Genomic DNA, 57,671 nt, shown 5'->3' with positions numbered 1-57,671 from the left:
CACCTCCATAAAGCGCAATACTATGCAATCAATACACAACCGTTTGCCACATAGCTTTTCTATTATATGCCTGTATATAATTGCATTTCCTCATACCATATACATACGTTTTTTCTGCACATACTATACAATAATTTGCCATCTCCATAGTATTGAATTCCACAAAATTTAAATTTTAATTCCATAGCTAGAAATATCTAATCGAATTTCCTTAATTAACTAAATGATAATTATTACCAATAATATAATTTATTTGCTCTTTTTTGACGCTATACAAATCAAAAAAAAGCCTCTCCACTTCATTTTTTTGACGTTTTACAGACACCTATACGCAATTGATATAGGCAATTCTTCTTTTTCATCATTAATTTCTAATGAAAAAATAGGGTTTCACAACTAAAAGTTATGAAACCCTATAAAAGTATAAATTAATTAAATATATCAATACTATACTCTCAATAGCAAGCGTATAGCACTCATTAATTACTTTTTACTTGATTTAATATTTCACTATTAAAAGTATATAAAACTGTCTTAATCTATATCAAACTACACAAACCTACGCACTCAATGCTTCCGATATACAATAGCACTACGATTCAAATAACGGAAGGGAAAACTCAAACAATGAACTAATCGGCTAAACGGAAAAATAATACATACAATCATCCAAGATAGCATATGAGCCTTAAAAATAGGAGGAATATTCACCATTAATTCTGGTTGTGGTTGCAAAATTAATAAACTACGAAACCAAGGTCCAATATACGCACGATAATTAAACGCCCCATCTGCATTCATCATAGTCCCTAAAAAGCCCGTCAAAATAGTAATACCTAAAAATGCAAAGAGCCACACATCCATGGACGATGTATTGACCTTCATATAAGAAGTACCAAAACGTCGTTTCATAAGAAGAAGAAAACCAACAACTAATAAGATACCAGCTAGTCCTCCAATGTACAATGCCCCTGCATGATAAAGATGTTCATCTACACCTACCTTTTCAGTCACTTCTTGAGGCACCAAAATACCACCAACATGACCAAAGAAAACCAATAGTAGTGCAAAATGGAACAAAGGGCCCGCTATACGTAACTGTTTTTTCTCCAAAAATTGACTCGACTTAGTAGTCCAATTGCGCTCCGATACCGTATAGCGCACCGCCGATCCAATCACCAAAAAGGTAAACGCTATATACGGTAAGGCGACCCATACAAATTCACTCATCGTGTAGCCCCCTCCCAACGTTCAATAATTTGTAAAATCACATCTAAAACAAAGGCTTGTACTTGTTGGCTATCGATTAATCGCTGCCGCAATACTGTTAACCCCTCTCGGCTATACGTTAAGATCGGCAAAGCTTCATCAGCTTGTAAAGTACTACAAAGTTCTAATAAAGCAGGCACATAATCTGGTAGCTCTCTAGCCACATCAAAACCATGTTTTTGATAAAACTCTTTAAATACTAATAATTCTGCCGCTTGTTCTTCTGCATTAGTCGCATCATACGACGTTAAATACATATTAGTGTTACCACTAAAATCAAACACTCGCACATATTCATCCTCATACTCACGCTGAGTTTGACTCATAATGTATTCTACAACAGATCCTAAGCTATCTTTTATAGGCCCCTCAGCCCAAGCGGCCAATATAGTTTCTACTTCATGGAGCGAACTCCACCAAGCTTCGCTAGGATAACTCAACAAATACGCACAAACTTGTAATACGTCCTGCTCAGTCTGCATTCGTTGTGTAGCATCTACGCCTACAGTCGCTGCCACTCTATTACTCATGGCAACCACCTCCTGAACAACTACCTGCTCCCGTACTGCCAGAACAACCGCCAAACGCACAGTCACTAAAACCACCTACGCCTTGGTGTAACCGTTTTTCTTCTTGAGAAGCATTCACCCCAGCGGGAATTCTAAAACGGTCTTTATATTTAGCAACCCCTAGTAAGCGATACATATCATATAAAGCATGAGGCCCATATTTTTCATCAAAGTCAGTCGTCGCTTCACCACGCGTACGCTGTTGCATATAACGACGTAAGTCCAATAAAGTATCTAACACACGGCGTATTACCGCTTCATTCCCTGCAGACAATAATTGTGCCAAGTAAGCTACCGGAATTCGCATGGCTTCTGCTTCAGGGAAATGAACTGACGACGCTTGTTTATGTAAAATGGGGCTCATTGGCGGTACATACCACACCATAGGAACCGTACGATATTCCGCATGAAGAGGTAAAGCAATTTGCCACTCTTTAATTAAACGATAAACGGGCGACTCTTTGGCCGCTTTTAGCCAATTCTCTGGAATGCCTTGTTCTCGTGCCATTTGTACTACTGCTGGATCATGAGGATCTAAAATCACATCCAACATATTGCCATAAATGTCTTGCGGATTTTCAGTAGCCGCTACATCAGCTACTTTATCTAAATCATATAAAAGCACACCTACATAACGCATGCGACCTACACAAGTGTCAGCACAAATCTGTGGCAGACCATTTTCTAAACGGGGATAACAGAACACACATTTTTCGGCTTTATTAGTCTGCCAGTTATAATAAATCTTTTTATACGGACAAGCCGGTACACAATGACGCCAACCACGACATACATCTTGTGAAATCAATACAACCCCATCTTCGTCGCGCTTATAAATAGCTCCTGATGGACAAGCGGCTACACAAGCAGGATTCAAACAATGATTACAAAGACGTGGCAAATATTTCATAAAAATATCGTGGAAATCAAGAGCGATATTCTGTCCTAAGTTCTGTAAATTCACATCAGCGCGAGCTGTGCTACCACCGGCTAAATCGTCTTCCCAGTTAGGCCCCCATTCTATTTCCATTTTTTCTTTAGTAATCAAAGAACGAGGTCGTGCCACAGGCTGATTATTCTTGCGCTTAGAATGAATTAAAGTTTCATAGTCATATGTCCAAGGCTCAAAATAATCCTTTAATTCTGGCTGCTCTGGATGGAAAAATAGTTTCATCAAACGATTGCTTTTAGAGCCTGTCGCTAACTCTAGCTTGCCATTCTTTAACACCCAACCGCCTTTCCAACGATTCTGATCTTCCCAATGTTTCGGATACCCAATGCCAGGTTTTGTTTCTACATTATTAAAATACATGTATTCCGCGCCTTCACGATTGGTCCACGTATTTTTACATGTAATCGAACAGGTATGACAGCCGATACATTTATCTAAATTCATGACCATGGAAATTTGTGCTTTAATCTTCAAGCCAATCAACCTCCTTCATCTTACGCACTACCACAAGCATGTCGCGTTGATTACCGGTAGGTCCGTAATAGTTAAACCCATAACTTAATTGTCCATAGCCCCCAATCATATGGGTTGGTTTCATATGAATTCGTGTCGGTGTATTATGAGTACCGCCACGACCGCCAGTCAAACTAGTACCTGGCACATTAATGTGACGATCCTGAGCATGATGCATATATACAAGGCCACGTGGAATACGAGGCGTTACCACAACTCGGGATGCTACTACACCATTACTATTGTATAATTCAATCCAATCATTATCAGCTACGCCAATTTCATTCGCATCATCTTCATTAAGCCATACAGACTGACCACCACGGAATAAAGTCAACATCTGTGGCGTATCAAAGTACATACTGTGAATACTCCATTTATTATGTGGCGTTAAATATTTAAGTGTAATTTCTGGAGTCCCATCATTTGGCAACGCTTCCCGCATTGGTGCGTAGGCCAAAATAGGTTTGTACGTTGCCATCTGTTCACCCCATTCTGCCATAACATCGTGATCTAAGAAATACGATTGACGACCTGTAATAGTGCGGAATGGCATAAGTAATTCCACATTATTCGTAAATGGCGTATAACGGCGATTATCCTTACCATTACCAGTGAAGATTGGCGTACTAATAACTAAGCGTGGTTGAGCCACAATATCTTCAAAGGTAATATGTTCACCACTACGACCACCTGTCATTTTGGTTAAATCCGTAAGTCCCGTCAACTCTTCGGCTTTGGCCCAACTCTTATGTGCTACTGCACCATTCGTAGCGGAAGACATGGTAAGCACGGCTTGGCAGGCTTGATATGCATCTTCAATCGAAGGACAGCCAATGCCCACATCATCAGCCAAAACATCCGTCGTATTGCCTTCTTTAACACCGCCTAAGCTAGCACCACGAATCACACCATTACGAGCTTTTAATTCTTCATATTGTTCACCAATATTAACAGCAATACCATGTGCCCCTACAGCACCATTCGCTAAATTAGGGCCTAAAGCACGCTGCTTTTCAAAAATGCGTGTATAATCACGCGTCACTTCTACCAGTTGAGGCATTGTTTTACCTGGAATTGGTTCACATTCACCACGGCTCCAATCCTTCACCACTCCACCTGGTTGCGCTAATTCTGCTTCAGAATCATGTTGCAAAGGCATCGCCACCATATCACGGTATACAGGCATATTCACTTCTTTTGCTAGTTTTGAAACGGCTTTGCCTAAAGTTAAGAATATATCCCAGTCTGTCTTAGCTTCCCAACCTGGATCAACAGCAGGCTGGAAAGGATGCACAAACGGATGCATATCGGTTGATGATAAATCTGTCTTTTCATACCAAGTTGCCGTCGGTAATACAATATCAGAATATAAAGCAGACCCAGCCATGCGGAAGTCTAAATCAACCAGCAAATCCAACTTGCCTTCACCTGCCTGTTCACGCCACTTGATTTCTGTTGGTTTTGCTACAAGCTCGTTATTTTCTAAAAGGCCATTTTTCGTACCTAACAAATGTTTCATAAAATATTCGTGCCCTTTAGAAGATGAAGTAATTAAATTTGCCCTCCATACTATAAGATTGCGCGGGAAGTTTTCTGGTGCATCTGGATCTTCCACAGCAAAGCTTAATTCTTTCTTCTTTAATTGCTCGGCTACAAACGTTTTTACATCGCCAAACTCTGTAAGACCTGCTTGTTTAGCCTCCTCAAAAATAGCTGCTCCACTTTTATTAAAGGTTGGATAGGAAGGCAACCAACCAAGACGAGCCGCTAATACATTATAATCACCTACATGACGATATCGTGGCGATGCCAATGGCGATACTAAATCGTCTGTATCCATTTCATCAGTACGCCACTGATCCGTAGCGAAATAGAAGAAAGACGTACCATTTTGTAAACGAGGAACTGGCTGCCAATCTTTAGCACTCATAATAGCGCCCCAACCTTCAGCAGGACGAAGTTTCTCCTGGCCTACATAATGCGCCCAACCGCCACCATTTTTACCTTCACAAGCACAGAATAGTACAAGGTTCAATACAGCGCGATAAATTACATCCGCATGGAACCAGTGATTGATACCACCACCCATAATAATCAGAGAACGACCACCCGTAGCAATCGCATTATCTGCAAATTCACGAGCTGTATGAATCACCATGTCTGGTGTAATGCCGGTATATTTTTCTTGCCATGCTGGTGTAAAGGGCGTATCACTAGTATAATCAGCATTAACCTCGCCACCTAGCCCGCGGTCTACACCATAATTAGCAAGTAATAAATCATATACAGTTGTCACATATACAATGCCTGTACGAGTATGCAATTGCTTAACTGGTACATGACGGTCTAGTGTACGTTTTTCATCTAAATGACCAAAGAATGGTAACGTAACAGCCTTCACAGCATCATTACTATCAATAAACGATAATACAGGATTAATCGGTGCCCCATTCTCACTATTTTCTAATTTTAAATTCCATTTTGTTTTGTCACTCCAACGATGACCCATTTGTCCATTAGGAATAACTAAAGTATCCGTAGTCTCATCGAGTACATAATACTTAAATTCACTATGTTCAGAGGTATCGCCCATATCTTTGGCTGTTAAGAAATGACCTGCTACTAATTTACCATCCTTCTCTTCAAGCTGTACTAAGAATGGAAAATCCGTATATCGCTTAGCATAGTCTACAAACATAGGCGTCGTATTGTCTACATAATATTCTTTTAAAATAACATGCCCCATAGCCATAGCTAAGGCACCATCAGAGCCAGCTTTCACATTAAGCCAAGTATCGGCAGCGGTAGTAGATTCTGCGTAGTCAGGAGATACAGAAATTACTTTGGTCCCTTTATAACGCACTTCAGTTAAAAAGTGAGCATCTGGGGTACGTGTTTGTGGCACATTTGATCCCCAAGTCATAATATAGCCCGCATTATACCAATCACTACTTTCTGGCACATCCGTTTGATCGCCCCACACTTGCGGACTAGCTGGAGGCAAATCAGCATACCAATCATAGAAGCTAAGGCAGGCACCACCCATAAGGTTCATAAAACGAGCCCCTGCAGCGTAACTAATCATAGACATGGCTGGAATTGGGGAAAAACCAAAGTTACGATCAGGCCCATAGGTCTGCACTGTATATAGCATAGAAGCTGCAGTAATTTCAGACGCTTCTTCCCAAGTAGAACGCACAAAACCACCCATACCACGAGCCGATTTATAACGCTTCGCTTTTTCTGGATCTGTCACAATGGATTTCCAAGCTTCTAACGCATTCGGATATTCTTTTTTAGCGGCACGCCACATATCCGCTAACTCTCCACGCACATAGGGATACTTCACCCGTAATGGGCTATACATATACCATGAAAACGATGCCCCACGAGGACAACCACGAGGCTCAAAATCTGGCATGTCAGGGCTTGTTTCAGGATAATCATGATTCTGATTCTCCCAAGTGACAATGCCATTTTTGACAAAAACATTCCAACTACAAGAACCTGTACAGTTAACACCATGTGTTGAACGCACTACTTTGTCGTAAGACCAACGATTACGATACATGGATTCCCAGTCACGGCCTCCTTCATAAATGGCTTGATGACCTGATTCACTTTTATTTTTAGGCACTAAATAGGAAAATTTCTTAAAGAACGTGTTCATGCTGTGTCCCTCCTTATTACTTTCAGCATACCAAAGGAACTTATCCCCTTATGTGATTTTAATCACATGAATTTAAGAAATTTAATCCAATCGGACAAACTAATATAAATGATTAAATAAAACTGAACCAATAAAAAAAGTCGGTGCTTATCACACCGACTCTAATTCATATCTACTTTACTATCCTAACAGCAAATTCCATACTCCAAATTCCATGGCGCAAATTTCATGGCGTAAACTTCATAGAGTAAACTTCATGGCGTAAACTTCACAAAGCTACTGTGTAGTCTACTAAGTTAAGGATTCAGCAGGCACCAATATTTTAAAATGATTCTTCTCAAATTCAATAAGACCATCGTCACGCATACGAGATAATTCTCGAGTCAACGCACTACGATCTACACATAAATACTCACTAAGCGCCACACGGCCTAAAGGCACTTCAAACTCCATACGCCCCCAAACCTTTGCCATATAGGAAAAATACGCCATCAACTTATCTCGCAAATTTCGCTTCGAAACAATCTCAAGCTTTTGCAAAATGCGTACATTTTTATCGGCCACTAAGGTCATAATATTTTGCACCAGCTGGCGATAGGGTCCTACATCTTTAGACGCAAAAGCTAATAGCTTATCAAATGGAATATAGAGCGCCGTCACATCAGACGCTGCATAAAAATTGACTAGCGATACTTGATTAGAACTACAAGCAAAGGATTCACCAAATAAATCGCCTCGATTCATAAAGACTAGAATCGAACGATTTCCCCAAATATCTTCACTCATCATATGAACGGTGCCCTTAATAATAACACTAACGCAACGAATTTCTTCCTCCGCTAATGTTATGTAGCCCCCTTTTTTAAAGTTTTTACTGTAAGCCCCTATACTTTTAATAACATCTTTAAATTCAGTTTCACTTAATCCCTTAAAAGCCCTTAACTCCTTTACCATTTCAAACGTATACTTCATACGTAACACCTCAGCCAATGATTTGTCCCTTTCAACGCCCTTTCCCTATAAGCATTTTTCTTTTTCATTATAGCATATCTACTACTATATATCGATGTCTTTCTATGATTCTATATAATGTGTGTTTTATTTATGCTAATGAATCTCATCATTTTTTAGCAATCTTTCAATTCCGTGATAAATATCACATACAAGGTTTTTTATTTCTCTTATACTCCAATTAGACAAGGACTCTACGCCTGTCATCCCCTGTATAGATGATGCTACTAAGCCCTACAATTCTATTAGTAATATCATCTATTCGTAGCCTAGATTGATGAACCCTAAACTTATAGCACCTAATTATAGTCAATAATACTCCCTATTCCCAATCTAGGCTCCTCAAAGGGGAGTAATTTTTTTAACTATAAAATGTTAAAACGCAAAAAAAAACAAATGTAACGAATTAACACTGAAAAGGAGCTTATCTATGTCATCTACGTCCGACCTTACTGCTTCACTGAGTCGTCGCGAAATCCTAGCTCAGTGGCAGCCTGACAATGAACAATTCTGGAATCAACATGGTAAACGTATTGCTAAACAAAACTTAATCGTATCTACACTCGCTTTAACACTATCATTTTGTGTATGGACACTATGGTCAACCATAGCAGTGAAACTCAATGCCGTGGGCTTTCATTTTACTGACGAACAACTCTTTACCCTAGCAGCTATGCCTGGACTAGTTGGTGCTACGGGACGCTTACTTTACACCTATATGCCAGGCATCCTAGGAGGCCGTAACTGGACATTCTTTGCCACCGCTTTGTTACTCATACCTTTATGGGGCCTTGCTCAAGCCTTACAAGATCCGACCACCTCTTATGAAACCTTCTTTATTTATGTGGCTTTATTAGGGATTGCGGGGGCTAACTTTTCTTACTCCATGGCAAACATCGGACATTTCTTTCCCCGTTCACAACGTGGCACAGCCCTAGGCATCAATGCTGGTATCGGGAATTTAGGTGTTTCCATCATCTTTCTTATGGCACCTATCGTTATGGGCATGACTGTATTTGCCCCTTTTGTTGGAACGCCTCAAACAATGCAAGATGGCACGGTCTTATTCTTACAAAATACCTGCTATGTGGGCATTATTCAAATCTTAATTACCTTAGGCCTGATTATTAAATATATGGACAACCTACCATTACCAAAACAAAGTCCTGCCTCCATGATGAGTATCTTTACCAATAAACATACCTGGATTATGACTTGGATTTATACCTGTGGTTTTGGTGCTTTTATTGGTTTCTCTGTAGCCCTTAGTTTATTAGTACAAAAAGAATTCCCTGAAATTCCCTTTGCCTATGGCGCATTCCTTGGCCCATTCATCGGTGCTGGTATTCGCCCTATCGGTGGTTGGCTGGCCGATAAAATTAACAGTGGCACAACTATTACACTTTGGTCTTTAGTAGGTATGCTCATTGGTGCTATATTCATTATGTATGGCATAACGGCTCATAATTTTATTATTTTCTTCAGTGCCTTCTTATTTTTATTCTTTATGACAGGCCTTGAAACAGGTGCTTCTTTCCGCATGATTCCTTATATTTTCACCAATGGCATGCAATCCTCCTTAGTTACAGGCTTCACAGCTGCTATCGGTGCCTATGGTGCCTTCTTCATTCCCAAAGTATTCGGCTGGGCTTATAGTAGCTATCATTCTGTAATGCCTGCCTTCTATATTATCTTGGTCTTTATGGTCATTACAATTTTCTTAACTTACTGGTTTTATGCACGTAAAGCAGCTGGTATAAAATGCTAACCATTAACCACAAGTAACTTTTAACCATTAATTGATTAAGAAATTATCCTATTATAATACAATCTTCATAGCCCTTATCAATGCTTCATAACATGAAAAGCAAGGCGTAGCTAATTGTTATGATAATTGATGAGGGCTTTTTATATCCTTAAGTACATATTAATATCTAACTATAAATAGAGTTTACACGTTAAAATTATTCCCTAAAGTTAAATTAAAAATAATATTAACAGAAAATCATTATTAATTAGTTGACATTCATTATTGCCTATGTTAAGATATACACATAGCAACGGATAATTATTATAAACTAAAAACAATTATCCGCAACTAATTAAACATTCAATTTCAATCACATAATGATTGAAGCGATTTAATAGGTAATGTAAATTGCTGAGAATCAATCAGCAGTCAATTTAGGAGGAAAACTTATGAAAAACGTACAAGAAGTAAACAAATATTTAGCAAACTTAGCCATTTGGAATGTAAAATTACACAACCTACATTTCAATGTAGTTGGTTCTCAATTCGTACCAACTCACGAATATCTTGAAAGTGTATATGACAATGCCTTTGAGTACTATGATGCTGTTGCCGAACTTCTAAAAATGAAAGGCGAAGAACCAGCAGTTCGTGTATCTGAATACTTACAAATTGCTTCTATCGAAGAATTAGATGGTCGTAACTTCAGCGTAAAAGAAGTATACGAAATCTTACAAGCAGACTTCAAACTTATGTCTGACCTAGCTCTTGAAATTCGCAGTGTAGCTGATGAAGAAGATAATTTTGCCTTAGTGGCTCTTATGGAAGATCACTTGGCTTACTATGAAAAACAACTTTGGTTCTTACGCGCTAGCTTAGCTTAATAGCACGTTTATAGTATTATAATTTACAAAGCTAACTAACAGTGTATATATACTTATTATATACACTGTTATATAAACCTATGATGTAAGCTTTACATGTAACCATATAACTAAACCCTAAATATAAAGAGGTGTAACCGAATTTGCCTGCGGTTACACCTCTTTTGTTTATACCTCTACATACAATAAACCCATAGACATTATTTATCAGTGGGTACTGGAATAGGCCCCATCATTTTGTGAGGTAAATACAATTCATCTAAATATGTAATTTCTTCACCAGTTAACTTTACATCAAGCGCTTTTACAGCATCTTCAATGTGACTGGCCTTAGTGGCTCCTACAATAGGTGCTGTAATCCCTTTCGCCCATTGCCAAGCCAAGGCAATTTGTGACATAGTTACCTCATGAGTTTGCGCTAGTGCCGCTACACGCTGTACAATTGGCAAATCTTGCTCCTCTGTACTATCATATTTACGTTTTGCAATCGTATCAATCTCACTACGCTTTGTTTTTTCTTGCCAATTAACACGCGCTAAACGGCCGCCAGCTAACGGACTATAAGGCATTAACATAACCCCTTGTTGCTTACAAAGAGGAATCATTTCACGTTCTTCTTCACGATATAACAAATTATAGTGGTTTTCCATAGCTACAAATTGTGTCCACCCATTGAGCTCCGCCACATGTTGCATGGTATGAAACTGAAACGCAAACATAGAGGAAGCCCCTAAAGCTCTTACTTTACCTGCTTTCACTAAGTTATGTAGCGCTTCCAGTGTTTCTTCTACAGGTGTTTCATAATCAAAACGATGAATGATATATAAATCGAGGTAATCTGTACCTAAGCGCTTTAAAGATCCGTCAATTTCACGGGCAATCGCTTCTTTAGATAATTTACCATCATTAAAATATACTTTGCTAGCAATCGCCACTTGGTCACGAGCGACAAATTTCTTCAAAGCCCTCCCTAAATACTCTTCACTAGTCCCATCCCCATATTGATTAGCTGTATCAAAGAAATTAAGGCCTAAATCAAGTGAAAGTTTGACCATAGCTTCCGTTTCTTCTGGATTTAAACTCCACTTTTGCCCCAATACATCTTTGCCAAAGCTCATACAGCCTACGGTGATAGGAGATATTTTAATATCTGTTGTAGGAATTGTAGTGTAGCGCATAAAGACTCCTTTCATGGTGAATCTCTTAGTCAATTGTATTATGATAGATAGCTCTTTGCTTTTATTATACTAAAGGTAACTATACTAAGCTAGAAAAAGTATTGATAGATATATAACCATCTTCCATAATTTCACGCATAGCAAAAACTTTTTATTTTTACAAGTTTATGCTATCAATAGCACAAACTTGTATTTTCTACAACTTTTTACTACAAAACAAAAACCTCTTATTGTTAACATAACATTAACAATAAGAGGTTTTTTCACACTACATCACACATACTATTTTAATTCAGCTGCTTGTTTATAAATCTTTTGAACCCCACGGTTAGATAAATAACAGGAGAACATACAAAGGACTACACCCACAAGCAATGTATAGAAACCCATGTCCCAACCATAATGGTCGACAACAAAGCCAAATAGAGTCGTCCCCAAAGAGCTACCTACTAAATAACTCATAAGGCCACGTAAACCTACGGCCGAACCTAATGCAAAAGTAGGAATTACTTCCATCGCCTGTACAGGAATCATAGATTGCGGAATATAAATTAAACAGCCCGTAATACAAGCAAAAATAGTCGCCCATAAAATAGAATTGGAATTCATATAACCAATAACACAAGCAAAAATAACGACTAAGCAATAAATTGGCAATTGCATAATACGGCCTTTAAAGTATTTATCTACTAAGTAGCCTGCAATAATCGTTGATGGAATCGCTGCCCATTCAAATAACATATAGGCCACACTCATTTCAGCTTTACTAAAGCCTTTTACTTTTAATAAGTATAGTGGAATCCAAGTCAACATGCCAAAGCGAACCATATAAACAAATACGTCAATAAGCACTAAATACCAAGAATTTGGATTTTTAAAAACATAATGATAAAACACGTGGAACGCATTCATATTTTCTGGTCGTTCGCTGTCCATCTTAGCTGATTTTTGCCCAGCTGCCTCTTCATGATACATTTCTTCAACAGTTGGCAAACCTTCTTCAGCAGGACGTTTACGAACAAAATACAAAATCAATAATACGCCAATAGCGGCTAACATAGCAGGTACTGTAAAGGTACCTAAACGCCAATGTTCTGTCCCTAAATAGCCTACCGCAGCCCCTACAATAGGTGCTACAATACCACCACCTAGGTTATGAGACATATTCCAAATGGTACTCGCCCGACCACGTTGTGACCGCGGGAACCAATAACCTACCGTAATAATCGAAGGGCCTACACCCATACCTTGGAACAATCCTAATAAAATAATAAGTGCAATAAATAGACTGTAATGTGTAGTGAAGCCCATAACTATGTTAATAACAACACAAAGAGCTAGGCCTGTGGCCATAAAATACTTAGGATTAGCTTTATCGGCTAACACACTCATAAAGCCTTTACTAAGACCGTAAGTAATTAACATACAGCTCGTCAATAAACCTAGCTGTGTCTTAGTTAATCCCATCTCTCCCGACAAATATGGTAAGGCTAAATTGAAGTTGCTTCGCACTACATAGTACATAGCATAGCCAATCCATATCCCAATTAATGAATGCATCTGCAAGCGTAGAAATCGTTCTTTCGTAGCTTGTAACGCTTCACTCATTGTAAAACCTCCTTCAAACTTAAAACATAACACTAAAAATTAAACACGAGGTTAATTATAGTACAAAAGAAGGTAAAAAAGCTAGAGTAAAAATAACAAAAACTCTTGATTATTATGATTTTTAATCATAATAAAACCTCTTACTACTAATTGTGCAATTAGCAATAAGAGGTTTTTTCAATAGATACTACTTTACACTTACTTCCAACACGTAATCCTCAATCCGCTTCCACAGTCACCATTTGACCGGTTCGCAAAGAGGTAAATACTACTCGTTTAGCCCGTAATTGATAGGTTCTGCCTGGTCGCTCACAACCATACAGAGCATCACCGACTAGAGGATGACCTAAATGAGCCATAGCCACCCGAATTTGGTGCGTTTTCCCCGTATATAAGCGAACATCAACCTTTGTGACTAATTTTGCTTGTTCTGCTGCAGATAAAGTATCTAACGTTTCGCTATCTACTAATTTTAATTCCGTCCCATCTTCCGCATATATACCTAACGCATTATACGCCGTCCGCGTCATTTTACCATCATCACGGACTTCATAATGAATACCATCTTCACTACGTCCCATCGGTAGTTCCACAATATTAACGCCTTCTAAGCGACCTTGTACTGTTGTAGTGTACCACTTTTCAAAGCGCTGATCTTCAATTTGTTTTTGATAAAAACTTTGTGCTAATGCACTTTTAGCTACGACAATACAACCTGACGTATCTCTATCTAAACGATTTAAAAAGCGAACTTTTCGTTTAATACCATTATCTTTAAAATACTGTGCAACCCCATTGGCTAGGGATATTTGACCTTTTGAATTAACAGTAATCCCTACCGGTTTATCTAAAATAAGCAAATCATCGTCTTCATATAAAATAGTCAATGCTACTTCAATCGGCTCGTAATCTATTTTTTCTTTAGGTAGTTGCAACCGCAGCTCATCGCTTAATACGACTGATTCCGTCGGCTTTGTTTTTTTGCCATTTAATAAGACTAGTTTTTCCTGAAACAACTGTTTCATCACAGCCCGTGACATTTGTTTAGCATCTAGCCATTCGCTCACCGTCGTAATACCTGATGCCACATCCTCAGGCATTAATAAAAAATTTACATCATCAGATCGAAATGTTTTTCGTGCCATACAACACCTCCTTACCTTCATATATATATAGACCTATACAGCGCATAACTACAGACTTATTCCCATACCACATTATTAGGTAAATACTGCAAAAATTCACTCGCTTTGCAAGGTTTCCCGCGATCATTAGTAGTAGCATATGAAATAAATAAACGCTGTTTTGCCCTAGTAATTGCGACATAAAATAAACGCTGTTCTTCGGACAATTTACCCTCTTTTAGGGCTAAAAAGCTAGGGAATACACCTTCTCGTAAGCCAGCTAAAAACACATAGTCAAATTCGCTGCCCTTAGCCTGATGAACTGTGATAATAGGAATTCTCTCATTATTCTTCAAGCGCTGATCCGGTTCACCAGCCGTTAACGCTGCTTGCTCTAACATGCGCTGTAAATATTCACGACCTGCTAAGTGATTATCTTGCCCTTCTAAATCTACCATAAGACGATATAAATCACGAATATATTCCACACGCTCATGCTCTTTTCGCTCCGTATAATGGGCCAGTACCCCCATATCATTCATAATGTAAGCCAACAATTGAGATGGCTTATCGGTTACAATTTTACGACGTAATGTAGCCATTTGTGATGCCATCGTAGCAAAGGCATTTTTAAAATTACTAATTAACGCTCTACGCTGATCAGCTGTCGGTTCAATATTTTCTTTAATCGCATACAACAAAAGTCGTGCCGTTGCGCGAATATCATCCATCGCATTATGGGTTGGAGTGTAATTAATAGGGAAAGTTTCACTTAAAAAACCTAATTTATGATTGGCTAACCGTGGATAAAAACGACGATAAATATCTAATGTATCATATACGCCAGCAAACTGAGGCGTACCTAACTTATGACGTTGCAGTTCACTCGTAAAAATGCTGATATCATAATTTACATTATGCCCCACAATAATAGCATCCTTAGTAAATTCTTTAAATTCAGCTAATACAGTAGCTGCCTCTTCACCATGTTCAGCTAAATAGTCATCACTAAACCCATGCACTAATTCTGAATCACCCACAGGCTTACTTGGTCGAATAAAACGTTCAAATACCTTACCTTCTGAACCATCAGGGTTCAAAGTAAAAGCGGCGATTTGAATAATCTCATCTTTAGTCGTATCTGTACCTGTACTTTCTACATCATAAACAATAACCTTGCCAGCGACCAAACCTTTTAGTAAACCATCATAGGGCTCACTTTCAAAAATTTGCATATCCATAAAATCAGTGAGGCGAAGTCCCATTGTTCGAACCGATTCACTCTCAATCTGTTGAATACGCGCTTCCCCAATCCCCTTCACATAACGCTTAATTAAACGCTTAGCACTAATAGCATCATGTGGATTTAGGAGCAATTTAAAATAAGCCATTACATCTTTAATTTCTTGACGCCTAAAAAATTTATATTCATCAATAATCATAAACTGCCGCTGTTCTGCTGGTGGCAAATTATCATTGCAACGCCTAAATAAACCACTCAAATATTGAGCCTGCTTGTTGCCCCGCACTAAAACACCAACATTAGCATCTTTTGGTAGCGACTGAATTGTATCAAAGATATAAGCCCCTTCTTTCCATTCCGTAGGAGCTCTATGCACTACAATGGGCTCCCCTTCTTCCTCAGTCGCAGCAAAGGGAGGTTTTTCATAAAACTCTGCAATCAAGCGTGGAAACATACGCTTTAGTACAGCAAAAGAAGCATCAAATAATTGACGATTAGCTCGATAGTTTTCATAGAATACAATGACTTCTGGCTGAAATTCTTGTTTATACTCAGCTAATAGACGCTCTGGGTTGGAACCTCGCCATTCATAAATTGTTTGAAAGTAATCTCCACAAAGCAAAATATGATTACCCTGCCACAGCAGTTTCATCACTTCAGCCTCTAAATCACTGGTATCTTGCATTTCATCAACAGAAATATAAGAATAACGACTACGCCAACGCTCACGAATCGTTTCATCTTGAAACAAGCGATGTACCTGTGTTATTAAATCAGTAAAATCTACACCATGCACATTGGCTAACGCTTCTTCATAACCTACTAAAGTTTCATAGCCCGTTTCACGAAAATCAGCTAATGTGCTCATCGAAAGTCCGTTAAAAAATCGCTCCATCATTGCCCGTTGTTCAATAAACAAACGATCAATAGTACGGCGATAATCTTCAGCTGGTGGCTCTGTATAATAGCCCCACAAAGAGCGATATTCTTTCACATGACTAATTAAATTCATAAATACAGGCTCTTTCATTCCTATAGGCAGCCAAGGGGCTAATAATTCCTGACAATCCACTTCATCATAAATGGACATATCCATATAAAGCGTATCATTACGCTTACTTTCCTCTTGCAACACTTTATAACAAAAGCTGTGAAAGGTACTAACCTCCACAGCTTTAGCCACTGACCCTGCCATGGCAAGAATGCGATCTTTCATCTCACGGCAAGCCTTATTCGTAAAGGTCATACAGAGAATTTCATCGCCTTGCGCCGCCCCACTTTGTAAAATGTGAGCTACCCGGTGAGCCAAGGTATTCGTTTTTCCAGTGCCAGCAGAGGCCAATAACAGTATATTCTTGTCCAACGTTGCTACAACACGCTGTTGGGCTTCGTTTAACTGCGCCATGGACTCTTAGCCTCCTTACATACTATGCATGAGAGCCACCACAATCACAGGAATTGGCCCTAATACTGCTGTTAAAAACCACATGAGCACGGTCATATCCACAGGGATATGAAAGAAATTATTGCAAACATAAAAAGCAGCATAACCTAAAATTAAATTTAAGCCTACTTTTTTTACCGTATAAAATGCCACTTTAAAAATTATATAAATTACAACTACAGCAACAACAGCTGTTACTATTAAATCCATTTAAATACCTCACATTTCGCGGCGATTCATAACTGCACCACCGATAGTTAACTCATCTGCATATTCAATATCGCCACCTACTGGCACACCACGAGCAATACGAGTTACTTTAATACCAATTGGCTTTAATAAACGCGCTAAATACAGGGCTGTTGCTTCACCTTCTGGATCAGGATCCGTCGCTAAAATTACTTCCGTTACCGTTTCATCACGTAATCGATCTAATAATTCTTTAATCCGAATATCTTCGACCCCGATACCTTCTAATGGTGATAAAGCGCCTTCTAGCACATGATACACGCCTTTATAGTCACCGCTGCGCTCAATAGCAATCACATCACGGGATGTTTCAACCACACAGATAATACTGTGGTCTCGATTATCATTAGCACAATATTCACAAGGATCTTGGGCTGACAAATTGAAACACATAGAACACCGCTTAGTCGCTTCCTTAGCCTGTACAATAGTCGCTACTAAAGCATCTACGTCTTCACTAGGAAGTTCGACTAAATGATACGCTAAGCGACGCGCCGATTTAGCACCAATGCCTGGTAAACGGCGCAACTCTTCTACTAACCGTTCTAAGGGATTGGTCATTTTAGAACATCCCTGGTAATTTCATGCCACCAGTCACTTTGCTCATTTCTTGAGCCATCATATCATCTACTTTTTGACCAGCTGCATTTACTGCGGATAACACTAAATCTTCTAGCATTTCCATATCGTCTGTATCCACTACGGATGGATCAATTTTAACAGATTGCACAATTTTTTCACCATTCATAACAATGGTAACAGCGCCACCACCAACAGATGCATCTACTGTTTTAGTTTTTAATTCTTCCTGCATTTTCTGCATATCTGCTTGCATTTTCTGCACTTTTTTCATCATACCTTGCATATTGCCCATATTTGGCATACCTTTACCGAACATTGTTGTTCCTCCTTTAATTCATACACATTTATACATTAATCCTCATCATCAGGTATAATTTCTACATAAATATCATTACCTTCAGCGGCCGCATGCGCCAATGCTCCTATAAGTACGGGATTATCTAATTCTTCCGGACTACAGTGAGTGGGATCCCATTTAGGTAAATTCTGTAAATCCGTGGCTATTACGGTCTTTTTTTTTTCATCCGATGCCGAAGTGGCATCAGAATTGTCTGGTAACACCGAAGTAGCTCCAAAATCATCTACTACAGGAGTAGCTGACTCAAATTCATCGATTGGTGGTGGCGGTGTTTCAAAATCACTCGCCCCAAAGTCATCAACTGCAGGTGCCGCTGTCTTAGTAGACTCTACTGGTCGTACTGTAGAAGTCGGTTCCGTCACAGAGGGGCTTGCGCCAAAATCATCGATAGCCTCTGACGCCACCTTAGTCGGGGTTACCTTAGGTGTAGTCTGCGGTTGAACCACCGGTTGTTGCGCTACGCTTTGCGGTTCTGCCTTTTTATGCGTAGCACTTTGACCAGCTACACCAGTCGCTACATCCTTAGCAGCTTGCCAATATTCTCTAGCTTCTGGATCTACTTTACTAAATAGCTGAACTTGTACTGGATAGCCTAAGGCCTGATGTACACTCTGCTCTACTTCATAAAGCCGTTGTGAATGCCCAGCAATCGCTACTAGCGGGGCTTGTGAAAATAAAAATACAACGCGACTTTCATCTGCATAAATTAATTCTGCATTTTTATAAAAACCACTCACTAAATTCCACGAACGACTAGAGGCATAATTTAACATATCCGATTTTATTTTACCATAAGTTTTAGGATTTACGATATGTGCTCCTAAAACTACATTTTTATCTTCAACAGAAGATACCGGCGTAGGTCCTGTAGCCTTCGCAGACGCCCCACCAACCGCAGGTCCTTTTGAAGGTCTATTTTCAGAAATAGTAGTGCCAGCTGTTACTGAACTAGACGAGCGTTTGGGCGATTTTAATCCTGGTGGTGGAACTCTTCCAGGCCCTCCATGATTTGGTGGCACTGCACCTACTGGCAAACTATTGGGAGCTGTTCCTTCTGCTATAGTATTGTTAATCGCCACTGAACCAGCCGTCTGCACTGTAGCGCCCTGCATGGGCGCTGCCATCATAACAGGTGATTGGCTTTCCAGCTGAGCTAACCGAGCACTCCATTGGTTATCAGCTGAATCTAAACGGCTTTCTACAGCAGCTAAGCGCTCGATTACATCGTCTTCACTAACCTGCACACGGGCACACATCCCTAATAAACCCATTTCAATAACAATCCTTGGATTATCTACACGTTTAGCATCATTTAAAATTTGCTGCAATTCTTTGACATAATAATTTAGATTATCTACAGAAAATTCCGCTGCTTGTGCATTGAATTGCTCTTTAAACGGTGCATATAAAGCTAATTCTTCTGCCTCTGGCAATACTTTTTCTATCACTAAAGCTCGTACATGTTGAATAAGAGCCTCAATAATTTGTTTGCTGTCACGTCCTTCACTAAGGGCTTTTTTACAAGCCACTAACACAGACGCGCCATCACCTTGTCGTAAATATTCTAAGAATGACATTATCCATTCTTTACCGACCAAGCCAATCATAGATTCTACCGTTTCAGCAGTAATCATGCCCTCGGCCATACCAGAACATTGGTCAAGAATACTCAATGCATCACGCAAACCTCCGTCAGCATGAATCGCAATTAATTGCGCCGCTTCAGGGGCTAATTGAATCTGACTTTCTGTAGCTACATGCAGTAAATGCTCAGCAATATCATCAGCCGTAATACGCCGGAATGTATAGCGTTGACACCGTGACAAAATTGTAACAGGTAACTTATCCACTTCAGTGGTAGCAAAAATAAACATAATATGAGGTGGTGGTTCTTCAATTGTCTTGAGTAACGCATTCCACGCTTCATTCGTCAACATATGGGCTTCGTCGATGATAAAAATCTTTTTACGTCCTTCTACAGGCAAGAACTTAACACTTTCCCGCAATGAGCGAATTTCATCAATCCCTCGATTGGAAGCCGCGTCAATTTCTAAGACATCCATAGATTGACCACTTAAAATCTGCTTGCAAGAAGTACATTCATTACAAGGATGATCTGTGGGGCCTTTTTCACAATTGATAGCCCGCGCAAATATCTTAGCCACACTGGTTTTACCGGTTCCTCGTGGCCCTGAAAAAAGGTAAGCATGAGCCACTTTATCTTCCCGAATCGCGCGCATCAAAGTTTCGCTCACTTGCTTTTGCCCCACCACATCAGTAAAGGTTTGGGGACGCCATTTACGATACAATGCTACATAACTCATAACTTACCTCCTTTCCTATCTGCCTTTTATTTGACAGCGCATTTTACGCTAGTTAGCAAAAAAAGCCGCTGCAACACTCGATTATGACAGCCTCATAGGTTCCCTCGTGGCACATGAAAGTAACCGCTTAGTGCTGCTATCTCTCGATCCTGACACGATTCACAGGCTTCCATTGCACGAGCCCCACAAGACTGCCATAATCCAGTCCTGCATTACGGCTAGCTATATTATTATATACTAATAAGTGGAAAAACTCAAGTTAATGCCACTTTAAAGTGGAAAATAATCACGCACGACTTTCAAAGACAAACCTCATCTATACGCACAAAGATATATACGCCATTCTTTCTATATAGTATAATATTCTATAGATTTATATTCTATAGATATTATTTATATTTTAATTCGTCACATGAAAGGAATGTAGTATGGACGCGTTTAACTCTCTCATCAGCACCATAACCGGCTTTCTCTGGGATTATATCATCATTATCTACCTAGTAGCTGCTGGTTTTTGGTTCTCGTTCTCCACGGGCTTTATCCAAATTCGTTACCTGAAAGAAATGGTTCGCCTCTTAGGCGAAGGTGTCGGAACTAAAACTAATGGCAATCGTATCTCTTCCTTCCAAGCCTTCTGCGTAAGCTCTGCTTCTCGTGTAGGGGTTGGTAATATTGCCGGTATTGCTATCGCTGTTGTTCTTGGTGGCCCTGGTGCTGTTTTCTGGATGTGGTTTATCGCCTTCTTAGGGGCCGCTACAGGATTTGTAGAAAGTACCTTAGCACAAATTTATAAAGTCCCTTCTAAAAAAGGTGGCTTCCATGGTGGCCCTGCGTACTATATCAAACTTGGCCTAAAAAGCCCTGTATTTGCCTTTATTTTTGCTGTTCTTATCAGTGTTACTTACGGTCTTATTTATAATTCAGTACAAGCAAATACATTGGCTAGCGCCCTTCAAACGGTTCAAATCGACCCTCAACATACAGCTATCGCCGTTACTGTTTTAACAGCCCTTGTTATCTTCGGTGGTATTGCCCGTGTAGCTCGTCTTAGCGAATGGCTAGTACCACTTATGGCTGGTGTATATATCTTAACGGCTATCTATATTGTTCTTGTTAATATTACTGAATTGCCTAATGTATTCTATGCTATTTTTACCAAAGCGTTTACCTTTGATGCTACTTCTGGTGGTTTCTTTGGCGCCGCTATCATGAATGGTATTAAACGTGGCTTATTCTCCAACGAAGCTGGTGAAGGTTCTGTACCAAATGCAGCAGCTACAGCTGATGTAAGTCACCCAGTAAAGCAAGGTCTTATCCAAAGTTTTGGTGTATTCGTAGACACCTTCTTAGTATGTACAGCCTCAGCTTTTATCGTCCTTGTATCAGGTAACTATGAAGGTTCTGGTTTGACAGGCATTGCACTTGTACAGCATGACTTAGCAATGCAATTAGGCGATTGGGCTCCTAGTGTTATGGCAATCTTTATTTTTATGTTTGCCTTTTCTTCCATCGTAGGCAACTACTACTATGGTGAAATTAATATTGCTCATTTAACCAAAAACACGTTATATCTCAATATTTTCCGTATTTTCGTAGTTATAATGGTATACTTTGGTTCCATTGCCTCTCTTAATCTCGTATGGAACCTAGCCGATTTGTTTATGGCCTTTATGGTACTTACCAACTTAACCGCCATTCTATTATTAGCTAGACAAAGTAAAGTGGCTATGCTTGATTATTTCAAACAGAAAAAAGCTGGCATTGTAGAGCCAACCTTTGATCGTAGCACGTTACCAAATCAGGACGGTATCGTATGGTGGCATAAAGATGCTAAACATGAAGATGCGTAAGTGTAAAAGCGTATAGTTAGAATTAAAAGATAGTCACTGCTTCTTACTTCCTACGAGTCAAGCTCTGAAGGTCGTACAGAAGCAGTGACTATCTTTTTTCAATTCTACCGTATCTCCTTTTAGAGAAGGAGAACGGTCGTTCAGGAATACTGTCACTCTTTTTTATTTCCACTCATTAACTATACAACTTTATGAGGGGGGAAAGAAACGGTCGTACAGAAGCAGTGACTATCTTTTTTTAATTCTACCGTATCTCCTTTTAGAGAAGGAGGACGGTCGTTCAGGAATAATTACATGCTTTTGTTTTGCCCATTAACTACACTCTTTATAAAAAGCTGAGAAAAGTAGAAAAATTTTCACATTTTATTATACGCACTTTTTTATAACTACAATCTAATTTATTAATATCTATTTTTGAAGCAAATTTTCTATTTCTTGGAAATTTCTTTAAATTCTCCGAAATTATCTCAAAAATTATCTTATGCCCAGCATAAAATAATTTTATACGCAAGTATATTATTCAAGCTAGCAATTCATAAATTTATATAAAATTTCATTTATTAAAAATACAAATTACTATTCACCATTAATTAACTCGCCTAATTTATGCTCTAAAAACCTTGATAAACACTCACTTTATCGAAATTGCCACCTATTGCTATTTACCGATTACAGGACTATAATGAGCCCATAAGATAGTTCATTTGCAATAATTGCAAATGAAAAAGAAGAAGATGAAGTAGTAGTAGTGGATGTAAGTAAAGCACAACAAAATGATTTGCTTTACGGTAAGGAGGAGTTTATTATGATGAATCTATTGGAGCGAGTTAAACGTGTAGTAAACAAACAAATGCTCTTAGGGATTACAGCAAGTCTTTTAATAACAGCCTTATTAGCTGGTTGTAGTAGCAAAGCCAGTACGACTAATACAGCCGTGCCTGCCAATCCCCCTTCTACTGAAAAAGTATTACGTGTAGGTACCGAAACAACCTTTGCCCCTTATGAATTTAAAGATGGTAAAAAATATATAGGCTTTGATATTGATTTGATGGAAGCTATCGCTCAAAAAATTGGCTATAAAATGGAATTAAAAAGTGTAGATTTTGATGAATTAATTCCAGCCTTAGAAACTAACGAAATTGATATGATTGCAGCCGGAATTAATCCTACAGAAGATCGTTCCGAAATTGTCATCTTCTCAGAACCATATTTCAAAGATAATGGTTTCATCACAGTTGTTCGTAAAACAGATGATACTATCCATAGTATGCAAGATTTAGCCAACAAAAACGTAATCACACAAACTGGTACTATTTCCACCGATATGGCAAAACATATTCCAGGTGCCACAGTTAAAGAAGTCAAAAATAATGAAGATGCCTTCAAAGCATTACAAAAATCTGAAACTGATGCCGTTATTATCGATACAGTAGTTGCTACGTATTATTTAAAACAAGACTCCTATCAGGATCTTCGTTTAGCTGGTGAACCTAGTGACCCACGTGGTACTGTATGGGCCTTCCGCCAAGATGATACAGAATTACGCGATCAAATTAACCAAGCATTAGACGAATTAAAAGCAGATGGTACATATAAAACAATATATGAAAAATGGTTTGGCCCTTCTGAATTTTAATGTAAACAAAGCATCCCTATGTAAATATGCATAGGGATGCTTTATTTTACTAGTCAAAATTAAAATTCCACTGAATAGATATACAAAATATTTTTATTTTGTTGATATTTATACAAAAAGAAGCTATAATATGCTTATAATTAATTCCTAATTAATACTTATGTAAATGGGGGCGGACATTATGTTTAATAGTCTAAAAAAATTTGCAAGCAAAAAAGTAGTGGTAACACTAACAGCTGCATTGTTAACAGCCGGTTTAATTGCAGGCTGTGGTAGCAGTACTGGCAGCGATTCTAAAGAAAAAGTAATTAAAGTAGGGGCAGAAACTACATTCCCACCTTTTGAATTCACCGAAGGGGATAAATATGTAGGTTTCGACATCGATTTAGCTGATGCTGTAGCTAAAAAAATGGGCTACAAAATGGAATTTAAGAGCATGGGCTTTGATGCCTTAATCCCAGCTTTACAAAGTAAAGACATCGATATGATTGCATCTGGTCTAAGCGCTACACCAGAACGTGAAAAAGCCGTATTATTCAGTACACCATATTTTGATAAAGGTGGTTTCGTAGCTATCGTTAAAAAAGACGATACAGCTGCTAGTATGAATGATTTGGCTGGTAAACGCATTGTCGTTCAAATCGGCAGCGTAGCCTTAGATGTAGCTGAAAAAATTCCTAATGCACAAATAAAATCTGTAGACAGCAACTCTCAATTATTTAATGAATTAAATGCAGGTACTGCTGATGCTATCGTGCTTGATAATGCTGTAGCACTTTATTACTTAAAACAAGGCGCTGATGCTGATGCCAAAATTATTGGCGAACCAGTTGATCCAGAACCATTTGTATGGGCCTTCCGTAAAGATGATAAACAGCTAAAAGAAGCGGCTGATAAAGCATTAGAAGAGTTAAAAACTGATGGCACTTACGATAAAATTTATGAAAAATGGTTTGGTGCTGTAAAAAAATAAAATTATAAGCTTTCTAAGAGACTAAATTGTAAAATTTAGTCTCTTTTTACATAGGCTATCCCTTCCATAATAGGGCGCGCTGTACGAGCAACCCCAGCCTTATATAAAACATAGTCTGGCCCATCATTTTTAATATCAATACTAAAACTAAAGGAGCCAGATGGATGACCTAAAACAACATTTCTACTTAATTTAGCCCGTTCACTCACAACTTCATTAACAACTGTACCAGGAATTAAAGCCGCCGTAGCTGTGCAAATTCCACCAGTCACAGCATAAGCCTTATGAATAACCTTTAAGGCTTTTGTACGCGCTACTACATCAATATCAGAAGCCTCTATACGCCGGCCATCAATAGCTACATAAGATTGTGGTGCTGATACCATGCACACCTTAGGCACTGCAGGACTAGCTGATTCCTTGGAATCAGCTAACCCCATCATAACCGCACCTTGACAGCGAATATCTTCCAATGTTTGTAACAGCCCTTGTGTGTCATTTTCAATATCTATCGGCAATTCTGTACCTTTATAGCCCAATGCATCGGCTCGCACAAAAATAGCCGGTGTCGCTGCATCCACTAGACTCACAGAAATTGTACGGCCATCCGCTAACGTAATCTCATCTTTCACCTGACCAGTAGGCAATAATTTACCCGTCTTAGCCCCTGCTGGTTCTTTAAAATAAAGAATAATCTTAGACGCTTTACCAGGAACACCATCAATAGCAAAATCACCGTCTACTTGTGGTTCCCCATTTTTTACAGGAATATGCGCCTCAATTACTTTATCCGTATTTGTGTTATATATACGAACCACTGTTTCTGGCTCCACTGCTTTAACAAAACCTTGCATTATTGCAAATACGCCAACACCAGCTGACATATTGCCACAATTCCCTTCATAGTCAACAGCAGCATCATCAATACCAACATAACCAAATGTATAGTCTACATCTATATCTGTTCGTTGTGAAATCCCTACTAAGGCTACTTTACTCGTTAACGGATCAGCCCCGCCAATACCATCAATCTGCCGTTTATCAGGACTACCATATAAAGAAAGGATACAAGCATCACGAGCAGCTGGCTCTGTAGGTAAGTCTGCCATATTAATATAAGCGCCTTTACTTGTACCACCGCGCATATATACAATTGGTAATTTTACATAACCATCCATTCTTATTTACCTCCTACGCGTAAGAAGTTTAATTTACCACCAGCTCGAACAATCTCTTTCTGACGTTCATTTAACGGAGTTTTCATCGTAAATTTTATACCTTTTGTCGCTAATTCTACAACAAATTCGCCCTTTTCAAAGGAAGCATCATCCATATGCAAGATTAATTCATCACCATCTTGAAGTAATTCATACGTTTCATCAGATTCAAAGAACAATGGTAAAATCCCAAAATTCACTAAATTATCCATATGAATTCGTTCAATAGATTTTGCCATAACCGCCTTAACGCCTAAATACATAGGACATAAAGCCGCATGCTCACGAGATGAACCTTGACCATAACTTTCATGCGCTACAATAATATTAAATTGACCTTGCTCCACATTTGCTTTACAAGTATCTGCAAAATCTGGTTTCACATGACAGAATGTATATTGACTGTATTTAGGTACATTAGAACGGAATTTCAAATATGGACCTGCTGGCATAATATGGTCGGTCGTAATTTTATCGCCTACCTTAATCGCTACTCTAGCGTTTACAACCTTTGGCATTGGTTCATTGCTTGGAGGATTACCAATATTAGGGCCTCGTAAAATTTCCTGTTCTGCCTCCATAGCGGGTTTTACAATCATAGAGTCATCAATTTCATATACTTCTGGCAAGGTAATCTTTGGTAATTCAAAGTCTAATGTCCGAGGATCTGTAAATTTACCCGTCAAAGCAGACGCTACAGCGGTTTCTGCACTTACCAAATGAACAAGAGCATCTTTAGTGCCACTACGACCTTCATAATTTCGGTTGTTGGTACGCAAGGAAATGCTCTTAGAGCGAGGTGCTTGTCCACAGCCTACACAGAAGCCACAGGTACTTTCTAAAATACGAGCACCAGAGCTAATAATATCGGCCAATGCGCCATTTTTAGAAATCATTTCTAATACTTGCCGACTACCAGGCGCCACACCAAAACTAACATCAGGGTGAATCTTACGCCCTTTTAGCATGGCCGCTACTACCATCAAATCACGATAAGAGGAATTGGTACAACTGCCTACTAAAACTTGATCCACTGGAATCTCATTCATTTCAGCCACAGTTTTAACATTATCTGGTGAATGAGGGCAAGCTACTAGAGGCACTAATTCATCTAAATTAATTTCAATAACATCATCATATACAGCATCAGCATCCGGTTCTAAAGGTAACCACATATCTTCGCGTTGTTGCGCTTTTAAAAACTCACGAGTTCGTTCATCACTTGGGAAAATTGAGGTAGTAACCCCCATTTCAGCCCCCATATTAGTAATCGTAGCTCGTTCTGGCACGGTTAAGCTGGCAATCCCTTCACCAGTGTATTCTAATGCCGTTCCTACATTGCCTTTTGTTGTTAAAATACTCAATACTTTTAGTACTATATCTTTCGCGGCACACCAAGCAGGTAAAGCGCCAGTTAATTTAATATTAATAACCTTTGGACAAATTAAATGAAACGCATGGCCTGCCATAGAGGCTGCTACATCCATGCCACCTACGCCCATCGCAAACATACCTAACGAACCAGACGTTGGTGTATGGCTATCAGAACCAACTAACGTCTGACCAGGACGGGCAAAACGTTCAACATGCACTTGATGACAAATACCATTACCTGCTTTGGAATAATAAATTCCATATTTACTCGCTACATCTTGTAAGTATTTGTGGTCATCAGCATTTTCAAAGCCATCTTGTAAAGTATTATGATCTACATAAGAAACAGATAGTGTTTTTACCTGATTTACACCTAATGCTTCAAATTCAAGATAAGCCATAGTGCCTAATGCATCCTGTGTAAGAGTTTGGTCTATTTTAATTCCAATATCTGTACCGGCCTTCAATTCCCCTTCTAATAAATGAGATTCCAAAATTTTATACATTAAACTTTTACCAGCCATCGCTATGCCTCCTATATAAATTGATTAAATTACATGTATCTTATGCATTTATCATATACTCATTTTTAAAATAAGAAAAATAGATAACTTGTATATTTTGTGATAAAATTTTTATATTGCAAGTATTATATAAGTAAGTAAACGTAAGGAGAACCATCATGGATAGTATAGAAAAGGATTGGGAACTATTTCTTACCATTGCTCAGGAACAAAATATAACCAAAGCCGCCAATAAACTCTTTATGTCGCAACCAGCCTTAAGTTATCGCTTAACGCAGCTAGAGAAAGGCTTTGATGAACCTCTCTTTATTCGGACAACGAAAGGGGTTATCCTCACAGAAACAGGTGAGTTATATTACCAATATGCACTTGACAGTGTAAAACGAAAAAAAGAATTTGAAGAGTCTCTGGAAAATCGCAAAACAACCATAACTGGCACACTCCAATTAGGTTCCTCGTCTATTTTTGCCAACTATGAACTACCTTCTATCTTAGCGGGTTTCACAAACCGCTATCCCCATATTAAATTGCATCTCCAAACAGGCATTAGCTCCCGAATTGCTCAACTATTTACCAACAATGATATTCATATAGGTATTATGCGCGGCCATCATGCTCCAACGGGAGAAAAAATATACTTAAGCACAGAACCCATCTGTCTAGTTACCTCTAAAGCTTGTAATCGTCAAACATTGCCTACCGTTCCTCAAATCCGCTATACCACTGACCCTTCTTTGTATACCATTATGGATACTTGGTGGAATCAAAATTTTGACACCCCGCCAAATACATGCTTATATGTAGATACTATGGCCACCTGTCGTCGATTTATTCAAAAGAATCTTGGCTGGTCAATCTTACCTTACACAGGACTTGAATATTTTAAAGACGACATTAATATAGAACCGCTCCAATGGGATGACGGCACACCCATCGAACGAGAGACTAATCTGTACTACCACCTACGGGATCCACAGCGTAAACCAGTACAAGCCTTTATAGACTATATGCTAGAATATATGAAAAATCAGCCTCATAAATAATCAATAGACAGCCCTTGCAGCGTGAATACTGTAAGGGCTGTCTATTGATTTTCTATTACTATTTAACTTATAATATCTAACTTAATGGACTGACTATTTACTACTCCACATCCACTAATACCGCTTCATGTAAACGGAAAGAATATATATAACAAGCTTTTACCGGTAATCCAGTTAATCTCTCCAAAGCTTTACTATATATCTGTAATTGCACGCCATATCGTTTTATCAACGCTTCCCCATCAGGTACCCGATCTGTTTTATAATCCACTAACACCCATTGATTATCTTCTAAAAAGGCCGTATCAATAATCCCTTGTAAGAACAGCTTTTCTCCTGGTTCTACCTCGGGATATACTTCATGCCCTTCAATGAGCATACTAAATGGCCATTCTCTAGCCACTTGTGGCGAAGCCAAGAGCCGTTGACCTAAATCAGAGGTAAAGAAACGATGTAAAGCCCGCTCATTAAGCACCTGTCGTTCTTCCGTAGTGAAATATCCTTCTAAGGTCAATCGATCCAAAGTATCACGCAAATGTTGTGCTGTATATGCTTCTAACGGCAACCATTGCATAGCTTCGTGCATCAATGTACCCCAACGTGCACCTGACGCCACTTCTTCCTTATCCATCAAGGCTTGTGGTTTTACATCAAAAGCGCCCAAATTAGAAGGTGTTTCTTTTATTTGCATAGGAGACGCAAAGTCTGTAGTAACTGTGGTGTTTGCAGTGTTTTCCATGTTTTCAGTATTTACAGTATTTACAGTATTTACAGTATTTGCAGTATTTGCAGTATTTGCAGTATTTGCAGACTCTGTAATAGCTGTAGTATTTGTAGAATTTATAGAGTCTGCAAGATCTATAAGACCTATCGTATCTGAAACTATGCTAACCGCCTCTTCTTCGGGCTCAGCAAAACGTCGTTTCAATTCACTAACAGAGATCTTAGCCGCTCGTTGTACAGCCCCCATATAAGGATAAGCAAAATTAAAGCGTTCTACTATTTCCTCATGCAATGGCTCTGCTTGAATTGGCTCTAACCGTTCAACAGCAGCCAATAAAGCTGGTTCTTTAACAGCATGCTTTGGCGTACTAGTATACTTAGCACCATCATGTAGCGTAATGCTAAGCCTACACTTCTTATCTGGTAAATCCATCAGCGCTACATCTTCTACTTTACTATATACACGAATTGGATTGCCTTCCAAATGGCGACTTAAGCTCATAATAAACCAATCCAAATAAGAATTAGCACCTGTAATTAAAGAGGTTGGTAACTTTTCTGAATTAGCCACGAGCGCAGGACCAGCTTGCTTTTGGCAAAGCGCTTTAAAATCTTTAACAAAACCAGTAATAAAAAGTTTATCGCGAGCTCGTGTTAAGGCTACATACAAAATACGTTCCTCTTCGGCCTTCGCCGCTAAACGAAGTTGCTCCCGCATATGCACCCAAGGCAAAGAACCATATAAAACTCGATACGCTTCAAAATAGCCTTTAACAGCCACACCACTGTCACCATGAAGTAGCATAGGCGCCTGAATATCGCGTAAATTAAAGCCCTTTTGTGAGGAAGCTAAAAATACGACTGGAAACTCCAAGCCCTTACTTTTATGGATGCTCATAATACGCACCACATCATCGGCTTCACTAACCGTTTTACCAATCCCTAAATCTTGCCCCGCTTCTTGTAAACTTTCTAAGAATCGTAAAAAGCGGAAAATACCACGGAAGCTACCTGCTTCATATTGCTTAGCCCGTTCATACAAGGCCATTACATTGGCTCGCCGAACTAAACCATTAGGCATCGCACTAACATAATCTAAATAATTCATTTCTTCGTAGATAGTCCACAACAAATCACTTACACTATGCTGTCTTGAATAAGTGCGCCACCGTTCCAATCGTTCTACAAAATGCAATACCCCTTCATTGTCTGTAGTTTTACCATAACTAGCTAATAAGGACCACAGGGACCCTTCCCCGCTCATGCGCAAATGGCCAAGTTCATTAGCATCTAAGCCTACAAAAGGAGAACCCAAGACCGCCGCCATTGGCAAATCTTGTTCTGGATTATCAATAACTTGTAGTAACGCTAATAATAATTTCACTTCTAAGGCACTAAAATACCCACTATTTTCCTCTGCATACGCCGGTATCCCCGCTTGTCGTAAAGCTTCAACCATGCGGCCAGCCTTAACTTTAACAGACCGAAGCAAAATCACTACATCACGCCAAGCCATTGGTCGATATGAACCATCGGGATTTTGCACAACTTTTGCCTGTTCTTTCAACGCTTGTAGTTTTTCAATAATAAAAGCAATCTCTTTTTCATCATTTTCTAAATCTACATCATCCTCACTAGCAAACTCACTGCCACTGGCACTAGTATCACTAACTGTCCACATTGAGCCTTGTCCTTTGCTAGCTTTATTAGTATCTTCTGTCCCTTCATCAGCAAAAGTAGATTTCGCGCCCTCCCCTACATCAATTAAATGCAATTCCACTGGGCCACCTACCCAATTTTCTGGGGCATCCTCTACTTTGCGTCCTGGATTTAAAGCTTCCTTCTCACCATACTCCAATTCTGCTGCTTCTGCTGACATAATTTGGTGAAATACAAAATTAGTAAATTTTAAAATATTAGCGTCAGATCTAAAATTCTCCGATAAATCAATGCGCATTTCCACATCATCTACACCATGGCCAAAACGATGATATTTCTCCATAAAGAGTAACGGATTCGCCATGCGGAAGCGATAAATACTCTGCTTCACATCGCCTACATAGAATCGATTATCCTTACGTGATACTAAGTTTACAATCGCTTCTTGCACACCACTTGTATCTTGATATTCATCGACCATAACTTCTTTAAAAGTCTGTTGCAATTCAAGGGCTACTTCAGAAGGAGCCCAAGTCCCATCGGCTTGTTTGGTGCGCAACAAAGCCAAACATAGATGTTCTAAATCTGAAAAATCAAGCATACCTAATTCTTGCTTAGCCGCTGTAAACTCAACCATAAAAGCTAAGGTTAAATCCACCAGCCCTTGCACATATGGTAGCATTTGCTTAATCTGTGCATGAAATTGTGCTTCTGTAATAACAAACGGCCCTGTTTGCATAGCCTGCAAAGCCTCTTTATTCGCTACCCCTAAGGCTTTCACTTGAGATACTAAGCCATCACTGAGAATACCAGCATCTAAATCTTTTTTAAAAGAGCGGGTATCAAAAGACTTAAACTTATGCTGTCCTATTAGGGCCACCGCTTCATGCATAGCATCCCAAGTCGTAGCTTCGCCTAAAGCATTCATAATATATTGCACCGAATCTACCTGTTCCGACCATTTAGCCGGCCCATCAGGCAAACTAGTCAATTCTCGCATAGTTTCATAACGCGTCGCAATTTCACCTATAAGCTGTTGCTGTTGTCGCCAGAAGTATTCACCCCAAATAGTATCTAGAATCGGCTGTTCTAATGCTAATTCATATCTATTTTTAGAGTCTACAAGCCAAGCTTCTGGATCTGCTTGGGCTACTGCAAAACGATGAAGGGCTAAAACTTGCTCTATAATACCATCATCGGAACGGTCATTGCCAAACATGTCAGCAATAGCAAATATATGATATTTATTTTCTTCGTAAGCCTTAGCCAACAATGTAGCCAGTACATCAGTCTTAAGGAGCATTAACTCCCCTTCATTCCCAATGCGATAGGAAGGGTCAATATCAAGACGATAAAAATAGCTGCTAATCACCCACTGGCAAAAAGAGTGCAAGGTTGAAATATGCGCTGATGGTAAAAGACTCAATTGTTCTTCTAATTTAGGATCACCTGTGCTATTAAATACATCTGCTAATTTAGCCCCAATACGCGCACTCATTTCAGCGGCAGCGGCCTTAGTAAATGTAACCACTAAGAGTTCCTGAATCGATAGTGGTCGTTCTTTGTCTTGTAAACGCTGAATAATACGCTCTACCAACACAGCCGTCTTACCGGAACCTGCTGCCGCTGCTACCAATAAGGTCTGCGACGGAAGTGTCCCTTGACGGGGTGACTTAATTGCTTGTTCTTGTGCCTTTGTCCACTTCATATACATCGCCTCCTTCCGCCATACGTGCTAAACAAGATTCCTCTGCCATGCCCTCTAAATAGCGATATGCATTGCGTGTATTTTCAAAACGACATAAGGCCTGATACTGACAATAATTACACGGAATACTGTGATTCATATTATATGGGCTCACCGGAAAATGACCAGCCAAAATATGTTGCCCTGCTTTCCCCATGACTTGCTGTGCATAGTCCGTCAATATTTTAAACTGTTCCGTCGTTTTTACTTTATCCTTATCATTGCCATTCACCGTCCCCGCTTTCGTTAAACGAACAGGAACATACGGTGTAGTCTTGCTCCCAACAGTCTCATCAATCTTCATTAACAACTCTGGATTATTTAAAAAATACCCCGTATTGCGCAAGGAAGACTCTGTGTTAAGCAAAGCAGCTGCGCCTTCTTCGGTTAATACTTCTCTTTTTGAAACGCGCGGATTTTTTACATATGTATATACTAAGGCCGCCGGCTCAATATGGTCCGTCCATTGGGCCTTTTCTAAAGCTAATAAATACGTCACTAACTGCAATTTCAAGCCATAATAAACATCGGCCGCTTTTACACTAGCGCCACCTGATTTGTAATCTACCACAAGGCCATACGTCTTACCCTCATACGTCCACTCATCAACACGGTCTAACTGCCCTTGTAAACGAATGTAATTCCCATCGTCTAAAGGAATTTGTACTGCTGGCCAACTGCTTGGGCCACCACCAAAGTTTTTTTCTAAATAACGCGTATTAAACACACTTTTACTAGACCAATCACTCAATCGTTGAACGGTACGTCGCAAGGTCGCTTCTAAACGCTGTTGTAACACCGTTTCATAAATATCACCTGCTTCACCAAGCAATAAATCATTACTAATCTCTGCCACTACGGCTTGGCATAACTGGGCTTCTTCTTCCACACTTACATCACGCCACTGGCGATTTTGAGCTAATAATTGCATGCCTAAAGCACGTAAACTTTCATGTAAGAAAATCCCTATTTCAGGGGCGCCAAATTGTTTTACCTTCCGTTGTTCCAATTTCAAACCATACTTAGCATAAAAGGCAAACGGACAACGTTGATAACTCTCTAACCGTGTTACAGAACCACTCAAAGCGTCCTGACGAAATAGCAAGGCTTGTACCACCGAGCGATCCACTAACGGCACTTCATTCGTATCTGTCACACCACGAGTGGCGATACGCAAAGCTTCACGATAATGGCCTTTTAAACTCCAATCATATAGACTTCGCCAAAGAGCACCCAAATCCTGCCCTTGTGTGACATTCCCCATTTGACCAGCTAATAGCGCCAGACTTTGCATAGGCCGCCATAAATACTGTGGTGCTGCTGTAGGCGAAATTGTTAAAGGTTCTACCTGTGGTACCTGACTATACCCTAACTGCTGCCATCGTTTAATAGCCAAAGCACTTTCTAAAGCCCCACCTTCTTCATCGGCGCCAGCATAGGACAAATATAATTCGTTTCGACCTCGAGTGCAGGCTAAATAGAGCAAAAAGTTTTCATTAAAAGCCCGTACTAAGGCACCTTCTGCCAAAGTAATACCCGCCGCTTTTAAGTCCTGCCGTTCTTTATCATTTAACAGACCTTCATCACCCATGTGCTGCGGAAAAACACCTTCATTAAGGCCCATCAAAAATACTATATCACTTTCATGAGTATAACCACGTTCTACCGTTGTTACCATTACATGGTCTAAACTTGGTGGTACTAATGAATAGGACACTTCCTCTAAACCTTCTTGAACCAATAATTCCATATCCCCTACATTCATTGGATCTGGCAAATTAAGATTCATGATTTCATCAAATAAAGCCACTACACGCTTGTACATTTGCTCATGAGCAGCCACAGTTTCGGCGGCGCCCATCGCTTCAGCTGTTTCACACCACTGGGCTAATTGCACCGGAATACCCACAGCAGTGAGTAAGTTAAAAAGCTGCTCACACCACTCATAGCCGGTGTGTTCCGTCTTAGCAAATTCCCAAAAAGGCTGTAAATGCCTCATAATCAAAGTTCGTGTTTCATTAACTCGCAAACGCCGCACTTCTTCTACATCGACGGTTTCTTCAGACACAGTATGACTTAGCTCTTCATCACCAATACTGACAATATTTTCGCTGTCATCGATAACACTCCGTATTTCTTCATCCTCACTGGCAAAACGATCTTTCCGCTTATACGGCCATTCGTCTTTGAGCCACATAAAATCGCGCACACCAAATTCAAGGCAATAATTTTCTAATTCATCCACCGCTTCACGGCTTATGGGCCAAAAATCTGTTTTTAATAAACGAAATAGCGCATCATGATCAAAGCCACGTCGTACAACTTCCAGTACACTAACTAAAAACTCGCCTAAAGGATGACTCACCATAGGGCGACGGCGGTCAGAAAAATAAGGTATTTCATAACGTTTTAACGCCTTTTCTAACACATCACTATATGTTTCTGACTCACGAAGCATAATGGTAATGTCCTTCCAACGCCGTTTAGGCTCTGTCATAACTGTTAAAATCTGGCGACATACAGCATCTGCTTCTCGTTCTCGATTATAACCGGCTGTAATTGGAATTTGTTCATCCGTAGAATTTCCTTTTAAGGGCGTATTAAAATAGCAACTTTCTAACTCCTTTAAAACAGGTGTTATAAATCGCTCATTGTTTGTAAACTGACGAACCAACAACTCCGTCCCATAGGTAGTATATAAATCTTTATACACGGAATGAGGTCGTCCAAAAATTCGCAACTTATGCTCTGGCACTGTAAGTTTTGCTAAATCTGGTGGCAAAGTAAGCGTAATAATACTCTCTTTCGCCAAATCAAATAAAGTATACAGCAATTCCATTTGTAATGGCGTAAACCAATGAAACCCGTCCACAATAACATGTGAGTCCTTCATAAGCGGACTAGAAGGCAACACCTCCATCAATTCCTGTAGCCGATCTGTCACAGTGCCACAAGTTTCACCGACCAATGCTTCATAGGCTTCCATTAGCTGAGCCAATTCTTGCAATTTACGTTGCAAAATCATGGACTCTACTTGCTCAGCCCCTTGTCTTAAATCCGTCGCGGTTACCTTAAACGAATTACATTCACTTAAAAGCCCCTGTAATACATCAGCAAAATGAGGTTGTCGTGCTGCTTGTCCTAATAGCTCTAAGGAGCCACTATGACGTTTCATAATGAGACGCAATAATAACTTTTGCCCCACATCAGATAAGGTTGTTTCACGAACTTTACCAACAGACTGAAATACCTGATAAGCCAGTCGATTAAACCCCACTACGCGAACAGTGGTAAAGCCTTCTTCAGGCATAAATTCTGCCAAACTTCGTTCAATTGTATACGTTGCCGGCTCTGGCACAATATATAAAATAGGCTCTCCCGGACAAGTGGCAATAATCTCTTTAATCCGTTCAAAACAAGCCTGAGTCTTACCCGTCCCAGCTCGTCCTATAAAGGCGGAAATAGCCATGGTATGCTCCTTTCACTAAAAATAATATATATCACGAAAACTTCTTCTCATATGATGCTATCGTACACTAAGCCTTGTTGTAATAACTCCTGTACTTCGCCATATCAATATATGCTTGTATTTATTCTATCACAAAACAAAGCAAGGAACTGTACGGAAATTTGCAATTGCTCATTTCCATACAGTTCCTTATGAGGCTTTATATGAGGCTATAATTACACGGTATCCTTTAAGGAGTTAAAAAGATACCTATAATTATCACAGAATACCTTTCAATGAATAAGTTCTTAACTTTGAATGTCTGATTAAGACTTATACTAAAAGGTCTACTAATGTACAGCCTGTTTACCTATTAATTAACAGTGTGTTTACCTATTTCTTGCTCAAAGCCAGCTTGCAAGCGCACATACGAGGCACGTCGTTCTTTAGCATCTTGCTCTGTTTTTTCAAATAATTCTTCCGCAATTTCAGGGAAAGATTGTTGTAACGAAGCATATCGCACTTCACCCATGAGGAAGTCACGGAAGCTTTCAGTTGGCTCTTTAGAATCTAAGCTAAATGGATTTTTACCAGTGCCACGTAAGGCTGGATTATATCGATATAAATCCCAATAACCAGCAGCTACAGCGCGACGGGTTTCTTCTTGAGTCGTGCCCATACCGCTCTTAATGCCATGGTTAATGCAAGGTGCATACGCAATGATTAGTGATGGTCCTGGATAGGCTTCTGCTTCCGTTACTGCTTTAAGAAGCTGATTCTTATCGGCCCCCATAGCCACTTGCGCTACATACACATAGCCATAAGACATAGCAATCATACCAAGGTCTTTTTTCTTCGTCCGTTTACCACTAGCAACAAATGGCCTTACCTGGTGGCATGGTTTCCTTTGAATTAAAAGGTGGTGTCAAAGAAGGGGCCCAAGTAATGAATTCAGTAAAACTTTGTCGTTTAGCCGTATCATTAGGGGATGCAGAAACCCTTATTGAACATGCTGCTTCCATGACACATTCCACCTATACTAAAGAAGAATTAGCTGCCGCTAACATTAGTGAAGGTTTAGTTCGTCTCTCTGTTGGTCTAGAAGATGCTAAAGATATCATTGCCGACCTAGAACAAGCTTTAAATACCATTGCTTAATAAAAATAACCTTCAACATTTCTATTTTCAAACACGTTCCCTCTAAAACTAATATATACTTATTTCTAAATACCCGTGAACCCCCTCTCGTTCACGGGTATTCCTATGCACTAAAATCCAATTTCACAATTCGTGAACTCCTATAACAGCCACACCATTATTTCCTATAGCTAATACATATATTTCATAAACCAACACAATACATTCAAAGTTATCAATGTACACGCTTATAACCTCGATAGTTATAACAAAACAATTTATCAATTATTTTAAACACAAATCGTGTAAATTTATTTTATCTATTTATATTTCCAATATCTGTTATAAGTTATTAGAAACGCCGACTTTATTGACATTTAATTATGATAGTTTTAGTATATAAAAACAAGATAGTTAAATTTTTAATAAGGAGGAACCTCATAATGTTAGGCAACTTAGGAGAAAAAATAGAAGAGAAGTCGATGATAAGTTTCTTAAAACGATTTGATGCCAATCCATTTAAAGTAAAATTTAAAGATAATGAATATATAATTGGCAAAGGGGATCCTCTTTTTACTGTACACATGAAAGAACCTATCCCTGCTAGTCAACTCATAGCCAGCACATCCATTGCACTCGGCGAAGCATACATGGACGGCAATTTAGAAATTGAAGGCGATTTATACTTCGCACTAAACCATTTTCTAGGTCAAATGGATGAATTTTCCACAGCTGGCGATGTACTTAATAAATTAACCCATAATCCCTTAACAAAAAAACACCAAGCAGAAGAAGTTCAAAGCCATTACGACATCGGTAATGACTTCTACTCGCTCTGGCTTGATGAAACAATGCAATATTCTTGTGCTTACTTTGAAAATCCTAATAACACCCTCTACGAAGCACAAATGAATAAGATTCATCGTATTCTTGATAAGCTATATTTAAAAGAAGGTCTCCGCCTTCTTGATATCGGTTGTGGTTGGGGCTTTTTGCTTATCGAAGCCGCTAAGAAATATAAAATCAAAGGGACGGGCATTACACTTAGCCATGAACAATATGAAAAGTTCCAAGCACGCATTAAAGAAAATCACTTAGAAGACTATTTAACCGTTAAATTGATGGATTATCGTGATTTACCTAAATCAGGGCTTTCATTCGACCGCGTAGTAAGCGTAGGCATGGTTGAACATGTAGGTCGTGAAAACTACCAACTATTTAATGATTGTGTCGACTCCGTCCTAGTCAACGGTGGCGTATTCCTACTTCACTTTATCAGTGGTATGAATGAAAAGCCTGGTGATGCATGGATGAGTAAATATATTTTCCCCGGTGGTATGTTGCCAAGCCTTCGTGAAATGATTGCGGACATGACAGACGATAATTTTCACGTACTTGATGTAGAAAATCTCCGTATGCACTACAATATGACATTACTCGAATGGGATAAAAATTTTAGAGCTAACTTATCGATTATTCGTGAAAAGTTTGATGAACGTTTTATTCGCATGTGGGACTTGTACCTAAATGGCTGTGCCGCTGCCTTTGCCAATGGCATGATGGATTTACACCAAATCTTAGCTACGAAAGGCATAAATAACGACTTGCCTATTACGCGATGGTATTAAAAAGTTTAGACTTCAAATTCTTCAAATTCTTTAAATATCCATTATAAATACTCATGCTACTAGCTTGCTAACAGCCTCAATCACCCTATATAATAGAAAGGTATAATTCAATAATCAAATCTAAGAAAACTCTATTTATTATTTTTCTAATTAACGAGGATCGCATGAAACAAACATCGTCTATTTCTTTAATTACCCAAACAAGTCTCTTTATTGCACTCACTGTGCTATTATCTTATGTCTTTGCTATCCACACTACCTTTATCCATATCACCTTTGGGTTCCTTTCTACCGCTATTTTTGCTGTTATGCACGGCCCTCTTCGTGCTGGTATTATGGCCGCCATTGCTTGTTTCATAGGCATGCTACTTTTTGGTCAAGGCGTATTTTTCCCCGGCTTTATGCTGTCTGAATTCCTCGTAGGCTATACCTTTGGTCACTTCTTATATAAGAAGCCGATTACTTTAAAACGTGTAGCCATACCATTCCTCATTATTACTATAGTAATTCACTTAGGCCTTAACACCTTATGGCTCGTGATTTTTTATCAAAAGGCGGCTTCTGCTATTTTTATGGGCCGTTTAATCAAAAATATCATTTGCTATCCTATTGAAATTGTTCTATTTTTTGCCGTATATAAAACACTAGGCCGTATTATCCCTGCTCTGAATCCTTCAAAATTAACGACTACCCCAAAGGAAGCAACACCGAATACATAATTCTCTATTTCTAAAATTAAAACACTATAAATAAAAAATACTACAAATAAAAAAACACCGCTTAAACGGTGTTTTTTATTTTATAATTATATCTTACTAAAGCCACGCCCACAAGGCAGCCACTACTAACGTAGGCAACATATTAGCAATACGAATTCGTTTATCCCATAGTAAATTAACCCCTACCAAGAAAATCATAATAGAACCAGTAAACGAAATATTACTAAGAGCCTGTTCTGTCAACCACGGTGTTATGAAAAACGCCAGTAATGTAACCACCCCTTGCACGATACCGACTGGTACGGCCGAATAAATACAACCTTTCCCCAATGTGGTTGTCATAATCATAACTACAATCCCATCCATCATAGCTTTTGCCAATAAAATAGTAGGATCACCAGAGGCATCTTTAATAGAGCCTATAATAGCCATAGCCCCAATGCATACAGTAAAAGAAGCTGTTAAAAAAGCCTCTATAAAGCCCCCTTCACCTTCGTTTTTACTTTTAATCTTTAACCATGCACCGAATTGTTCTAATTTTTTATCTAAATCTAAAATTTCACCAATGACAGTACCAATAATGAATGTAATAACTAGCATCATAATATTAGTTACTACTAACTCCCCATTAACAAAAACTAAAGACTCCTTTGTAGCGCCAACAAAACCAATAAATAAAATGCAAGCGCTCATCGCTGCCATTAACGTTTCAAGCAAGCGCTGATTCAAATAATTACGTGCCGTTAATCCAATGAGCCCCCCGACTACAATGATTAACATGTTAAGCAATGTACCTACTCCAGGCATATAATCTCTCCTTTTTCATAAAATATACACCAAATACTTTTATAAGTATTTAATTATTGATTATAGCACACAAATCATCTAGGTAACATCAAAGTTTGCTTGTATTATTGGACTATGATATTTCAAAGAATTAATGTGGACATAATCTTGACAAAATACTAATTCAAATGATATGATATTTTAGTAATTAGATTTGGAGGATTACTCAAGAGGCTGAAGAGGACGGTTTGCTAAATCGTTAGGGCGGGTTACCGTCGCTAGGGTTCGAATCCCTAATCCTCCGCCAAAACTTTTATACTTTTGTCTGATAATTGCCAAGAGTATTCAAAACCCCTACAAAACTAGGAAACACCTAGAAAGTAGGGGTCTTTTTATATCCTTTTTTAGACATTTTTCGTTCTCAATTAAGGGTGAAATATCCTTAAATATTCAATGTTTTCCGTCTAATTTCCGTCTTGTTTTTGAATTATAACTAGATATTCAAGATGGGCTATTTTCTATTTCCGCCTTGTTACAAACCCTTGATTTTACTGTATTCTTCAATAAAACTATTTCCATCTCAAGAGTTTTCCATATATTACGCAATAATACATTACTTAATCCCATTTCCATAAAACTGACTTGGTTGTTCTTCTAATTGAACAATTAAAGACACCTCATCACCTACTTGCTCAACTATCCATCGTTGAATTTTTTTTACATCATCAGTGGTTAATGGATCCCTAACAATAAGAGTCACTAATACCCCACTATAAATCACTTTGCCATCATCATCAACTGAAATAATAGGTGAAAGTTTAACTAATTTTATTTCAGGGAACAAAATAGGCAATTCATTATTTAGCAAACGTATTTGCTCTTGATTATTTTCACTTCTCTGATATGCTGGATAATATGTATTTGCTAACTCTTTATAGGATTTTCCTTTTTCTTTAGCCATCATATTAGCCATACTTTTATTTATAATTTGTTGAACTTCTGAAGAATCTAACTGCGCATTATATCCTTGTACCACTTTTAGTTTCGTCCCCTTTAAACGATTAAAAGTCTGCATTGATTCTTCCAATCGATTAATTTGTCCCTCTGTTAAAGGTCTACCTATTAAATCTAAAGTTAATACATGATCCTCATAAGCATAAGATACGATACTTGTATGTACCATGTTAAGCTCTGTAGCTAAAAACGTCTGAATTTGATCATCTCTTATAGTCTTGTCCACAGTCAAATACGCCATATAAATACTGGGAACAGTAATCAAGATTCCTAACAAAACTAAGATTCCCTTTTGATAGTTTTTATGACTATCTTCTGCATATTTTTTAGGAGGTACACGAAGTAATTTAAATATAATAAAAGCTGATAATATAATAAAAAAGCTATTTATAAAAAATAAATACATTGCCCCTAAAAAATAAGAATAAACTCCACTACTTAAACCATATCCAGCCGTACACAAAGGCGGCATCAATGCAGTCGCAATAGCCACCCCAGGAATAACATTGCTCTTTTCTTGCCTAGTATTACCAATAGCACCTGCAAGCCCACCACTAAGAGCAATCAATACATCCCATGCAGTTGGTGCCGTACGAGTAAGAATTTCCGAAGATGCATTACTAATCGGTGATAATGTAAAATAAATCATTGAGGTAACAAGAGATACAAAAATCTGAAAACTCAACTTTATCATTGAACTTTTAATAAATTTAGTATCATATGTAGCCATACCAAATCCAATAGCTACTAAAGCCCCCATTAAAGGCGACATCAACATAGCACCAATAACCACAGCAGTACTATTCATATTAAGCCCTATAGATGCTGTTAAAATGGCCATTACCAAAATAATTGAATTTCCACCTTTTAACATAGAGTCAGAAGTAACTCTCTCATTAATCTCTTCATAAGAGGCACTATCAATTCTTAAATTAAAAAATTTATTCCACTGAGACATTCTAACATACCTCTCTCACTATTTCTTATTATATTCATCAAGTTATACATCATAAAATCATAGTCTATTCATTACGTCAGCAATCAAAAAAAGATTATTTTTATTTTATTTTATCATACTTATATAATCTTATAAATCATACAAAATTCTAAAGTTGATAATAGTGCCAGAAGCTAAGAGAATACTTCAGAGATTGACTCACTCCTTCCCCCCTTAAGCTCCGTCAAGTCGCTAAATTATATAACAGCAAAAGAAAGTGCCATAGGCTAAGAGAATACCTTCAGAGCTTGACTCGTAGGTTTCTCGGGCCTATGGCACTTTCTATCTATCCACTTATAATTTAGCCCTTGGCGGACTTAAACTTTGCTATCATTTCCTTAGCAACTTCTACAGCATCGCCTACGATACCATAGTCACACACTTTGAAAATAGCCGCTTCAGAATCTGTATTAATCGCTACAATCGTTTCAGAACCAGTAATCCCCGCCGTATGCTGTATAGCTCCAGAAATCCCAAATGCTAAATACAACTTAGGCGCAATTGTTTTACCAGTTTGGCCAATTTGACGACTTAGTGGATACCAACCCTTTTCAACGATAGGGCGTGTTACCCCTAATACACCGCCTAATACATCAGCCAATTCTTCCAAAACTTTGAAGTTCGCAGGGGAACCCATACCGCGTCCACCAGCTACAATAATTTCAGCTTCTTCAATATTCACATCATTCATATCCACTTTAATCATTTCTACAAAACGATTACGAATATCGTTGTCGGTAAGGTTTACTACTTCTTGATGAATCTGACCAGCGCGCCCTTCTATGCGATCTGGCATTTTAAATACATTAGGTCTTACAGAGCCCATTTGTGGACGATGTTCTGGGCATATAATTTCTGCTAAAATATTACCACCCAAAGCAGGTCGTGTCCATTCTACAAGCCCGTCAGATTGACTTACAGTCAAGATTGTACAATCCGCCACAACGCCATTTTTCATACGCCCTGAAATACGAGGCGCCAAATCACGGCCATCATTCGTAGCGCCAATTAAAATAACATTTGGTTTATTTTGACCAAAAAAGTCTGTAATAACCTTTGTATAGCCGTCCGTAGAGTAGCGAGCTAATAAAGGATGCTCAAATACATGTACATGGTCGGAACCATATTCAATTAAACTTTGTGCTTGCGAAGCAACTTGCGCGCCTAAAATCAAAGTATGTACTTCTTCATTAAGCTGATCAGCAATAAGGCGGGCCTGACCAATTAATTCATAGGTTACTTTGCGCACCTGCCCATCAAAGCAGTCGGCAATCACATAAACACCTGTATATTCTTCAAACACCGTAATACCTCCTTATGCTATCAGATAAGTTCCTTTTGTTTTAAAACGCCTAAAATCGTTTCTACAGACTCCTGAACAGGGCCCGTAAGCATTGTGCCAGCTGAACGCATTGGTGGACTATACACCTTGCGAACACGCGTTGGCGAGCCTTGTAAGCCTAATCTCTTAGGATCTGTTTCCATGTCATTAGCCGTAATCAACTTTACTTCATACTGAGTAGCTCGAATAGAGTGATGTAAAGTTGGATATCTTGGTTCATTCAACGTTTTAACTGCTGTCATCAACATAGGCACTGGTGTATCTAATACTTCAAAACCTTCTTCATGTTCGCGCTGTGTCCGTACAATACCATCATTTACTTCAATATTGCAGACATAGGTTACTTGTGGAATACCTAATTCTTCCGCAATTTGTGGCCCTACTTGTGCTGTATCACCATCAATGGCTTGTTTGCCACAGAAAATAATGTCAAACGGCTTGCCCTGGTCGTCCTGCACTTTAGCAATAGCCCGTGCAATCGTATAGCTAGTGGCCAATGTATCAGCCCCAGCAAAGGCCCTATCTGTAATTAAATACGCCTCATCAGCGCCCATAGAAATACACTCTTTCAAGGCAATCGTCGCTTGTGGTGGCCCCATAGTAATGACAGACACACGAGTCCCAGGATAGGTGTCTTTTACCTTCAATGCGGCCTCTAAGGCATTCATATCAAAAGGATTGACAATACTTGGTAAGCCTGTACGAATCAATGTATTCGTTTCAGGGTCTAATTTTATTTCAGACGTATCAGGCACTTGCTTAATACATACGAGTAATTCCATAATGGTCCTCCCTATTAACCTTGACGAAATTCTACACCCTTCGTGTCATCTGGATATTCCCATTTTGTCACGATAGTGTTACCACACAATACACGGCAAGTACCACATTCTACACAACCTGCATAATCAAAAGCTAAGGTACCATCTTCATTAAGTGTGTACAAACCAGCTGGACAAGCATTGACAAGTTTCATTTTTTCCTTCATATCAGGGTAGTCATGGATGATTTCAATATGAGGATGTCCTTCATTTACATAATATTTATTAACACCTAATTTTTCTTCTAAATTCATCATAAGGCACGCCCTCCTTTAAGCGCATCCATAGCTAGATTTACAAGGCCCACACCAGTGGCTCGTTTCAATAATTTAGGAACTAATGGTTTTGCTCCATTACCATTTACAGTAAACACATCTTCCATAATACCATTTACCATGGATGGATATTTTTGGAAAATGCGAGGATTATTTAAGAATTCAGGGAAGTGGCGATACGTTTTTAAATCCTTACCAATAAAGCTATCTTCTATTAAAATATCATAATAACGTAAGGCACCCGCTGAAAAGTCTTGTAATTTCTTGGCTTTAATAATAGCATCGCCCGCATACATACCAGAAGCAATGGCAAAATCCATACCACGCACGGTATAGCCCATATTAATACAGAAGCCAGCCGCATCACCGACGATAATAAACCCGTTGCCACTAAGTGTTGTCACTGCTTTATAGCCCGCTTCTGGCACCATGTGGCCACTGCGTTCTACTAATTTACCACCTTTTAATAAACGAGCAATCGGTCCATAGCTCATAAATTCATTCATCATGTCTTCGATAGTAGCATCCGCTTCACCAATATGCTCTAGACCGACAACAACACCTAGCGAAAGGCTGTTTTTATTAGTGTATAAAAAGCCACCGCCCATTAAACCATGAGTTATATCCCCCATGCAGAGCCACGCTAAGCCATCGTTACCATCCAAGCCAAGTCGTTCCTCTAACACACCTTTATTAAAGGTATATACTTCCTTAGCCCCTACTGCTACTTCAGCTGCTGTCACTGGCGCACGTAAACCAGCCCGTTCAGCTAGTAACGAATTCACCCCATCAGCCAATACAACTACATCGGCTAACATCGTATCTTTGCCACAACGAATACCTACTACGGTATCCCCTTCTTTGAGCAATTCATCTACTTGGATACGATTAACTACAACGGCACCAGCAGCTGCCGCTTGATCCACTAACCACTTATCAAATACACTCCGCAATACAACATAGGATTCGTCCTCTGGTTTAGCTGGTGTTGCTTCATACTCAACGGTGGTTGCTTTACCGCCTTCAAGAATAGAAATCCGTTCTTTAGTCACCTTCCGTTCAAGCGGTGCTGTTTCACGGAAATTAGGAATAAGTGCTTCTAACGAATGTGTATAAATACGACCACCTGTCATATTCTTAGCGCCCCCATAACTCCCTCGTTCTACTAAGAGCACCTTCACACCTGCTTTAGCCATACGATAAGCCGCTGCTGCCCCTGCTAAGCCGCCACCTACAACAATTGCTTCAAATCGTTCCATGCTGTTTCTCCTTGTATAATATACTGTATTAAAAATACAAAATAAATCCCTAAAAAAGTCTATAGAATATATTGATAATTTTAGATATTATCCTTCGTGCTTTCTATTATATATATTCTAATGTCATTTTTAAAATACCTCTTTTGCATAGCTAAATATATTCTATATTATTCAAATGCACTAAAAACAGGCAATACAAAAGCGGTTGTACCTCAAAAAGAAATACAACCGCTTGTATTAGTATGAATTTTTTAAATAGACCAAAAGGAATCATGGAAAATAATTTTACGATATGTTTCAAAACGAAGCCATCTATCATGCCAGGAGCCATCACGTTGCAAACTATCATCAGCAGATTCAGCTATAAACTGCGCTACCTCATCGGCACTATTAATCTGTATTGCAAAGCCACGTCCATTTACTACAGGTACATCGCTATACACATATGACGCTAAATCCACAATATCCATGAATTGACCGTCACGAACTAGAATAGCCACTTTATCACGAACTACTAAAATATCAAAATTAGCTGGATAACTATAGCTCGCCCCTGTAATCGGTAACGCATCACCAATTTGGAACGTCGTTCGAGTTGGTCGAATTTTATCTACTTTTAGACCTTCCACATTATAATAAAACTCATCAAATACATCACCACGAGCATGCAAACCATTACCTTCAAAAGTATGCTGCTCAGCTACTGTGCCTACTGCTTCAATAACGCCACAAGCAGATGTCATATTGCTAACACGATTGATTAAGATCAATTCACCTAGTGTTTTATGATGACGGAATTCATCCATAACTACAGGTGTCTGGAAGTGCAAGGTGCAAAGGGCTATACTATTTTTTCCAAGTTCAGCAACTGGTAGATGCTCGCCACTATTTACATCAATTTGATACTGAATGTCTGTGACCGTGGCGGCTACTTGCTTAGTGCCTAAACTAACCAGATATTCATTCCCCACTTCTAAGGGTTCATCGTCCATCCAAAGTAATTTTACACTGGCAGTCTGCGCCGTACCAATTCCTGTTTGTTTAACCAACACACTGCCCCGTGAAACATCAATTTCACGGTCTAGTTGCACCGTTAAAGGTTGGCCTAGCTGGGCCGCTTGCACCGTATTAAAACCAACTAACAAAGATTCAACCTTAGCACTTTCACCACTAGGTAATACTGTTAAGGTATCACCTACTGCGACCTGACCTGCTTCTACTTGCCCCTGAAAACCACGGAAAGTATGATTAGGACGACATACCCGCTGTACTGGCATATAAAAACCATCTTCAGCCGTACCAGACGCATCTACAGTTTCTAAATAGGGTAACAAAGCGGGCCCTTCATACCAAGGCATAGTTGTCGCTTTGGTCGTAATATTGTCGCCTTCGGTCGCTGATACAGGAATTACCTGTACATTAGTAAGGCCCACTTCCTTAGCAAGGTTTGCAATATCCGCTTCAATCTGACGGAATACGTCTTCTTTATAGCCTACTAAATCCATTTTATTCACAGCAAACACAAATGACTCAATGCCCATAAGAGCACAAATACGAGCATGACGACGGGTCTGCACTAAAATACCTTGTGAAGCATCCACCAAAATAATCGCCAAGTCAGCAAAAGATGCTCCTACAGCCATATTACGCGTATATTCTTCATGACCAGGTGTGTCTGCTACAATGAAACTACGATTATCCGTCGTAAAATAACGATATGCTACATCAATGGTAATCCCTTGTTCACGTTCAGCCATCAACCCATCTAATAGTAATGAATAATCAATGGCACCACCACGACTGCCTACTTTACTTTCTAATTCAAGTGCTTTAGCCTGATCCGCATATAATAATTTAGCATCATATAAAATGTGGCCAATTAAAGTAGATTTACCATCATCTACACTGCCACAAGTAATAAATTTTAAAAGTCCTTTCATGATTGTATCCTCTCTTTACCCAATACCTATATTAGAAATACCCTTCCCGCTTACGCCGTTCCATGCTGCCAGCCGCTTCACTATCAATAACGCGTGTCGTACGTTCAGAGGAAACAGCCGATAAGGTTTCTTCAATGATTTCATCTAAGGTAGTGGCTTCAGATTCAGTACCACCCGTTAAAGGATAACAACCTAATGTACGGAAACGCACTTTCTTTTGTTCAATGGTTTCACCAGGTCGTAATTTAAAACGATCATCATCTACCATAATAATATTGCCATCACGATATACAACAGGTCGTTCTTTCGCAAAATATAAGGATACAATATCTATATTTTCACGTTTAATATATTGCCAAATATCCTTTTCAGTCCAGTTAGATAGAGGAAATACGCGAATACTTTCCCCTTTGTTAATCTTAGCATTATATAGTTTCCACATTTCAGGGCGCTGATTTTTAGGATCCCAACCATGAGAGGCATTGCGGAAGGAAAAAATTCGTTCTTTCGCACGGGATTTTTCTTCATCACGACGACCACCCCCAAAGGCCGCAGTAAAACCATATGTATTTAATGCTTGCTTTAGAGCTTGGGTTTTCATAATATCCGTATAAGCTGAGCCATGGTCAAACGGATTAATACCTTGTGCAACCCCTTCTTGATTGATATATTCAATCATATCTAAGCCAAATTTCTTAGCTGTTTCATCACGGAACTTGATCATTTCTTTAAATTTCCAAGTTGTGTTCACATGCAAAAATGGAAATGGGGGCTTTTCAGGATAAAAGGCCTTTCGTGCTAAATGTAGCATAACAGAACTATCTTTCCCAATGGAATACAACATAACGGGCTTCTCACATTGTGCCGCCACTTCACGGATAATATATATAGCCTCTGCCTCTAATTCATCTAAATGACTATACTCACTCATATTACTACCTTCTCTCTTTTACTCTCTTATACCCTAATGCAAGATGGATTAATATCTAGTACAAAGTTTAGACTCTTTATATATCTAATATTGGTTGGATTCTTGCGCATTTACAACAATGGTTTGGCTCTCCCCATTAGGCGCTATATATTCCCAACGCCAAAAATGACCTTCACGCTGCGCCTTCATCGTGCCCCCTTTGCCACCCATATCGGGTCCTAAAAAATAAGCAATGGCCCCAACAGGACATTCTTTTATACATGCCATACAGCCCCAGCAGTCCTTAGGATAAGCCATATAGGCTTTACCCTCTTCATTCATAGCTGGTAAGCTACCAGGACAAATATTAACACAACGTTGACAACCGATGCAGCTACGCTGATCAATTCTGATGCTCATAATACGCCTCCTTCACTAATGGCCGTTGTCGAATTTCAATCCCTCTATCGGTTGCTATCGAATTAACATAACAAAGCCATTCATCACTACTTTCAGGATAATCTAAATTTTCTGCAAAGCTGTGCCAGCGTGTTTCTTTACGCCCTTCTAAATGAGCAATCAATGTTAAACATACAACTAAACGCTCTTTTAATTCATAAATAAATAATAGGTCGTGCAAATTTTGAGCTTTCAAATGTTGTGCCATTTTTTGCAATTCTTGAATTCTCGTTTTCGCTTTCTTCAATTGTTTACTATTGAAACGATAATAAGCACCAATACCACCTGCATAGCTGTCCATAGTTCGTTGCATCGCTTCTTCTAGCTGTTCCGTTGTATATAATGGAGATTCGCCCGTAAGATAAGCATCATAAGCCGACAAATAGGCCTCTGCTTTCACTTTAAGCCCCTCTGAAACAAAATGACCATTACCATTATGCCTCTCATCATGAGCCTTAGCCGCTTCATATCGCTTAGCAATCGCTAGGGCTGCAATTTCCCCTTCCGCTAAAGCACCAGTTACATATTTTTGTGGACAACCACCAGCTACATCACCAGCGGCATATAAATTGCGAATTGTCGTTTCACGATTCGTATCAACCCAATAGCCACTCGCCGTATGACCGCCTACAATATAAGGTTCTGTTCCTTCAATCTCTACATTCTGCTGTTGTGGTCCTTCCCCCGATTCTAGCCATTTTAAAGTCTGACCTGGCGCCATATTAAGATAGGCCTTCAAAAGATCCATATTTTGCTCACTACTAATTCCTTCTGTGGCTAAATAACAAGGACCATGACCTTCTAAATTTTCTTTTACTGTGCCATAAACACGCTGTGAAGTAGTCAATCCATATTTAGTTTCATATACTTCGCCATCTGCATTAATCTGCTTAGCACCCACCCCTTGAGCAATAGTGCCCGTCGGCGCAATAGTATCTTTACAACGCAAGGCAATAAAACGCATTTCAAAGGTCGTCATTTCTGCACCAGCTTGAATGCCCATGGCATAACCAGCTCCCGTATTAAAAGGTGAATACCACATCTTATGCCGTGAAAAACCAGGATTATTAGGCCGATATAACCCAGCGGCCCCACCGGTAGCACAAATCACATAGGGCGCATAAATTTCATACGCCACCTGATGACGCAACGAAAAGCCTACAGCCCCCTTAATTTCACCATCCTCTACCAAATAATCGGTAATAATGACATGTTCCATCACCGTTGTATTTGGCAATTGTAAAACCACTTCCGCTAACAAAGGCTTAATATTTTCCCCATTGATTTTTATATTGCGATTACCACGGGCTATATACTCTCCATTAGAGTCTTTTAAAATAACTAAACCTAAATCTTCTAATACTTTAGTAACGCCATTCAGTCGTTCACTCATGGATAATAATAAATCATGACGCACAATGCCAGCTGCATCTTTTGTGGCATACTCAACATAATCTTCTGGCTTGCGACCTTTTACAATATACGCATTCAGTGCATTAACCCCTGCTGCTAAACAGCCACTGCGACGAATTACTGCCTTTTCTACAATTAAAACGTTAGCATCTGTTTGTTTTTGCAAAGTCAACGCTGCATAACAACCAGCTGTACCGCCACCAATGATAAGCACATCCGTTTCAATTCGCTCTCGTTTCTCAATTTTCATACGTCCTATCCCACCTAATTTCCTAAAGTCTGTCAAACTCTCTTAAATATAGAATACTTGACCTGGTTCAAGAGCTTTATTTTTCACAATATGAACCTCCGTATTACTACACAAGAAAAGCCGATAAATCAAGACCTGAACCGTTTCACCTACAACAAACGAAGCCGCTTCAATAGGCTGTTCTGCTTCAATCAGATGATTCCCAATACGAATGCGCATGCTAAGGCGCGTTCCCTGAAACGTTACCGCTTCTACACTACCCGTTTCAACAGCACTTTTATCTTCATGGTCTGCATCTGCTTTAAAAACAGCTACGAATTCGGGGCGAATAATTGCCCAATCAAAACCGGCCTCTCGTTCAAAACCGTTAAGGCTTTCATATTCCATAATCCCCTTGGCCTTCCCCATAAATCCAGCCACAAAGGGGGTTGCTGGTTGTCCATAAATCTCTTCTGGTGTGCCCATTTGTTCAATACAACCATTATTAGTTACAATAATTTCATCAGCTAATTCTACGGCTTCTTCTTGATCATGAGTCACAAAGATACTCGTAATCCCCGATTTCTTAATGGTAGCTTTTAACCATTGACGGAGCTCATGCTTAACCTTTGCATCAATAGCCGCAAAAGGTTCATCTAATAACAATACATCAGGCCTTGGTGCCAAAGCCCTTGCAAAGGCTACACGCTGCCGCTGTCCACCAGATAATTCACCAGGATAACGATCTTGCAAATTAGCAAGACCAACTAAATCTAGTAATTCTAACACTCGCTTATGAATCACATGTTGCTCCTCTTTTTGCACGGTAAGACCAAAGGCAATATTATCAAATACCGTCATATGACGAAATAGCGCATAATTTTGAAATACAAAACCTATACCACGCTTAGCCGGTACAATAGCATTCACACGCTTACCAGCAATATAGATATCACCCTGATCTGGTTGCTCTAGTCCTGCTAACATACGTAAAATTGTGGTTTTACCACTCCCACTGGGGCCTAATAGAGCTACAATCTTGCCTTCAGCAATATGAAAACTCACATCTTTAGATGCTTCATAATGGCCATATTGCTTATAAATTCCCTCCATGGCTACATACTGAGACGCTCCTTGTTCCATCTCATCACCTCAAACTCTCTCAATTCTTCAATATTTCTTTATTATCCCTAAATTACCCTTAATAAACTAAAAATCAATCTATATAGTTCTTAATAATAAAAATAATATTAACATTATTTTTATATCCATTTCATTACAATACCTAACCATATTTATTACAATACCTAGCCATTATGACCCACTCGTTGTTCTACATAAGCCCGTAAAATTAATAAGACGATTGCTAACATAACCAATACAGAGGATGCCGCAAAAGCAGCTGTAACGCCTGTAGCAGAACCAGATAAATACAAAGCGTCAATTTCCAAAGGCAAAGTAAAGGTACTGCCACGTACTTTCGATAAGGCTGCTACGGCTCCAAATTCGCCTAACGCTCTGGCGGCACACAGTAATACGCCATAGAGGAAACCCCATTTAATCTGAGGAAAGGTAATTTTCCAAAAAACAGTCAATCCCGATGCCCCCATTAAAACAGCCGCTTCTTCCTCTTCACGTCCTCTTGTATGCATAACGCCTATCACTTCACGGAAAACAAAGGGTAAGGTTACAAAAATTGTAGCTAAGAATACACCTGGTAAAGCAAAGACCACACGCCAGTTCGTACCTAACCACTGATTAAGACTCTCTAAAATACTGTAACCCCATCCAATACGGCCAAACACCATAATAAAGGCTAAACCTGCAATGACCGGTGAAATAGAAAAGGGCACATCAATTAACGTCATTAACAACTGCTTACCTTTAAAATCAAACTTACCAATGCTATAAGCCGCACAAAGACCAAATATCCCACTTACTAATACCGCTACCAAAGCAGCTACTAAAGTGAGACCTAGTGCAGATACTACATAAGGCGTTGTAATAGCCTTTACATAAAATGTCCAGCCTTGTGCCAAAGAACTGAGAATTACCGTTATAAGTGGAAAAACTAACATTAAAATAACGAAAAGAAACCCCACTATAATTAAGCTATATTGCACCCACTTTAATTCTTTCATCCTATCGACCTCCTAACCGCTTCGCTTGACGCAATTGCAATAAATTAACGCTAAGCAAAATGAAAAAGGCCAATATTAATAAAAGCAATGCCATCGCTGTAGCACCTTCATAATCAATATAGTTCAACTTCTGCATAATTACATAAGATACTACTTGTGTCTGGGCTTTAGCGCTATTACCTGAAATATAAATGACACTTCCGTATTCCCCAAGCCCTCGAGCAAACGCAAGGGCAAATCCAGCCAACCCAGCGGGCAAAATTTCAGGTAAAATAATACGCCGGAATATTGTGAAGTTATTCGCCCCTAATACAGCTGCCGCTTCTTCATACGAACCATCCAATTTAGCTAATACAGGCTCAACAGAGCGAACTACAAAAGGAATCCCTACAAAAATTAGTGCAATACTAATACCTATCTTCGTATACACTAAAGAAATTCCCCACTGTATAAGTGTACTACCCAATAAGCCAGTATCTGAATATAACTTAGATAAGGTAATCCCTGCTACAGCTGTAGGTAGTGCAAAAGGTAACTCAATAAGACTATCAATGAAACGTCGCCCTGGGAATGTATATCGTACTAAAATCCAAGCTAATAATGTGCCAAAGACTAAGTTAATAGTTGCTGCTACCAACGATGTCATAATACTCGTAGCAAAAGCGTGCCAAACTACAGGTTTAGCAATGGTTTGCCACAATGTCATGGGCGGAATTTGCACCGCATAGCCTAAAATAGTACCTACTGGCAAAATAACAATGATAGACAAAATGGTTAAGGTCACACCTAAGGTCAGTCTAAAACCTGGTAATAGACGAGGCGCTCTACTATTTGTTTGCATAGTTTGTCTCATAAAGCCCTCCTATTCGTCCCGAATCATATCGAATAGGGCACCATCTTCAAAGAAACGCTCATAAGCAGCGGCCCAACCACCAAAATCACGAATTGTTACCATGCGCTGAGGTGTTGGATATTCCTTGGCTACCTCTGTCATAACAGTAGAATCTGTGGGCCTAAATCCATATTGAGCTATTAAACGCTGACTCTCCGGCGCATATAAGTGAGTTAAGTAATCCTCGGCTACTTCATATGTGCCTCGTTTTCGAGCAATATTAGCGACTACTGCCACACTAGGTTCGGCTACTATAGACACTGATGGCGTTACTAGCTTATATTCACCAGGATAGTGTTGTAAAATCTGCTTAGCTTCATTTTCCCAAACAAGCAATACATCGCCTTGTTTATTTTCTACAAATGTTGTGGTAGCCCCCCGAGCTCCAGCATCCATAACTACTACATTTTCATATAATCGCTTCACAAAATTAGTAGCTTTAGCTGTATCATCAGGCAAACCTGCTCCATAAGCATAAGCAGCTAAAAAAATCCAACAAGCCCCACCACTACTCTTTGGATCAGGTGCAATAATACGGACATTTGGTTTAACTAAATCATCCCAATCCCTAATTTTTAATGCATTCCCCTGTCGCACTAAAAATACAACGGTTGAAGTATAAGGGGCCGAATAATTTGGTAAACTAGACTCCCAATTAGAATCTAATAGGTGAACCTTTTGTAATAAATTCACATCTTGTGCCAAAGCTAAAGTTACAATATCTGCATCAAAGCCTTCTACCACGGCTCTAGCTTGATTGCCTGAGCCACCGTGCGATTGATGGATTATTATCTCTTTACCTGTACGAGCCTTATAATACGCTGCAAAATCAGTATTATAGGCTTCATAAAACTCTCGCGTAGCATCATAGGACACATTAATCAAGGTCATCGTAGTCTCTTCACTAGACGATGAAAATGCCTGTTCTGTGCTCCATAATATAGCCCCCACTATACCTACGGAGAGAAGTAAATACCAACCTCTTCGTTTCATAGACATACCTTCATTCTCTTTTAACTCTCTCTTTTTAATTAGCACACATCTGCGCTAATCTACCTTGCTTCTTTCTCAACTATGGCGTGCTTGAAATACCCTATATATTTATCCTTTCTTTATTTCAGTAAGCTAATTTACTACTATAAAAATATCTACATAAGCTAGGATTCCCCTAATCCTAGCTTATTTAATTCGTATAGCTTAGCTAATATTTAATTCCTACATTTTTAACAGGTATTTAAAACGCACGTATTTATAAAGCTGTCTGTAATTGTACGTTTTAAATCATACATTGTCAATAGGATATACTATTACATTAGAATAAATAGAATACACGCCATCTTTTAATCGCTTCTAAAATTGATATATATTCTCAAAAATTATTTTTCTAGTTAGATGAACACTTTATAAGAATATATGATTACACCCTAATTAAAACATATTCACACAAATCATCACACAAATCACATGTATATGATTACCTGTGCACCAAATATATAATTATCTGTATCTAAGATATATAGATTCTCGTAGCCTTTTATAATATCCATATACAGTTATACATACACAGAGATATATAGTCATATGTAGTCTAAAACATATAGCTGTACATAATCTTAAATACATAATTGTATATATATTTTTGTACTGTCTCTAAAGTTAATAAATACAATTTTAATAATTTTTATCATTTTGTTTATTGAAATTTATATATACTTAATACTAAAATTAAAAATGAATATTGCATATAATTATGCTATACTATAATTAAAATTTTAATTTCTATTACATATCTATAACTAAGGAGGCCTTAATGGAAAAGCAAAACATAACTTTACAAGAAGTCATTGAACGAAATTTAGCGATTCGTGAATCCTATCATAAATTAGAAGATAAATTCAATGGCCAACGCTGGACTATTGAAGAAGATGCACTCGGTTTCTTAACAGATGCAGCTCTTGTAGGACGCCTAGCTATGGCTCATGAAAAAACATGGCCTACAGCCAATACAGAAGATGATCTTAAGACTTTATTACCTCACAAATTAGGTGAATGTGTTTGGTGGTTAGCAGCTCTTGCAGATCGCATGGGAATTGATTTTGAAAAAGCCATTATGGACTTTGTGGAAACAAAAGAAAGTGAATTACCTAAATAATTCACCACTATTTATCCAATTTCTATAAATTACATTACACCATAGTTCTAATAATTAATTATTTATTTAATATATACTAGCATAAAAAGAAGGATGTATCTATAACTATAGTAAGTAATAGATACATCCTTCTTTTTGTATTTTTTGTATTATTTTATTACGATCTATCATGCTACGCTTCGCTTCACTCGCTTCTTGGAAGCGGCCAGACAGATTGTTACTCATTAGATTAACAAAAATAAGAGGCCGTGTCTTTCGACACGACCTCTTATTTTCATTAATCAGCGACTACCTATCCTCCCAGGCCGCTTCCAGCCAAGTACTTTCGGCGTTTACGAGCTTAACTACTGTGTTCGAGATGGGAACAGGTGGACCCTCATAGCTATCGCCACTGAATCTGTCAGAGCTTGTACTCTGAAAACCACATAGAAGTGTAGATCTTGTAAGTTACACATTAGATTATATATAATTCTTTAATTGAAGTTTGTCCCTACAGTCTAGTGACTACCATTTTAATCTGGTTCACTATTTAAAAGTAAAGCCCTCGATCTATTAGTACCAGTCAGCTCCAAGCCTCACAGCTCTTCCACACCTGGCCTATCAACCATGTCGTCTACATGGGATCTTACTAA

General features: G+C 38.9%; 41 protein-coding genes, 1 tRNA gene, 2 rRNA genes, 1 other RNA gene and 1 pseudogene. 11 read left to right on the top strand and 35 right to left on the bottom strand.

All coding sequences use genetic code 11. The annotated features are described in order from the left end of the window. Nucleotides 1-567: 567 nt before the first annotated feature. The 5 genes from narI to NFR44_RS04115 all read right to left on the bottom strand — a co-directional run bounded on the left by narI (nt 568) and on the right by NFR44_RS04115 (nt 7,948). Complete coding sequence (gene narI / locus NFR44_RS04135; protein WP_251441413.1) at nt 568-1,230, bottom strand: respiratory nitrate reductase subunit gamma; 663 nt, start codon at nt 1,228-1,230, stop codon at nt 568-570. Then, nucleotides 1,227-1,799, bottom strand: coding sequence for a nitrate reductase molybdenum cofactor assembly chaperone (narJ, locus tag NFR44_RS04130; protein WP_251441412.1), 573 nt, complete (start codon nt 1,797-1,799; stop codon nt 1,227-1,229). Before narJ ends, narI begins: the two co-directional genes overlap by 4 nt. Next, the gene (narH, locus tag NFR44_RS04125; protein ID WP_251441411.1) at nt 1,792-3,264 is read right to left on the bottom strand and encodes a nitrate reductase subunit beta; all 1,473 of its coding nucleotides are present in this window, start codon (nt 3,262-3,264) and stop codon (nt 1,792-1,794) included. The genes narJ and narH overlap by 8 nt, the downstream gene beginning before the upstream one ends. Next, the gene (locus tag NFR44_RS04120) at nt 3,254-6,976 is read right to left on the bottom strand and encodes a nitrate reductase subunit alpha (RefSeq protein WP_251441410.1); all 3,723 of its coding nucleotides are present in this window, start codon (nt 6,974-6,976) and stop codon (nt 3,254-3,256) included. Before NFR44_RS04120 ends, narH begins: the two co-directional genes overlap by 11 nt. A gap of 291 nt (nt 6,977-7,267) precedes the next feature. Then, the gene (locus NFR44_RS04115; RefSeq protein ID WP_251441409.1) at nt 7,268-7,948 is read right to left on the bottom strand and encodes a Crp/Fnr family transcriptional regulator; all 681 of its coding nucleotides are present in this window, start codon (nt 7,946-7,948) and stop codon (nt 7,268-7,270) included. A gap of 469 nt (nt 7,949-8,417) precedes the next feature. Here NFR44_RS04115 and NFR44_RS04110 point away from each other — a divergent pair, with 469 nt between their 5' ends. Together NFR44_RS04110 and NFR44_RS04105 are read left to right on the top strand one after the other, a co-directional pair. After that, nucleotides 8,418-9,755 (top strand): MFS transporter, encoded by a 1,338-nt coding sequence (locus tag NFR44_RS04110; protein ID WP_251441408.1) that lies wholly within the window; start codon nt 8,418-8,420, stop codon nt 9,753-9,755. A gap of 431 nt (nt 9,756-10,186) precedes the next feature. Beyond that, entirely contained in the window at nt 10,187-10,621 is a 435-nt protein-coding gene (locus tag NFR44_RS04105; protein WP_251441407.1) for a Dps family protein, read from the top strand. Nucleotides 10,622-10,821: 200 nt separating this feature from the next. Here NFR44_RS04105 and NFR44_RS04100 read toward each other — a convergent pair whose 3' ends face one another. The 9 genes from NFR44_RS04100 to ffs all read right to left on the bottom strand — a co-directional run bounded on the left by NFR44_RS04100 (nt 10,822) and on the right by ffs (nt 20,920). Next, on the bottom strand, nt 10,822-11,799 hold the full coding sequence (locus NFR44_RS04100; RefSeq protein ID WP_251441406.1) for an aldo/keto reductase: 978 nt from the start codon (nt 11,797-11,799) through the stop codon (nt 10,822-10,824). 282 nt (nt 11,800-12,081) lie between these two features. After that, a complete protein-coding gene (locus NFR44_RS04095; protein WP_251441405.1) occupies nt 12,082-13,407 on the bottom strand; it encodes an MFS transporter in 1,326 nt (441 codons plus the stop codon). A 218-nt stretch (nt 13,408-13,625) separates the two neighbouring features. Then, on the bottom strand, nt 13,626-14,552 hold the full coding sequence (locus NFR44_RS04090; protein WP_251441404.1) for an RluA family pseudouridine synthase: 927 nt from the start codon (nt 14,550-14,552) through the stop codon (nt 13,626-13,628). A 56-nt stretch (nt 14,553-14,608) separates the two neighbouring features. Further along, nucleotides 14,609-17,179, bottom strand: a complete 2,571-nt coding sequence (locus NFR44_RS04085) for a 3'-5' exonuclease (protein WP_251441403.1) — start codon at nt 17,177-17,179, stop codon at nt 14,609-14,611. A gap of 15 nt (nt 17,180-17,194) precedes the next feature. Further along, entirely contained in the window at nt 17,195-17,428 is a 234-nt protein-coding gene (locus tag NFR44_RS04080; RefSeq protein ID WP_251441402.1) for a hypothetical protein, read from the bottom strand. A 9-nt stretch (nt 17,429-17,437) separates the two neighbouring features. Continuing rightward, nucleotides 17,438-18,028: a recombination mediator RecR gene (recR, locus tag NFR44_RS04075; RefSeq protein WP_251441401.1), complete on the bottom strand. Its 591-nt coding sequence runs from the start codon at nt 18,026-18,028 to the stop codon at nt 17,438-17,440. A gap of 1 nt (nt 18,029) precedes the next feature. After that, nucleotides 18,030-18,365: a YbaB/EbfC family nucleoid-associated protein gene (locus NFR44_RS04070; RefSeq protein ID WP_006555898.1), complete on the bottom strand. Its 336-nt coding sequence runs from the start codon at nt 18,363-18,365 to the stop codon at nt 18,030-18,032. A gap of 35 nt (nt 18,366-18,400) precedes the next feature. Continuing rightward, nucleotides 18,401-20,731: a DNA polymerase III subunit gamma/tau gene (dnaX, locus tag NFR44_RS04065; RefSeq protein WP_251441400.1), complete on the bottom strand. Its 2,331-nt coding sequence runs from the start codon at nt 20,729-20,731 to the stop codon at nt 18,401-18,403. 89 nt (nt 20,732-20,820) lie between these two features. Then, nucleotides 20,821-20,920, bottom strand: an RNA gene (ffs, locus tag NFR44_RS04060) — signal recognition particle sRNA small type. Nucleotides 20,921-21,159: 239 nt separating this feature from the next. Between ffs and NFR44_RS04055 the strand changes: the two genes are divergently transcribed. The 3 genes from NFR44_RS04055 (at nt 21,160) to NFR44_RS04045 (ending at nt 25,190) form a co-directional block, all read left to right on the top strand. After that, nucleotides 21,160-22,581 (top strand): alanine/glycine:cation symporter family protein, encoded by a 1,422-nt coding sequence (locus tag NFR44_RS04055; protein ID WP_251441399.1) that lies wholly within the window; start codon nt 21,160-21,162, stop codon nt 22,579-22,581. Between the two features lie 805 nt (nt 22,582-23,386). Further along, a complete protein-coding gene (locus NFR44_RS04050; RefSeq protein WP_251441398.1) occupies nt 23,387-24,217 on the top strand; it encodes a basic amino acid ABC transporter substrate-binding protein in 831 nt (276 codons plus the stop codon). A gap of 181 nt (nt 24,218-24,398) precedes the next feature. Beyond that, the gene (locus tag NFR44_RS04045; RefSeq protein WP_251441397.1) at nt 24,399-25,190 is read left to right on the top strand and encodes a basic amino acid ABC transporter substrate-binding protein; all 792 of its coding nucleotides are present in this window, start codon (nt 24,399-24,401) and stop codon (nt 25,188-25,190) included. A 35-nt stretch (nt 25,191-25,225) separates the two neighbouring features. Here NFR44_RS04045 and NFR44_RS04040 read toward each other — a convergent pair whose 3' ends face one another. Then, nucleotides 25,226-26,368, bottom strand: a complete 1,143-nt coding sequence (locus tag NFR44_RS04040) for a 2-methylaconitate cis-trans isomerase PrpF family protein (protein WP_251441396.1) — start codon at nt 26,366-26,368, stop codon at nt 25,226-25,228. Nucleotides 26,369-26,370: 2 nt separating this feature from the next. Then, nucleotides 26,371-28,305 carry an aconitate hydratase gene (locus tag NFR44_RS04035; protein WP_251441395.1) on the bottom strand — a complete coding sequence of 645 codons (1,935 nt, stop codon included), beginning with the start codon at nt 28,303-28,305 and terminating at the stop codon, nt 26,371-26,373. Nucleotides 28,306-28,463: 158 nt separating this feature from the next. Here NFR44_RS04035 and NFR44_RS04030 point away from each other — a divergent pair, with 158 nt between their 5' ends. After that, a complete protein-coding gene (locus tag NFR44_RS04030) occupies nt 28,464-29,348 on the top strand; it encodes a LysR family transcriptional regulator (RefSeq protein WP_251441394.1) in 885 nt (294 codons plus the stop codon). Nucleotides 29,349-29,448: 100 nt separating this feature from the next. Here NFR44_RS04030 and NFR44_RS04025 read toward each other — a convergent pair whose 3' ends face one another. The 3 genes and pseudogenes from NFR44_RS04025 to NFR44_RS04015 all read right to left on the bottom strand — a co-directional run. Next, nucleotides 29,449-33,444 (bottom strand): UvrD-helicase domain-containing protein, encoded by a 3,996-nt coding sequence (locus NFR44_RS04025; RefSeq protein WP_371875178.1) that lies wholly within the window; start codon nt 33,442-33,444, stop codon nt 29,449-29,451. Then, nucleotides 33,404-36,946, bottom strand: coding sequence for a PD-(D/E)XK nuclease family protein (locus NFR44_RS04020; protein ID WP_251441392.1), 3,543 nt, complete (start codon nt 36,944-36,946; stop codon nt 33,404-33,406). Before NFR44_RS04020 ends, NFR44_RS04025 begins: the two co-directional genes overlap by 41 nt. A 352-nt stretch (nt 36,947-37,298) precedes the next feature. After that, nucleotides 37,299-37,814, bottom strand: a pseudogene (locus NFR44_RS04015) (thiamine pyrophosphate-dependent enzyme); the annotation flags it as partial. Between NFR44_RS04015 and NFR44_RS04010 the strand changes: the two are divergent. The 3 genes from NFR44_RS04010 (at nt 37,805) to NFR44_RS04000 (ending at nt 40,409) form a co-directional block, all read left to right on the top strand. Beyond that, on the top strand, nt 37,805-38,083 hold the full coding sequence (locus NFR44_RS04010) for a PLP-dependent transferase (protein ID WP_251441391.1): 279 nt from the start codon (nt 37,805-37,807) through the stop codon (nt 38,081-38,083). The pseudogene NFR44_RS04015 and the gene NFR44_RS04010 sit on opposite strands and share 10 nt — an antisense overlap. Nucleotides 38,084-38,505: 422 nt before the next feature. Next, on the top strand, nt 38,506-39,690 hold the full coding sequence (locus tag NFR44_RS04005) for an SAM-dependent methyltransferase (RefSeq protein ID WP_251441389.1): 1,185 nt from the start codon (nt 38,506-38,508) through the stop codon (nt 39,688-39,690). A 164-nt stretch (nt 39,691-39,854) separates the two neighbouring features. Beyond that, entirely contained in the window at nt 39,855-40,409 is a 555-nt protein-coding gene (locus NFR44_RS04000; RefSeq protein ID WP_251441388.1) for a folate family ECF transporter S component, read from the top strand. 96 nt (nt 40,410-40,505) lie between these two features. Here NFR44_RS04000 and NFR44_RS03995 read toward each other — a convergent pair whose 3' ends face one another. After that, nucleotides 40,506-41,216: a DUF554 domain-containing protein gene (locus NFR44_RS03995; protein ID WP_251441387.1), complete on the bottom strand. Its 711-nt coding sequence runs from the start codon at nt 41,214-41,216 to the stop codon at nt 40,506-40,508. Between the two features lie 195 nt (nt 41,217-41,411). Here NFR44_RS03995 and NFR44_RS03990 point away from each other — a divergent pair. Further along, nucleotides 41,412-41,502, top strand: a tRNA-Ser gene (locus tag NFR44_RS03990). Nucleotides 41,503-41,808: 306 nt separating this feature from the next. Here NFR44_RS03990 and NFR44_RS03985 read toward each other — a convergent pair. The 13 genes from NFR44_RS03985 to NFR44_RS03925 all read right to left on the bottom strand — a co-directional run bounded on the left by NFR44_RS03985 (nt 41,809) and on the right by NFR44_RS03925 (nt 55,880). Next, complete coding sequence (locus NFR44_RS03985) at nt 41,809-43,167, bottom strand: DUF389 domain-containing protein (protein ID WP_251441386.1); 1,359 nt, start codon at nt 43,165-43,167, stop codon at nt 41,809-41,811. 340 nt (nt 43,168-43,507) lie between these two features. Further along, nucleotides 43,508-44,515, bottom strand: coding sequence for an electron transfer flavoprotein subunit alpha/FixB family protein (locus tag NFR44_RS03980; RefSeq protein WP_251441675.1), 1,008 nt, complete (start codon nt 44,513-44,515; stop codon nt 43,508-43,510). 14 nt (nt 44,516-44,529) lie between these two features. Then, the gene (locus tag NFR44_RS03975) at nt 44,530-45,330 is read right to left on the bottom strand and encodes an electron transfer flavoprotein subunit beta/FixA family protein (RefSeq protein WP_251441385.1); all 801 of its coding nucleotides are present in this window, start codon (nt 45,328-45,330) and stop codon (nt 44,530-44,532) included. Nucleotides 45,331-45,344: 14 nt separating this feature from the next. Continuing rightward, nucleotides 45,345-45,626, bottom strand: a complete 282-nt coding sequence (locus NFR44_RS03970; protein ID WP_162099112.1) for a ferredoxin family protein — start codon at nt 45,624-45,626, stop codon at nt 45,345-45,347. Beyond that, nucleotides 45,623-46,903 carry an FAD-dependent oxidoreductase gene (locus NFR44_RS03965; RefSeq protein WP_251441384.1) on the bottom strand — a complete coding sequence of 427 codons (1,281 nt, stop codon included), beginning with the start codon at nt 46,901-46,903 and terminating at the stop codon, nt 45,623-45,625. Before NFR44_RS03965 ends, NFR44_RS03970 begins: the two co-directional genes overlap by 4 nt. A gap of 251 nt (nt 46,904-47,154) precedes the next feature. After that, complete coding sequence (locus tag NFR44_RS03960; protein WP_251441383.1) at nt 47,155-48,843, bottom strand: sulfate adenylyltransferase subunit 1; 1,689 nt, start codon at nt 48,841-48,843, stop codon at nt 47,155-47,157. 31 nt (nt 48,844-48,874) lie between these two features. Next, nucleotides 48,875-49,774 (bottom strand): sulfate adenylyltransferase subunit CysD, encoded by a 900-nt coding sequence (gene cysD, locus NFR44_RS03955; protein ID WP_251441382.1) that lies wholly within the window; start codon nt 49,772-49,774, stop codon nt 48,875-48,877. A gap of 84 nt (nt 49,775-49,858) precedes the next feature. Further along, the gene (locus NFR44_RS03950) at nt 49,859-50,173 is read right to left on the bottom strand and encodes a 4Fe-4S dicluster domain-containing protein (protein WP_251441381.1); all 315 of its coding nucleotides are present in this window, start codon (nt 50,171-50,173) and stop codon (nt 49,859-49,861) included. Continuing rightward, a complete protein-coding gene (locus NFR44_RS03945; RefSeq protein WP_251441380.1) occupies nt 50,157-51,875 on the bottom strand; it encodes an adenylyl-sulfate reductase subunit alpha in 1,719 nt (572 codons plus the stop codon). The genes NFR44_RS03950 and NFR44_RS03945 overlap by 17 nt, the downstream gene beginning before the upstream one ends. Nucleotides 51,876-51,917: 42 nt before the next feature. Further along, the gene (locus tag NFR44_RS03940) at nt 51,918-52,997 is read right to left on the bottom strand and encodes an ABC transporter ATP-binding protein (RefSeq protein ID WP_251441379.1); all 1,080 of its coding nucleotides are present in this window, start codon (nt 52,995-52,997) and stop codon (nt 51,918-51,920) included. A gap of 164 nt (nt 52,998-53,161) precedes the next feature. Then, complete coding sequence (locus NFR44_RS03935; RefSeq protein ID WP_251441378.1) at nt 53,162-53,995, bottom strand: sulfate ABC transporter permease; 834 nt, start codon at nt 53,993-53,995, stop codon at nt 53,162-53,164. A gap of 1 nt (nt 53,996) precedes the next feature. Next, nucleotides 53,997-54,848: a sulfate ABC transporter permease subunit CysT gene (gene cysT / locus NFR44_RS03930; protein ID WP_251441377.1), complete on the bottom strand. Its 852-nt coding sequence runs from the start codon at nt 54,846-54,848 to the stop codon at nt 53,997-53,999. A 9-nt stretch (nt 54,849-54,857) separates the two neighbouring features. Next, nucleotides 54,858-55,880 (bottom strand): sulfate ABC transporter substrate-binding protein, encoded by a 1,023-nt coding sequence (locus NFR44_RS03925; protein WP_251441376.1) that lies wholly within the window; start codon nt 55,878-55,880, stop codon nt 54,858-54,860. A gap of 817 nt (nt 55,881-56,697) precedes the next feature. On the opposite strand from NFR44_RS03925, the gene NFR44_RS03920 reads away from it, so the two are divergent. After that, nucleotides 56,698-57,039 (top strand): nucleoside triphosphate pyrophosphohydrolase family protein, encoded by a 342-nt coding sequence (locus NFR44_RS03920; protein ID WP_251441375.1) that lies wholly within the window; start codon nt 56,698-56,700, stop codon nt 57,037-57,039. 279 nt (nt 57,040-57,318) lie between these two features. On the opposite strand, the gene rrf is transcribed toward NFR44_RS03920, so the two are convergent. Both rrf and NFR44_RS03910 read right to left on the bottom strand, forming a co-directional pair. Beyond that, nucleotides 57,319-57,435 (bottom strand): 5S ribosomal RNA (rrf, locus tag NFR44_RS03915). A 135-nt stretch (nt 57,436-57,570) separates the two neighbouring features. Next, nucleotides 57,571-57,671 (bottom strand): 23S ribosomal RNA (locus NFR44_RS03910); the annotation flags it as partial.

Source organism: Veillonella intestinalis, from assembly GCF_943193155.1.
GTDB lineage: Bacteria > Bacillota > Negativicutes > Veillonellales > Veillonellaceae > Veillonella_A > Veillonella_A intestinalis.
Note: the sequence above shows the minus strand (reverse complement) of the source record. Positions and strands in the feature narration are given on the sequence as shown.

Bases quoted from the DNA above. Each gene is read 5' to 3' on its own strand.
- NFR44_RS04050 (WP_251441398.1), top strand. From the start codon at position 23,387: ATGATGAATCTATTGGAGCGAGTTAAACGTGTAGTAAACAAACAAATG.
- NFR44_RS04115 (WP_251441409.1), bottom strand. From the start codon at position 7,948: ATGAAGTATACGTTTGAAATGGTAAAGGAGTTAAGGGCTTTTAAGGGA.
- narJ (WP_251441412.1), bottom strand. From the start codon at position 1,799: ATGAGTAATAGAGTGGCAGCGACTGTAGGCGTAGATGCTACACAACGA.
- NFR44_RS03985 (WP_251441386.1), bottom strand. From the start codon at position 43,167: ATGTCTCAGTGGAATAAATTTTTTAATTTAAGAATTGATAGTGCCTCT.
- NFR44_RS04100 (WP_251441406.1), bottom strand. From the start codon at position 11,799: ATGCGCTACACTACAATTCCTACAACAGATATTAAAATATCTCCTATC.
- NFR44_RS04030 (WP_251441394.1), top strand. From the start codon at position 28,464: ATGGATAGTATAGAAAAGGATTGGGAACTATTTCTTACCATTGCTCAG.
- narI (WP_251441413.1), bottom strand. From the start codon at position 1,230: ATGAGTGAATTTGTATGGGTCGCCTTACCGTATATAGCGTTTACCTTT.
- NFR44_RS04105 (WP_251441407.1), top strand. From the start codon at position 10,187: ATGAAAAACGTACAAGAAGTAAACAAATATTTAGCAAACTTAGCCATT.
- NFR44_RS04040 (WP_251441396.1), bottom strand. From the start codon at position 26,368: ATGGATGGTTATGTAAAATTACCAATTGTATATATGCGCGGTGGTACA.
- NFR44_RS03960 (WP_251441383.1), bottom strand. From the start codon at position 48,843: ATGAAAGGACTTTTAAAATTTATTACTTGTGGCAGTGTAGATGATGGT.
- NFR44_RS03935 (WP_251441378.1), bottom strand. From the start codon at position 53,995: ATGAAAGAATTAAAGTGGGTGCAATATAGCTTAATTATAGTGGGGTTT.
- NFR44_RS03925 (WP_251441376.1), bottom strand. From the start codon at position 55,880: ATGAAACGAAGAGGTTGGTATTTACTTCTCTCCGTAGGTATAGTGGGG.
- NFR44_RS04080 (WP_251441402.1), bottom strand. From the start codon at position 17,428: ATGGATTTAATAGTAACAGCTGTTGTTGCTGTAGTTGTAATTTATATA.
- dnaX (WP_251441400.1), bottom strand. From the start codon at position 20,731: ATGAGTTATGTAGCATTGTATCGTAAATGGCGTCCCCAAACCTTTACT.
- recR (WP_251441401.1), bottom strand. From the start codon at position 18,028: ATGACCAATCCCTTAGAACGGTTAGTAGAAGAGTTGCGCCGTTTACCA.
- NFR44_RS04010 (WP_251441391.1), top strand. From the start codon at position 37,805: ATGGCCTTACCTGGTGGCATGGTTTCCTTTGAATTAAAAGGTGGTGTC.
- cysT (WP_251441377.1), bottom strand. From the start codon at position 54,848: ATGAGACAAACTATGCAAACAAATAGTAGAGCGCCTCGTCTATTACCA.
- NFR44_RS03970 (WP_162099112.1), bottom strand. From the start codon at position 45,626: ATGATGAATTTAGAAGAAAAATTAGGTGTTAATAAATATTATGTAAAT.
- cysD (WP_251441382.1), bottom strand. From the start codon at position 49,774: ATGAGTGAGTATAGTCATTTAGATGAATTAGAGGCAGAGGCTATATAT.
- NFR44_RS03965 (WP_251441384.1), bottom strand. From the start codon at position 46,903: ATGGAACGATTTGAAGCAATTGTTGTAGGTGGCGGCTTAGCAGGGGCA.
- NFR44_RS04120 (WP_251441410.1), bottom strand. From the start codon at position 6,976: ATGAACACGTTCTTTAAGAAATTTTCCTATTTAGTGCCTAAAAATAAA.
- NFR44_RS04025 (WP_371875178.1), bottom strand. From the start codon at position 33,444: ATGTATATGAAGTGGACAAAGGCACAAGAACAAGCAATTAAGTCACCC.
- NFR44_RS04085 (WP_251441403.1), bottom strand. From the start codon at position 17,179: ATGGCGCAGTTAAACGAAGCCCAACAGCGTGTTGTAGCAACGTTGGAC.
- NFR44_RS04090 (WP_251441404.1), bottom strand. From the start codon at position 14,552: ATGGCACGAAAAACATTTCGATCTGATGATGTAAATTTTTTATTAATG.
- NFR44_RS04045 (WP_251441397.1), top strand. From the start codon at position 24,399: ATGTTTAATAGTCTAAAAAAATTTGCAAGCAAAAAAGTAGTGGTAACA.
- NFR44_RS03950 (WP_251441381.1), bottom strand. From the start codon at position 50,173: ATGAGCATCAGAATTGATCAGCGTAGCTGCATCGGTTGTCAACGTTGT.
- NFR44_RS03995 (WP_251441387.1), bottom strand. From the start codon at position 41,216: ATGCCTGGAGTAGGTACATTGCTTAACATGTTAATCATTGTAGTCGGG.
- NFR44_RS04110 (WP_251441408.1), top strand. From the start codon at position 8,418: ATGTCATCTACGTCCGACCTTACTGCTTCACTGAGTCGTCGCGAAATC.
- NFR44_RS04000 (WP_251441388.1), top strand. From the start codon at position 39,855: ATGAAACAAACATCGTCTATTTCTTTAATTACCCAAACAAGTCTCTTT.
- NFR44_RS04035 (WP_251441395.1), bottom strand. From the start codon at position 28,305: ATGGCTGGTAAAAGTTTAATGTATAAAATTTTGGAATCTCATTTATTA.
- NFR44_RS04020 (WP_251441392.1), bottom strand. From the start codon at position 36,946: ATGGCTATTTCCGCCTTTATAGGACGAGCTGGGACGGGTAAGACTCAG.
- NFR44_RS03945 (WP_251441380.1), bottom strand. From the start codon at position 51,875: ATGAAAATTGAGAAACGAGAGCGAATTGAAACGGATGTGCTTATCATT.
- NFR44_RS04095 (WP_251441405.1), bottom strand. From the start codon at position 13,407: ATGAGTGAAGCGTTACAAGCTACGAAAGAACGATTTCTACGCTTGCAG.
- NFR44_RS04070 (WP_006555898.1), bottom strand. From the start codon at position 18,365: ATGTTCGGTAAAGGTATGCCAAATATGGGCAATATGCAAGGTATGATG.
- NFR44_RS04005 (WP_251441389.1), top strand. From the start codon at position 38,506: ATGTTAGGCAACTTAGGAGAAAAAATAGAAGAGAAGTCGATGATAAGT.
- NFR44_RS03975 (WP_251441385.1), bottom strand. From the start codon at position 45,330: ATGGAATTACTCGTATGTATTAAGCAAGTGCCTGATACGTCTGAAATA.
- NFR44_RS03920 (WP_251441375.1), top strand. From the start codon at position 56,698: ATGGAAAAGCAAAACATAACTTTACAAGAAGTCATTGAACGAAATTTA.
- NFR44_RS03940 (WP_251441379.1), bottom strand. From the start codon at position 52,997: ATGGAACAAGGAGCGTCTCAGTATGTAGCCATGGAGGGAATTTATAAG.
- NFR44_RS04055 (WP_251441399.1), top strand. From the start codon at position 21,160: ATGGACGCGTTTAACTCTCTCATCAGCACCATAACCGGCTTTCTCTGG.